Source organism: Desulfonatronum zhilinae, assembly GCF_900182865.1.
GTDB classification, from domain to species: domain Bacteria; phylum Desulfobacterota; class Desulfovibrionia; order Desulfovibrionales; family Desulfonatronaceae; genus Desulfonatronum; species Desulfonatronum lacustre.
This window is the reverse complement of sequence record NZ_FXUJ01000011.1, coordinates 57672-113046: the sequence shown is the minus strand read 5'-3', so window position 1 is coordinate 113046 and position 55375 is coordinate 57672. Positions and strand designations below refer to the sequence as shown.

Genomic DNA, 55375 nt, shown 5'->3' with positions numbered 1-55375 from the left:
GGTCAGGCGATACCAGCACATCCGCAACGAATCAGCCACGTTGATCTGCATGACGATCACCGCGGAGAGCACGCCCCAGAAGCCGTATTCCAAACGGAAAGCATGGACCACGGCATACGCTAAAACCGCCGCCAAGCCGGTTTTCAGTCCGTGACGCAGATGTTCGGGGGAATAGTCCAGGCGGTTGAACGGGTGAAACAACAGCGAAGTCCTCCATGGGGGGCAGTTGCCGTGGTTGTGCGCCGTCGGGCCGGAAAAGGCAAGTTCAAGGCCGGGTAAATCAATCCAGATGGTCAAAAATCAGCAGAGAGTTATACAATTTTTAAAAAAATATGCGAAGCCGCGAAGTATTCGGTTTGGGGTTGACGGAAACATGGCCATCCGGCATAGCGTTCCGTAAGATTTTGGTGTGGTTACCCGGAGGTTACCCGTGGGCCGTTGAAATACTCGGAGCCCGGGAATTTGTTCAACCCTTTCACCTTATTGGAGAAGGTATGCCTGATACCCTCCTGTTTATCCTGGTAGTGGTCCCATTCATTGCCGCTCTGGGGCTCTACGCGCTGCGGAACGATTCCCTGCGCATGGTTATGGTTTTGGCTGCCGCGGTTCTCTTGACGGGTTCCTCGTTGGCCTTGTTTTCCCATGAAACCGTCGCCTTTTCGACGACGCTGCTGGGCCTCAACCCGCAGCCGTTGATCGTGCTTCTGGATTTCGTGGTGCTGTTCATCATCTTAGCGGTAGGTCTCAGCGCGAAACATCGGCTGATCATCTACCTTGCCGGAGCACAGATCGTGCTTCTGGCCGTCTTCAAACTGGTTTCCCCGGCCGAGGCCACCGGACAAGCCATGTTCCTCGTCGATCCCCTGGCCAAGCTGATGGTTTTCGTGGTCAGCGTCGTTGGTTCGGTCATCGTCATTCACGCTCTGCCCTACATGAAGAATCATGAGGAACACCTGCACCTGACCACTTCACGTCAGCCGCAGTTTTTCGCCGTCATGGTTCTGTTTCTCGGGGCGATGAACGGATTGGTTCTGACCAACGATCTTGGAAATTTCTACTTTTTCTTCGAGGTCACGACGCTTTGCTCGTTCCTGCTGATTCGGCACGACCTCACCGATGAAGCCAAGGCCAACTCCCTCCGGGCGTTGTGGATCAACAGCCTTGGCGGTTTGGCGCTGCTGATCGGCCTGCTCTGGATCTCCCTGGATCTGGGTACGGTCAACATTCAGCAGATCCTGGCCATGACCCCCGAAGCCGCTTTCCTGCTGCTGCCCATCGGTCTGCTGTGCTTCGCCGGATTGACCAAGGCCGCCCAGCTTCCGTTCCAGAGCTGGCTGCTCGGCGCCATGGTCGCTCCCACCCCGACTTCGGCCTTGTTGCACTCCGCGACCATGGTCAAGGCCGGCGTGTACCTGTTCCTGCGCTTTTCACCGGCCTATTCTGGGACGTTCTTTTCCACCACCGTGGCTCTGGTTGGCGCCTTCACCTTCCTGGCTGCCGCGGCCTTGGCCATCAGCCAGTCCAACGGCAAGAAAATCCTGGCCTACTCAACAGTGAGCAACCTGGGATTGATCATCGCCTGCGCTGGCGTGGGCACCCCGGCGGCCATCGCCGCGGGGATGTTCCTGATCATGTTTCACGCCGTGACCAAGGCCTTGCTCTTTCTGTGCGTGGGGACCATCGAACAGCGCATCGCCAGTCGCGATATCGAGGACATGCGCGGGCTGTACGCCGTCATGCCGGTGACCGCGCTCATCGCAGTGCTGGGCGCGCTGACCATGATCCTGCCGCCCTTCGGCATGCTCCTGGGCAAGTGGATGGCCATCGAGGCCTCGGCCCACAACATCGTTTTGGTGATCATCCTGGCCCTGGGCAGCGCCGTGACCGTGCTCTACTGGGCGCGCTGGGCCGGTCTGTTCATGACCTATCCCTTCAAGGGACGGATCTACGCAGAGTCGCAGCCCGCGATGACGCGGCTGCCGCTGTTCGGACTCATCCTCGGCGCGTTGCTGCTTTCCTTCTACGCCCCGGCAATCTACAACTCCCTGATCTATCCGGCTATTTCCATCCTTCCGCTGGCCATGCCGGAAGCGGTACCCGGGACCTCCTGGGGCATTCTGGTCATGGAACGCGGCTCCTTCCCGGTCATTCCGTTGTTTTTTGTCGCGGCCCTGGGATTGTTCGCGGCCATCTACTTTTACAAGGTCGCCGGCAAGGTCAAGCCCACCGGTCCGTATCTGTCCGGCGCCCAATCCCCGGATAACGAGAACGAGTATATCGGTCCCTTGCGCCAATCCATCTTACCGTCAACATCCAACTACTACCTGGAGAAGATTTTCGGCGAAAGCACCATCAACCGCTGGGTGAACACCGCGGCCTTGGTGCTGATTCTCCTGATGCTCGGAGGGGGTCTCTAACATGACAAGCGCTCAAGTTTTTCTGGCATTGATCGCGGGACTTTTCCTGGCGCCCCTGGCCGTCGGCGTGCTTACCGGCGTGGACAGAAGGGTCACGGCTCGGTTGCAGTCTCGAATTGGACCTCCCATTTTGCAGCCCTTTTACGACATCGCGAAACTGCTGGGCAAGGAGCCCATGCTCGCCAACCATTGGCTGGCCTTCTGCTCCCTGCTGTATCTGGCCGGAGCCGTGACGTCCGTGATTTTGTTCTTCCTGCAGGCGGACTTGTTGCTGATCTTCTTCGTCCAGGCCGTGGGGTCGGTCTTTCTGGTGATCGGCGCGATGACCGTTCCATCGCCGTACAGCCAGATCGGCGCACACCGGGAATTGCTCCAGATCATCGCGTATGAGCCGTTGTTGATCCTGGTCATCGTCGGCATTTTCCTGACCACCGGCAGTTTCAAGATCGAGGCCGTGTACGCCATGGAGCAGCCGTTGCTGTTCAAATTGCCCCTGCTGTTCCTCGTGCTGGGCATCGCGTTGACCATTAAACTGCGTAAATCCCCCTTCGACATTTCCGCGTCGCACCATGCGCACCAGGAAATCGTCCGAGGCGTGTACACCGAATATTCAGGTCCGTATCTGGCCATCGTGGAGATCGCCCACTGGTTCGAGATCGTCCTGATCCTCGGCCTGCTTTCCCTGTTTTGGTCCACCAGCGTCGTCGGCTTGGTGCTGCTCCTGGGTATCACCTATTTCGTGGAAATCCTGGTCGACAATACCACTTCCCGGATGACATGGCGTTGGATGCTCGGGACCGCCTGGATAACAGGCATTATGTTTTCCCTGATTAACCTGCTTTGGCTGTATTACGGGTAGATACTATGAACTTCATATCCAATTTTATCCAATCATCTCGGATCAAGTCCCCCTGGGTCATGCACTTCGACTGCGGAAGCTGCAACGGGTGCGACATTGAGACGCTGGCTGTGCTCACTCCCGTCTATGACGTGGAGCGTTTCGGAATCATCAATATCGGCAACCCCAAGCACGCGGACGTGTTGCTGGTTACCGGCACGGTGAATCACCGCAACAAGAAGGTGCTCAAGAACCTCTACGATCAAATGCCGAAACCCCGGGCCGTCATCGCCATTGGGGCCTGCGGTCTGACCGGCGGGGTGATGCGTGAAGCGCCGAACGTCGTCGGCGGCGTGGATAAGGTCATTCCGGTGGATGTCTATGTCCCAGGCTGTCCGGCCAAACCTGAAGCGATCATTGACGGCGTGGTCAAGGCGCTGGAATTGTTCGCCGCCAAGTCGTAAGGAGTTGGAATATGGCTGAAACTCAAACCAAAGACAAAGAAAAAATCGTCGCCGTCCTCCCGGCAACCGATATTGCCGGCGACGCCCTCAAAGCCGAGGTGCTCAAGCTGAAGGCTGACGGATATCGTTTCGTGACCATGACCTGCGTCGACCTGGATGCGGATAATGTCGACCTGATCTACGCTTTTGACCGCGACCTGGAGATGGTGCACTATCGTCTCAAACAGCCCAAGGCTCAGCCCGCGCTGTCCATTTCCGATATTCTGTTCGCGGCCTTTCTCGTGGAAAACGAAATCCAGGACCAGTTCGGCATCTGCTTTGAAGGACTGGTGCTGAATTTTGAAAACTATCTGTACCTGGAGAAAGAAGTCGCTCGAACCCCCTTCTGCAAATACAGCGTGATTCGTAAAGAATCGGAAGCCCAGTAATCATCCTTATCGCTGGTAATTACCTTAGGAGACTTTATGGCCAAGACCATTATCCCTTTTGGTCCGCAACACCCCGTCCTCCCGGAACCCATCCATCTGTCCCTGACAGTGGAGGACGAGATCGTGACCCAGGCCGTGCCGGCCTTGGGCTACGTACATCGCGGGCTGGAAAAGCTTTGTGATATCCGGGACTACCACCACATGATCCAGGTCGTGGAGCGTGTGTGTGGAATTTGCTCGAAAATTCATGCCATGTGCTACTGCCAGTGCCTGGAAGAGATGATGAAGATCGAGGTTCCACCCAGAGCCAAGTATCTGCGCGTGATCTGGTCGGAACTGCACCGTGTTCACTCTCATCTGTTGTGGCTGGGTCTTTTCGCGGACGCCTTCGGCTTCGAGGCGCTGTTCTATCAGCTCTGGAAGATCCGCGAGCGGGTCATGGACATCAACGAGGCCACCACCGGCAACCGGGTCATCGTGGCTGTGAACGTGATGGGTGGGGTCAGGAACGATCTTTCCCCGGAACAGATTCGCTGGATTCTTTCCGAGCTGGAACTCGTGGAAAGCGAACTCAAGGCCTTGGAATCCACGATTCTCGACGACTATACGGTCAAAGCCAGAACCGTGGGCATAGGGGTCCTGACCAAGGAACAGGCCTACGAATTGGGCGCCGCCGGACCGACTCTGCGCGGCAGCGGCGTTGCCCAGGATATGCGACAGTTGAAGTTCGCGGCGTTCGGCGACCTGGAATTCGAGCCCATTGTCGAGTACGAGGGCGACAGCTATGCCCGTGGCAAGGTTCGCTATCGGGAAACTCATCAGTCCATCGACCTCGTCCGACAGGCTTTGCACAAGCTCCCCGAGGGCCCCATCAACGTCAAGGTCAAAGGCAATCCTGAAGGCGAAGGCACGGCACGGGTCGAACAGCCGCGGGGCGAGCTGTACTACTACATCAAGGCCAATGGAACGAAATACCTGGAACGTCTGCGTATCCGCACCCCCACATTCGCCAATATTCCGCCCCTGGCCGCCATGTTGCCGGGGATCGAACTGGCGGACGTGCCGGTCGTCGTTCTCTCCATTGACCCCTGCATCAGTTGCACGGAACGCTAGGAGACGAGTCATGTTCAAAGTCACACCAATGACAGGCAATGTCCTGAAAAACCTGTTCACCAAGAAATCCACCCGGCCTTACCCTTTTGAGGTCCGGGAGCCCTTTGAAAATAACCGGGGCGAGTTGTACATCGATATCGACAACTGCATATTTTGCTCCACATGCGCCAGGAAGTGCCCTTCCCAGTGCATCACCGTGGACAAGGAAAAAGGAATCTGGCGCTGCGATGCCTTCGCCTGCGTCTATTGCGGCACTTGCGTGGACAATTGTCCCACCAAATGTCTGCACCACAAACGTACGTGGCGTCCCGTCTCCACGACCAAAGTGATCATCGAAGAGCAAGGCACCCCGCCCAAGCCGAAGAAGAAGGCTGCCAAGAAGGAAGAAGCGGCGGAATAAACATCAACTTGAATGGTTCGAGGCGTTCTTGCGGGAACATCTCGACAACTGAAAAAATGGAAGGGCATGGTCGATTCGGCCATGCCCTTCCATTTTTTTGCGCTCTTTACTGCTTTTTCACAAGAGCGCTTTCTTTACGAATCCGCTGGAAATGCATAGAGTATTTTTTTACCCACCTCTCTTTCCGGGATGAAGGGCAATCTCATGGATACGGCACAATATTTGTTGGCCGCCAACGCGGCGGTCTGGATCGGCCTGGGGGGCTACATTTTTTTTCTAGCCCGTCGCCAGGCCATGATGGAGCAACGATTACAACATTTGGAGGCTCTGGATAATGAGCAGCACGACACTCGGTCCGCATGATCAGGGACGCCGTCTGGTCGTGGCGGTCATCGCCCTTGGTCTGGTTTTGATTTTTGTCGGATCGATCATCTACCGCCTGCAGAATCCGGGTTTGACCATGCAGGCCAGGCCATCGGAAACGTCCATGGCCATGAACGAGATATCCGAACTAATGGCCCGGCTGGACAGTGAGCCGAATCATCTGCCCACGTTGATGGCCCTTGGCGACCAATTCATGCGCATGGGATCCTGGGAACGGGCGGCGGTTTTCTGGAAGCGCTCCATCGCCCTGGATCCGTCCTTGGACAGAGCCTTGAACGGTTTGGGCGTGGCCCACTACAATATGGAGCAGTACGTCGAATCCGCGGAGCAGTTCGAACGGATCGTGGAAATCAAGCCCGATAATCATCGGGCGCACTTCAATCTGGGTATGCTTTACAAGCATTATCTGGAAGAACCGGAGCTGGCCCGGGTACATTTTGAGCGGGTCCTGGAACTGGAACCGGATGATGTCGAGCTGATGGAGCGCATCCGGGACGAGTTGGCGAACATGACTCCCGGTGTTCCTGAGAGCGAGTAGCCGGGCTGAATTTCCGGAACGCGCTCACATCCGCGATCATAAGAAAGCGCCGGCTCTCATGTCATCATGAGAGCCGGCGCTTTTTTTCCTATCGCTCTTGACGGCTGGTCTTCACACGGACCTTGTCTCCTCGTCTCCACCTTGGAGGACGTAAATTTCCAACTCCTCGTCCATCCCCGGTAACGGCCGCGTCCCGACCGAAGTCAGTCCATGGCCTTTGTCATGGTTGAGCGTGAAGTCAGCGCTCGCGGCGATCCGGACGTCCAGGGGCCTGGTCAGACGCTCGATCCTGCTGGCCACGTTCACGGCATGGCCCATGACCGTGTATTCCATGCGCTCCGGGCTGCCGATGTTCCCGGCCAGAACCGGGCCGGAATGCAGGCCGATGGAGTTTCGCAGGCGCAGTTCCGGACCCAGCCGCAATTGCTCGTTCAACTCGTCGCACCGGGCGACCATGGCTTTGGCCGCGCTCAGGGCCACGCGCTGTTCCTGTTCCAGAGGAACGGGATGTCCGAAAACCGCCAGGACCATGTCCCCGACGAACTTGTCCACAATGCCGCCGTGACGCTGAATCACCTCGACCATGGCCGTGAGGTAGTCGTTGAGAAGACCCACCAGCAATTTGGGAGGCAGTTTCTGACACAGCCGGGAAAAACCGCGCAGGTCGCATACCAACAGCGTGGCGTTGTGCATTTCGCCGCCCAGTTCAAGGCGGTTTTTCAGCAGGTGATCCATCGCCTCGGTTCCGAGAATTTTACCCAGGCTGTTTTTCATCAGAGCCTTTTCGCGCAATTCCGTGACCATGGCGTTGTAGCTCCGCGCTGAAGCGACGATTTCTCTCGGCCCCGACTCCTCCAGGCGTTGGGAATAGTCACCTTCGCCGACTTTGCCCAAGGCCTGTTGCAGCTTGCCCAACGGACGAAAAATGCTGCGACTGAAGTACCAACTCATGCCCATGGCCACAACCAAAGCGATGAAGAGTGAAATCAAACCGGCTTGGCGGATGGCCGCCAATTTTCCTTCCACGGTTGCCACGGTCATGTCGATGCCGATCAGGGCCACGGGCCGTCCGGCGGAGTCGTGAATCGGGGCGTAACCGGACATGGACGCGCCCCATTGATCGTAATGCGGACGTTCATCGCTGGAAGGCCGTACAAATCCCTGCAATAACTCCATCGGCGGATCGGGATACAAGGTCCCGATGGGTTCCGGAAGTTCATCCTCGCTGATGATTCCGTCACCGTCGTCGTCATGGGCCGGTGAATCCACGATGAATCGCACCTGACCGTTCTCCAGGCGCATGGTGTAGGCGAAAAGGTATTCCTGGCTGGTCTGGGCAATGATGCCCATTAGTTCCTGGATTTCCAGGTACTCCGGCGAGGTCGTCTGGTCCGGTTCGGTCAGCTCCCGCAAAATGTCGCCATCCACGAGCATGGCGGAAATTTTGGCCGTGGCCTTGAGTTGGTCGCGGATGGAATCCAGCATGGCGGCCCTGGCCTGGTAGTAGAAGTAGGAGCCCGTGGCGCCGGAAGCCATGACGGCGATGAACAGGATGCCGAGGAAGAGTTTGACGCTCAGTCGCATGAGGTGGAAGTCTCCCGTGACGTGAAGGTGCGTGACGTGGCGAAACGGATACCCGCTGAATTGATCATGGCGGATTTGCCGCCCGGGAATTGGAGGGTTGCTTCTTTTCGGCGATTTTTCCAGGCTTGGTCCAGGCGCAAAAGGGAGTCGTGCAGGGCTTGGCCTGGCCCGAGGTCGTCGATAACGGCTTTGTAGAGGCGCAGTCGCAGTCCTGGATGCAGGGTGTGCAAAAGAGTGGATTCCAGGAAGTGTCCGGATTTCTCAACCTGTTGGACCAGAGGCGTGATCAGCGACGCAAAGAGGTCGTTGTCCAGCTCACCTTGCCGGTGCAGGCGGATAATGCCGGCCAGAAATCGAGGGTTCTCCCGGATCAGCAGGGGCATTACATCCTTACGAACGCGGTTGCGGGCGTGGTTTGGATCCGCGTTGCTGGCGTCTTCGGACCAAGACACTTCGATATCGCTCAAAAAATTCCGGAGATCCTGCTTGGGGGTGTGAAGCAGGGGGCGCAAGAGCAGGCGTGTCGGGTCCCAGCACGGCATTCCGGCCAGTCCCGGCCATCCCGTTCCGCGGATCAAGCGCATCAGCACGTCCTCGGCCAGGTCGTCGGCATGGTGGGCGGTGAGCAGCATGTCAGCGTTGAGTTGCCGCCGTACCCCGAAGAGAAAGCGATAGCGCAGGGTGCGTCCGGCTTCCTCCAGGCCGGTTCCGCTCATCCGGGCGTACCGGGCAACATTGCTGTGCCCTACCGTGGCCTGGACCCCGAGACGTCGGCAGAGCTCCGCGACATGGCTCGCCTCCTGGACGGATTCCTGGCGCAGCCCATGGTCCAGGTGGGCGACGCTGATCGTGATTCCCAGGCGAGGGGCCAGGCAATGCAGGATCAACAGCAGGGCCGTTGAGTCGCTCCCGGCGGAGCAGGCCAGCAACAAGCGGCGTTGGCGGAAGGGAAGGCCGAGGTCGTGGAGGAGAAATCGCTCGATGCCCAGACAGAACCGCGCCCAGATGGGAGGCAGGTCCTGGATGGTGGTGGGCGGAGCGGAAGAGGGCATGCTGTATCTGAAGAAATCGTACGGTTGCGCTTTTTGAAAGCCCCTAAACCGGAATGTCCAGTTCGGTCAGCATGGCGTCGATTTGGTCCAGGATCCAATCCCGTTGTTCCCGGCCCGCGTAGGCGATACAGGAGCAGCGCAGCTTGCCCCGGCCTCGGGTCAGCAGTTCCACTTTCAGCCAATTCGGGCCGGTTTCCAGGGAGCAGACGAACGGACCGCACTGGGCCGCGTGTTCGCGCTGTTCCGTGGAAAGCAGGTTTTTCGGGATTTCCAGCCAGTACATATCCTCCAGCGAAGCCTTCACAGTTTTGGTCTCAAGGCAAGACAAAAGACGCTGCATGTCCGTGGAGTTGAGTTCGTCTATCAGGTAGGCGCGCAATGGTATTCTCCGTGGGGTGCTTTCAGCGAGGCTCGCCGATTCAGTCCTCGCTTGGTTTGGGTTTGCGTCGATCCGGATGGGCGTCCGGCGTGGGAAGTTCGTTGTCCAGGTTGAACATCCGGCGGGTGACGTCGATGTAACGGGTTCCGGCGTCCTCTTCCTGGGCGCGGCGTTTTAGGAAGTCCAACGGCTGGTGATACAGCTTGTGGGCCAGGGAGAGCACCAGGGTCTCCAGGGCCTGGCTCACGTCCGGGTCGTCGGCTTTCGGTCCCAGGCGGCGCAGGGTTTTTTTGAGTTCCTTGCGGGCGATCCGCTCGCCGCCGGCCAGCAGGTCCAGAATGGTCGGCTTCAGGTCCAGGGAGCGCAGCCAGCAGGCGAACTTTTCCGTCTCCTCCTGGACGATGACCATGGCCTTGGCCGCTTCGGTTTTGCGCTGGCTGAGGTTCTCCTCCACCACTTCCTTCAGGTCGTCGATGTCGTAGAGGTAGATGTTGTCCAGGTTGTTCACGTCCGGGTCGATGTCCCGGGGCACCGCGATATCGATGAAGAACATCGGCCGGTTGCGGCGGCGTTTCATGATGGATTGGACGTCGCGGCGCTGGATGACCGTCTGGGTCGCGCCGGTGGAGCTGATGACGATGTCCGCCTCGGCCATGCGCTCGAACAGCTCGGCGAAGAGCACGGCCTCCCCCTGGATGCGGGAGGCCAACTCACAGCCCCGGGCGTGGGTGCGGTTGGCAATGAGCATCCGTTTGACCCCGGCGGAGAGCAGGTGGGTGGCGGCCAGTTCGGCCATCTCTCCGGCCCCCACGAGCATGGCGGTCTGGTTGGCGAGGTCGCCGAAGATGCGTTTGGCCAGTTCCACGGCGGCGAAACTGATGGACACGGCGTTGGAGGCGACTTTCGTCTCCGTGCGCACCCGTTTGGCCACGGAAAAGGATTTGTGCAGGAGTCGGTTCAGGACCACTCCGGAGGCTCCCTGTTTGACGCTGTTCCGGTAGGCCTGTTTGAGTTGACCGAGAATTTGGGGTTCGCCCAAGACCATGGAATCCAGGCTGGAGGCCACGGAAAACAGGTGGGTCACCGCGTCCAGATTGCGGTGGGTGTAGGTGTGGTCCTGCAATTCATGGACGTCGCCCCCGCAACAGTTGGCCCAAAAGCGCAGGATCTCCCGTACCGTGTCCTTGTCCTCACGGCCGACGGTCACGAGTTCCACCCGATTACAGGTGGAAAGGATCATGGCCTCTTTCACGCCGGACTCGACGGAGATCAGCCCCTGGTCCTTCGGGTCGACGTTAGGCAGGGCATAGCGTTCCCGGACCTCGACCGGTGCGGTGCGGTGGTTGAGTCCGAGCAGACAGATGGATTGGTTCATGACTTAGGGTTGAAAGCTGTGGTGGGTCTCGAGGAAAAAGTTGATTCCCAGCATGGAGATCAGGGACAGGGCAAAGATCCAGATGGCCAGCTTGGCCGGTTTGCGTCCGCGCCAGCCGTTGACCAGGCGCTGGTGAAAGAGAAAGGCGAAGAGCAGCCAGACGATAATGGCCGCGACCTCCTTGGGATCCCAGGAGAAGAAGCGCTCCCAGGTGAAGTGCGCCCAGAGGAACCCGGAAAGCAGGCCCACGGTGAACAACGGAAACCCGAGATTCACGGCCCAGGCATTGACCTGATCGAACAGGGACAGGGAGGGCAGGTCTTTGCTCAGGCCGGTGATTTTGGTCTTGCCCTTGATCTTGTTTTCCAGGAACAGATAGACCGCTCCGGCGCTGGCGGCCATGGCCAGCAGGCAGATGCTCAGGAACAGGGTGCCGATATGCAGCCCGAACCACAGCCCCATGAAGCTTTCCGGTAGGATGACCTCCATGCTGGGCAGGGTCGTGGCGAAGGAGTAGACGATCAGGGCCAGGGGCAGGGAGGTCAGGGCCAGAAAGTGCATGCGCAGCCGCCAGTTTAGGACCAGGGAGACGATGATCAGGGTCCAGGCCATCAGGCTGAAGTAAAACGGACCGTGACCCAGGGCCTCCGAACCGTAACGGGCCATATACAGCCCGACATCCACGGTGTGCAGGCCGAAGCCGAGCAGGGTCGCGATTTGTCCGCCGGAACGGAGAAGGGGACCGCGGATCAGCACCGCGAGAATATGCAGTACGGCCCCGAGAAAATAGAGCGCCAGAACGGCGAGTTCCAGGGTTTCAGTCAGGTTCACCGATCACGTCCTCCAAGCGGGGATGCAGGCTTTCCGGGAGATGACGCCGTAGTTCCTCCAGGATTCGGGCGTCGTCTCCCGACTGCACGGCTTCCAGCAGTCTGGATTGGGTCAAGGCCCGGAACAGGGCGGTATTGTCCGACGTGGGCAGGTTCAGTTCCAGGACCAGCGGGCGCAGGCGGCGCATTATCGCCAGGAACCGGGCGTACTCCGGGCCGAAGCAGGCGCCGAGGTCCTGGCGGATTTTCTTGGCCAGGGCCGGGCTGGAGCCGGACGTGGACACGGCGATGGTCAGGTCGCCCTGGGAGTGCATGGCTGGAAGAATAAAGCTGCATTTCTCGGGCTGGTCCACGATGTTGCAAAGGATTCCCCGCTCGGCGCACATCCTGCTGATTTGCCAGTTCAATGTCTCGTCGCTGGTGCTGGCGATGACCAGGAAGCAGCCATCCAGGTCCTCGGGAAGAAACGTGCGGACATGGTACTCCACCAAGCCCTGCTCGATGAGTTCCTGCCAGCAGGGCTCCGGTTCGCGGGTATCCACGATCCGCAGTCGCCCCGGAGCACAGGACAGGAGCGTGCGGACCTTGCGGGTCCCCACCTGGCCTACGCCGACCACCAGGCAGTACTTGTCGTGCAGATCGAGAAGAATGGGATAGTAGCGCATGGGTGTTTTACATTCAAATTTGGTATCTACTCAGCACGCTGTGTGTCCGCTCTTGCCCCGGCAATCGGGGTCGGTATCGATATCGGAATCGGAACATGAAAAATTTTGAATGTATCCCAGCATTTTCGATCCCGATCCCGATCCCGATTCCGATTTCGACTCCGACCCTGAAAAAAATCAATCCATCTTTGCGGTGCTGATGGTTACTGACGGACGATGGCGTAAAAGCTGATGGTCACCCACTGCCCCTTGGAATAGTTGAAACCGCGAATAATGGCCAGTCGTTCCACGTCCAGTCCGAGATTTCCCACGGCTTCGTGAAAGCGCTGCTCCTGGCGGGATTCGACCAGCGCCAGGCCGTCGGGATGCTCCAGGAGATGGTTGGCGGCTTCCAGGTGGTTGACCAGCCGGGTTGGGGTGCCCAGGAGAAAGGCCATGCTGGGTTCCTGAAAGCCCGTCGAGGCGATGAGGCCGCTCAGGTCCGGATGCTCCTGGCGCAGGGAGTCCACGGTTTGCAGCACGGCCCGGCTGACCCAGAATCCACGCAGCTCGGGCAGGCCCTTGCCCAGAATGACCGGAAACACCAGGACCGCGCCCAGCAGGAGAATCCCGCAAACCCGGACCATGTGTCCCTCGCGATAGGTGCGCCAGGCCAGGGCGGTCATGGCCAGCACGATCAGGGCCGCGAGAACGCCCCACCAGGAGAAGGCCTTGTCCAGGTAAATCGGGGCCACGATCAAGCCGATGCCCAGCACGACCCCGATGGCCAGCCACAGCCCGGCCCCGATCTTGGGAATCCAGGGCGCGAATCGGCTCGGAGAGCCTGCCGTCGTGGATGAGACGCCGGGATGGGCCACCCGGTGAGAAAGCGTGGCCAGCCAGACGCCGATGAGCAGGGCGATGGCCGGGTACATGGGCAGGACGTAATGGGGCAGTTTGGTGGGCACCAGCTCAAAAACGATCCAGGACGGGACGATCCAGGCCCAGAGAAAACGGACCAGACGGTCCGTTTTCCGCAAGGACCAGGTCTGGACCAGGGCCGGCCAGGCCAGCAGCGATCCCGGCCAGAAGGTCAGGGTGAACAAAAGCAGGTACATCCCCGGAGGAGCGCCGTGGGATTCGTGGCCGGAGATCAGTTTGGGCAGCAGATCGCCGGTGACCGCGTCGGAGACGAAGGAGCCGTCCGTGGCCAGACTGACGGCGATGAGCCAGGGCAGAACCATGACCGTGGTCAGGAGCAGGCCGGCCTTGGGCCGCAGCCCGCGCAGCCAGGCAAAGCGCCCGTGATTGAGGGTTTCCGGGGCGCGGCGGTCGGCGATGAACAGAGTGAGCAAGGTCAGCCCGGAGATCATCGGTCCCACCGGCCCCTTGAGCAGGATGGACCCGCCCATGCCGCCCCAGAACAACAGCCAGAGCCATGGCTCCGGCTGCCGGTCCGCCGGGCGGATGTAGCAGCGGGCCAGGGCCGCCTGCATGGCCGTGATGGAGGCCAGGAGCATGGCGTCGGTCTTGGCCAGATGGGCCTCGGTGACCAGCAGGAGGGTGCAGGCCAGCAGAGCCGCGGCGGCCAGAGCGAAGCGGACGTCCATTGCTCGTCTGGCCAGGGAAAAGGTCAGCAGCACGGCCAGCACGGCCCCCAGCACGGACGGCAGGCGGTAGGGCCAGAGAGCCTCGGGATTGGTCAGCCGGGCAGAGGCGGCCTGGAGCCAGTAGATGCCCACGGGTTTTTTGTGGCGATCCTGGTCCTGGAACTTGATCCGGATGTAGTCCCCATCTTCCAACATCTGCCGGGAAGCCTGGGCAAAACGAGCCTCGTCCCGGTCAAAGGGGGGAAGGGTGGTCATGCCCGGAAGAAACAGCACCAGGCAGAAGCAGATCAGGATCAGGTATCCGAACGTGGCGGCAAAGGGGCCGTCGAGATATTTTGTCATATGGATGGTGGGTTACGGGGTCAGTGACGGGTTGGCGTGCATTTTTCGGCGATAGGCGTCGATGCCGAACCAGATGATCACAAAGGCGATCACCGCGGCGACGATGAAGGCAATGCTGGTCTGGAGGGTCTCCTGGGTGGCCCCGGCCCCGATCAGGGTCGCCGGAATGGCCTGGGGAAAGGTGCCCAGAAACGTGCCCAGCAAAAAGTGACCATGTCCAAGGGGCAACATGCCCATCATGATCGTGGAGTAGAAGCCGGATAGCGGCATCATCCGCATCCCGAACACCGACATCACCCCGCCCTTGCCGATGCGTTTTTGAACGGCGTTCAGGTTGGGCCGGTGGCGGAGAAAGGAAAAGCTCCATCCCGCGTGGCGGACCAGATTGAAGACGGCGTAAAAGCCCAGCACCGTCCCGACCTGGGTCAACACCAAGCCTTGCCAAAAACCGAAGGCCATGCCGCCGATGGAGCAGAGCAGCAGTCGGGGAACGCCAAGGCAAACCAGGAGGGTCACTCCGGCAATGTACAGTCCCATTCCGAAAAAGCCGCGCTGCAGGAACCAAGCCCCGAGGAGTTCGGTCCTGTCCAACAGGGAGCGCAGCGGCGTGACGTTCATCAGGACCAGCCCCAGCAGGACGATGCCGATCAGGACAAGGCCCACCAGGCGAGGACGGGTCCAGAATCCGTGTCCCGTTTCCGTGTCGGCTCCTGAGTGGGAAGGCTCGGGAGATCCCGAGGGGTCAGGGGAGCAGGTCTGGTTCGTGAGGGTCGTGGGGGCGGCTGCGGTGCGGTGATGAGTCATTGAGTCATTCATGGGGCGGGCGCCGCAAGGCTAGGTTGGGAACGTGCTCCCAGCGCCGTGCCGGGATGGCCCGTCGAGCGTACCAGCGCACGGCGACGCAGTCCAGCAGCCCGCGCCAAAGGCGGTTGCCGATCCCGTACTTGGAAACGCCGCTGATCCGGGGACGGTGGTTGATGGGCAGCTCGATCACGGTCAGCCCCCGGCAGCGCAGCAGGGTGGGCAGAAAGCGGTGCATGCCGTTGAACACCAGAAGTTCCGGCAGGGCAGTCCGGCGCAGGGCGCGGAAAGTGCAACCGGCGTCCGCGATCCGGTCTCCGGAGACCATGTCCCGGAATCGGTTGGCCAGCCGTGAGGAGACGCGCTTGATCCAATTGTCCCGACGGTTGGCCCGGATGCCGCAAACCATGTCCGTTTCCGGGGTCAGGGCGCGCAACAGGCGGGGAATGTCCGCCGGGTCGTGCTGCATGTCCGCGTCCATGGTGACCAGAATCCGGCCCCGGGCGACCTGGAATCCGGTGGCAAAGGCCGCGCTTTGGCCCAGGTTGCGGGTATGCCGGACGAGTCGAAGCCGGTCGTGGTCGGCGTGCAGTCTCGTCAGCAGGTCCAGGCTGCCGTCCCGGCTGTAATCGTCCACGCAGATGATCTCAGAGGGCCGTCCCAGTTCGTTCAGCACCGACGTCAACTCGTCGAGAAGCGGACGCAGACATCCCTCTTCATTGTAGACCGGCAGAATGCAGGAAACGGCCGGCGGCCCAAGGTCGGATGGCGTGGAGGGTGTGGAGGGCATGGGGCGAAAGCGCGGCAACGGGTTCAGTTCACAAGGGCCTTGGCGAAGTCCTCGCCGCTGAACGGTCGGAGGTCTTCCATCTTCTCGCCCAGGCCAACGAAACTGATGGGCATGCCGAACTCCAGGGCGATGGCCACCACGATGCCGCCTTTGGACGTGCCGTCCAGCTTGGTCAGGATGATTTCGTCCACGCTGACCGCCTCGTGGAACAACTTGGTCTGGGAAAGGGCGTTCTGTCCGGTGGTGGCGTCCACCACCAGCAGGCTGCGATGAGGTGCGCCGGGAAGCTTCTTGGCCAGGACGCGCTTGATCTTGCGCAGTTCGTCCATCAGGTCGACCTTGGTGTGCAGCCGGCCCGCGGTGTCCAGAAAGACTACGTCGTGGCCGCCTTGCAGGGCCGCGTCCACGGCTTCGTAGGCCACGGCGGCCGGGTCCGCGCCTTCACCCTTGCTGAAGAAGTCCGCGCCGGTGCGCTTGGCCCAGATGGCGAGCTGCTCCATGGCCGCGGCCCGGAAGGTGTCCCCGGCGGCCACGAGCACCTTGCGGCCCTGCATCTGGGCGCGGTGGGCCAGCTTGGCGATGGTCGTGGTCTTGCCCACGCCGTTTACGCCCACCACCAGCACGACCTCCGGACCCTGGGGCAGATCGACGACCTTGGGTTGGGGGAAGATGGCGGCCAGTTCCTGACGCAGCATTTCCCGGAACGCCTCGGGCTCGCTGATGTCTTCCTTGCGCACTCGGGCCTTGAGCCGGTCCAGGAGCATGACCGCGGAGCGGTGCCCCACGTCGGCCATGATCAGCACTTCCTCCAGCTCTTCCCAGAACGGATCGTCGAACTTGCGATGGGCCGAGAGCAGGGCGTCGATGCGCTTGGTGAGCTGCTCCCGTGTCTTATTCAGGCCTTCGGAGAGCTTCAGAAAGAGGCGGTCCCGCTCGTCCTCCTCGTCTTCCAGTTCCAGGGCCAGGGCCAGTCGGTACTGCAACTCGGACCGAAATTCGGCTACCTGCTCGTAGCCCATGTCCTCCAGCCAGTCCCGGAATTTGGTGATGAACAGTTCGGCCTCGTCCTCCGGGGCCTCCAGGGCCCGGAACAGGAAGCGCAGCCGTTCCCACAACTCGTCGCCCATGGTCTCCACCCCGGAAAGGGTGTGCTCCAACCAGACGCTGAGCTTCGGCTCGGCCCCGCGCAGGGCCTGCATGACCTGGGTTTGCCACTCAGGGGCTTTGGCTGTCGCTTCGGTTGCCCGTCCGGGCTCGGAAGGTTTGGCTGGGGCGGTCTCGACGAGTTGTTCCGGTTTCGAGGTCGGCTCCGGTTCCGGAGACGGCGTCGGCTTGGCGGGCTGACGGGAAAAGAGGCGGGAAAGCAGGCCCGGGCGGGCCTTGGAAGCGGGTTGCTCCTGGCTTTCAAAGGCTGGTTCCGGAGAAGGTTCGGAAACGGATTCGGGAACAGGCCCAGAAGTCGCTTCGGGAGCAGCTCCAGAAGCAGGTTCGGCAACAGGTTCAGGTCCGGTCTTCAGGCGAGGCTCGGGGTGAGAATCCGGAACAACCTGCGTGGCGGTTTCCAGGGGAGGCTGAATGCTCTCCGGACCCGTCGGTCGTTTCGCTTCCTCTTCCGACCTTGATTCCAGTTCGGAAGCGTCTTCGGGGGTGTGTTCCGCGACAGGTTCCGGGGAAGGCTCGACCGGCTCCGGTTCCGGCGCGGGCGTTGTTGGCTCCTGGTCCGCCGGTACGGCTTGATCGACTATCTCCGCTGAATCCGATGCCTCCGATGATTCCTGGGAAGACTTCGGTTCCGGCTGTTCGATCGATTCTTCAGTTTTGGTCGCTTCTTCGGTGGACCACCATTTTTTTACCTTGGAGAAAAAACCCATATGTTCTGTTCCTGGCTGGTTTGAGATCGTAAAAAAGAAGATTCGGCCCGTCATTCACGGCCAAGGGGTTTCTTATCCAGGCTTGGCGGTCAAGGCAATGCCCTGGGGAATCGGGTGCTTCATTTTGACGCATTGTCTCCTCAGCAAAAGACCTGGCCCAGGCGAGAAAACGTGAGGATGTTGTCCATTTTTGACCTCGCCTGGATGATTCCGTATGCTTCATGGTAGTTTTGCCACTTTGATTCATGGTGCTCGCCGCTTTTCGGCCCGTTTCCAGCGGAGATCGGAAGCCGGCTCCCGGCAACAGCCACGCCTGGGACGCATTTTGGGGGAGGGGCGAGCGTGAAGCATTCTGAAGGAGAGTTGATTCGATATGTGCGGTATTTGCGGAGAATTGCGGTTTGATGGAAGCCAGGCCACGGCGGTGAACGTTCAGGCCATGGCCGACGTGATGTCCGGTCGCGGTCCGGACGGGTGCGGCATATTCGTGCAGAAAGGGGTGTCCCTGGGGCACCGGCGACTGAAGATCATTGATCTGAGCGACGCATCCCATCAGCCCATGATCGACCCGGAACTGGGGTTGGCCTGCGTGTTCAACGGGATCATCTACAACTACAAGGAACTCCGCCGAGAGCTGGAAGGCAAGGGCTACCGCTTTTTTTCCTCCGGAGACACGGAGGTGTTGCTCAAGGCCTACCATGCCTGGGGCGATGAGTGCGTCCAACGGTTCATGGGCATGTTCGCCTTCGCGGTCTGGGAGCGGAATTTCGGAACGGTTCTGCTGGGCCGGGACCGACTGGGGATCAAGCCGTTGTATCTGGCCGAGGTTCCGGGTGGGCTGTTGTTCGCTTCCAGCCTGCCCGCGCTGCTGGCCACGGGCAGGATCGACAAGGAACTGGATCCCGTAGCCCTGAATCACTATTTCTCTTTTCATGCCGTGGTCCCGGCCCCGCACACTCTGTTGCAAGGCGTGCGCAAACTGCCTCCGGCCACGCTGCTGCGGCTGGAAACAGACGGGACGCGCCGGCAATGGGAGTACTGGAATCCGGATTTCAATTGCCTGGAGCCGGACAAGAGCGAAGGCGAGTGGCGGGATGAGGTTTTGGCCGCGCTGCGTACCGCGGTGGATCGGCGGATGGTGGCGGACGTGCCCGTGGGCGTGTTGCTCTCCGGCGGCCTGGATTCCAGCCTGGTGGTGGGGCTGCTGGCCGAGGCCGGTGCGCGGGATTTGAATACCTTTTCCATCGGCTTTGAAGCCGTGGGCGACGAAGCCGGAGATGAATTCCGGTATTCGGACATCGTGGCCAAACGCTTCGGCACCGTGCATCACAAGATTTCCATCTCCTCGGCCGAGGCCCTGGGCAATCTGCGGGACTGCGCGCGGGCCATGTCCGAGCCCATGGTCAGCCACGACAACATCGGCTTCTACCTGTTGTCCCGGGAGGTGGCCAAGCATGTCACCGTGGTCCAGAGCGGCCAGGGTGCGGACGAGGTCTTTGCCGGGTATCACTGGTATCCGCCGATGATGGACAGCCGCGACGCGGTGGCCGACTACGCCCGCTTGTTTCGCGATCGGGATCATGCGGACTATGCCCGGCTGGTGGAGGCGCGCTGGGGCGGTGAGGACCATAGCCTGAACTTCATTCGCGCCGGGTTCGCCGCGCCGGGGGCGAACAGGGCCATTGACAAGGCCCTGCGCATGGACGCCCTGACCATGCTCGTGGACGACCCGGTGAAGCGGGTGGACAATATGACCATGGCCTGGGGCCTGGAAGCCCGTGTGCCGTTTCTGGACCATGAGCTGGTGGAGCTGGCCGCCCGGATTCCCGCGGAACTGAAGGTCCGCGACGGCGGCAAGTACATCCTCAAGGAGGCTGCCCGGTCCGTAATCCCGCATGAGGTGATCGACCGGCCCAAGGGCTACTTTCCGGTCCCGGCGTTGAAGTATCTGCGCGGTCCGTTTTTGGACTTCGTAACCGAGGTGCTGGACCAGCCCGCGGCTCGCCAGCGGGGGCTCATCCGCCGGGATTATCTGGACGAGTTGCTGCGCGCTCCGGAAGAACACATCACGCCGTTGGGCGGCTCCAAGCTCTGGCAGGTGGCCGTGCTGGAATTGTGGATGCAGGAACATGGGCTTTAAGTTGATTTCTGTAAGATACTTATTTTGCTGTTCGTTCAAAAACCTCAAGTGCAAGGAGCAAAGAAAGCTCAAACTCGAAGCGTATTTGTTCATACGTGAGAGTTTGAGCTTTCTGTCGCGACGCTGCAATTGGGGATTTTTCAACGAACAGCGAGGAGGGGCGTGACATGGGTCAGACGAAACACCGCGGCGAGCATCGCTTCGACCGCGACAATCTGCCGTCGCTGCGCTACTGGAAACGGGCGGACATGCTGCCCAACCTCAAACTGCCCGCGGACGTGATCCTGGAGTGCGGATGGGGCCGGTTGATCTTTGCCCATACGTTCTCGGACCAGCGCAAGCTGGTTCGCACCATTTGCGACGAATCTCCGGGGCGGCGGGACATCGCCATTTATCTGCGCGATCCGCACGTCGTGCTGGCCATGGCGCCCCAGGAACTGTTCATGGACCCGTCCCATACCTTCAGGCTCTGGCTGGACCGCTATCAGCCGGACCCGGTCATGAACAAGCGGATCGTGATTCGTCGGGTGCAGACCAGGGAAGACTGTCGCCGGATCAACACTATTTACGCCGGCAGGGGCATGGTGGTTTCCAGGGAGGACTTTCTTTGGAACCACCGTCATTCCCGGTCCATGGTCCCGCTGGTGGCCGAGGATATGGCCACCCAGCAGATTGTGGGCACGGTCACGGCCATCGACCATAAACGGGCCTTCAATGACCCGGAAAACGGGACCAGCTTGTGGTGCCTTGCCGTGGAGCCGCAATGTCGGCTGCCCGGGGTGGGCGAGGCCCTGGTGCGCTATGTGGTGGAGTATTTCCAGGCTCGGGGGCGGTCCTACCTGGACCTGTCCGTGATGCACGACAATACCCAGGCCATCGCCTTGTATGAAAAGCTGGGCTTCTCCCGGGTCCCGGTCTTCAGCGTCAAGCACAAGAACGCCATCAACGAGCCGCTCTTCGTGGGCGAGGAACCGCAGACCAGGCTGAATCCATACGCCATGATCATCATCAAGGAGGCCCGGCGGCGGGGGATCGCCGTGGAGGTCCTGGACGAGACCAGCGGGCACTTTCAGCTTTCCTTCGGCGGGCGGAGCATTGCCTGCTGGGAGTCCCTGAGCGAGTTGACCAGCGCCATGGCGTTTTGCCGCTGCGACGACAAAAGCCTGACTTTGCGTCTGCTGCATCGGGCCGGGCTGCGGACGCCGGAACAGGTGGCGGCAGGGGAAGAGGCCGAGAATCTGGCGTTTTTGGAACGCCACCAGCGCCTGGTGGTCAAGCCGACCCGGGGCGAACAGGGCCGGGGAATCAGCGTGGACGTCCGCGACGACGAAGAACTGATCACGGCTGTTCGAAAGGCGCGTGCGGTCAACGACCGGGTCGTGCTGGAGTCCTTTGTTGAAGGGCAGGATTTACGGATGATCGTTATTGACTTCGCCTTCGTGGCCGCTGCGGTGCGGCGGCCGGCCCAGGTGGTGGGCACGGGGGAGCACACGGTGCGGGAACTGATCGAAAAGCAAAGCCGCCGTCGGGCCGCGGCCACGGGCGGGGAGAGCCGAATTCCCCTGGACCAGGAAACCGAACGCTGCATGGCCCAAAGCGGCTGGAAGATGAGCGACGTCCCGCCTGCCGGTGAAACGCTGGTGGTACGCAAGACCGCCAACCTGCACACCGGGGGGACGATTCACGACGTCACGGACCAGGTCCATCCCGAGTTGGTCCGGGCCGCGGAACAGGCCGCCCGGGTGCTGAACATTCCGGTGGTCGGGTTCGATTTTCTCGTCCCGGACGTGGGCGGGTCGGAGTACGTGATCATCGAGGCCAACGAGCGTCCGGGCCTGGCCAACCACGAACCGCAACCCACGGCGGAGCGGTTCGTGGACCTGCTCTTTCCCCAGACCGCGATTCGAGGCTGATCCATTCCGATTGGGTCGAAAAAAACTGTACAAATACGGAGAACTGAATGACCAACGTGGCCATCGACATGGCATATCTGAAACGAATGCTTCTGGAACTTTTGGAAATCCCCAGCCCCACCGGATACACGGACCGGATCGTTCATTTTGCCGGTGAGGAACTGACCAGGCTGGGCATTCCCTTTGAGTTGACCCGACGCGGGGCCATCCGGGCGGACCTCAAAGGCCGGGCCAGCAATCCGGACAGGGCCCTGGTGGCCCACCTGGACACCATCGGGGCCATGGTCCGGGAACTCAAGCCCAATGGCCGGCTCGGCGTCGCGCCCATCGGGACGTGGTCCAGCCGGTTCGCCGAGGGGGCGCGGGTGACCATTTTCACGGACGCCGGTTCCCTGCGGGGAACCATCCTGCCGTTGAAGGCGTCCGGTCATGTCTACGGGAACGAGATCGACACCCAGCCCGTGAACTGGGACAACGTGGAAGTGCGCGTGGACGAGCCGTCGCTCAGCGTGGACGAATTGGTCGGGCTGGGCATCCATATCGGCGACTGGGTGGCCGTGGACCCGCTCTGCGAGGTGCGTCCCAGCGGATACGTGAATTCCCGGCACCTGGACAACAAGGCCGGAGTGGCGATTCTGTTCGCCGTGGCCAAGGCCTTGTTGGAGAACGACATTCAGCCGCCCCTTGACTGTCACCTGTTGTTCACCATTGCCGAGGAGGTGGGGACCGGAGCTTCCGTGGCCCTGCACGGCGACGTGGCCGAGATGGTCAGCATCGACACGGCCCCGCTGCACGGTGGGCACAATCTCTGCGAACGCGGGGTCAGCGTGGCCCTGATGGATTCCAGCGGGCCCTTCGACTACCACTTGACCCATCGCCTTTTGGAATTGTGTCGCAAGCACCAGATTCTCCACCGCCGGGACGTGTTTCGCTACTACCGCAGCGATTCGGCCTCGGCCGTGGAAGCGGGCAACGACCTGCGCACGGCCCTGGTCTGCTTCGGCGTGGACGGCACCCACGGCTACGAACGGACCCACTTCGACTCCCTTCAGGCCACCGCCGAACTGATCGCCGCCTACATGCTCTCCGAACCGGTGGTCCCTCGGGACCGCTTCAGCCTGGGACCGCTGAACGGGTTTCCGGTGCAGCCGGAGTAGTCAGGCGTGAGAGAAATGGGGTGAATCCGTTGAATTTAGTACGTCAACAATCCGGCTTCTGTCCGGCAAGGCGTGTGCCGCGACTGGCCAGCCTGGTCGATTTGATGGGATACTTCAATATAATGCTCGACGGCCTCATGAAATGACGTCTCAAGCTCTTGGATGTTCTCCCCATGAAAGCCAACAATATCTTGAATGTCGGTGAGATGGCCGACGTAGATGTTATCCAGTGGATCATATTCGACTGTCGCCGAAAAGTTTTTATAACGCATCATTTTCATGGGAAGACTCCGGCTCTCTTTAAAAATTCGCGGACGTCCTTCACCGCTGTAGCGGAGGGCTTCTTTTCCAGGATGGGGGCGATGGATGTCAACCCGCTGGCCGTTCAATATGAAGGTGGCTCGTGACCCGCTCCCCTCTATCACCTTGGAGTTCAGGGCTATCAGAAAGGCCTCGATTTCCTTCCAAGCCATATTTCCTTTGACGGGGTCGGTGAAAATTGCGGCAAGTGTTTTGTTTTGCCTTGAATTCATAGTTTAAATTTGAAATGTTGTCTTTACCTCTTGAAAACATGCTCCTCTCCCGGAAACGTCCCGGCCTTGACCTCTTGAACGTACTCTCGCACCGCGTCGCGCATCAGGGTGCCGACTTGAGCGTATTTCTTCACGAATTTCGGGGTGAAGCGGTCGTAGAGGCCGACTACGTCGTGGAAGACCAGGACCTGGCCGTCGCAGTCCGGTCCGGCGCCGATGCCGATGGTCGGGATGGTCATTTGGTCGGAGATGGTCCGGGCCAGGGGGGCTGGGACGCATTCCAGGACCAGGCCGAAGGCCCCGGCTTCCTCCAGGGCAACGGCGTCTTCCTGGATGCGCTGGGCCGCGGCGTCGGTCCGGCCCTGGACCTTGAATCCGCCGAGTTGGTGAACGTGTTGGGGCGTCAGGCCGACGTGGCCCAGGACGGGGATGCCGTTCTGGGTCATCTTGCGCACGGCGGGCAGGATTTCCCGTCCACCCTCTACCTTGACCGCATGCATCCCGGCTTCTTGTAAAAAACGTCCGGCGTTGACCAGGGCCTGCTCCGGCGAAACCTGGTAGCTCATGAAGGGCATGTCGCCCACCAACATGGCCCGTTGCGCCCCCCGAGCCACGGCCCGGCAGTGGTGGAGCATGTCCTCCATGGTCACGGACAGGGTGTTCTCAAGGCCGAGCATGACCATGCCCAGGGAGTCGCCCACCAATAGGACGTCCACCCCGGCTTCGTCCAACAGCTTGGCCGTGGCCCAGTCATAGGCCGTCAAGACGGTAATCTTTTCGCCCTGGCGCTTCATCTCCAGGAGCGTGGCCGTGGTCGTTTTACCCACTTCATGCCTCCATCTTGTCCAGGGCATCCATCAGGCTGATGGTCAGCTTAAGAAAGTCCGCTTCCGTCAAGATGCCCACGAGCTTTTCTTTATCCACCACCGGCAGGCAGCCGTACTTGTGCTGGAGCAGGAGTTCCGCGGCTTCGCGCAGGTCCACGCCAGGGGAAATGGTGGTCACGTCCCGGCGCATGATTTCATGGATGGGAATGGAGGCGTCGATTTCGTTCTGGACCTCGTCCTCGATGTCGGCCAGCTTGGAAATGGTCACGGCCAGCAGGTCCCGGTGGGTCAGCAGACCGACGAAGCGTTCCTCCCTGTCCACGATGGGGATGTGTCGGATACGGCCCAGGTTCATGATCGAGCGGGCGGTCTGCACGTTGTCGTGCTCCTGAAGGGAAAAGACCTTTTTGGTCATCAGATCGTTGACTTTGAGCATGATGGTTCTCCTTGTTGATCAGAATACACGTATTCTTTCACTGTTCATGACCGGTCTGTCAAGGATGACCGGACCGGCGGCGATTTGGAGAATATGAAAGGATTATGGCATGACAAGTATTTCTTGTCCTTTGCCGGGATATCGGATACCCATCAATGTTTTTCGATCACTTTTCCTTTTTACTTGACGCTCATGCGAGGAGAGGTCTTATGATGAACCGTTTCGTCTTGTCGGCATGTCTTGTTTTGTTGTTCGGAGTGTCCGTTTCGGCCGGCGCGGAGCAGGCGAAAGTCGTCTCCGTCAACCAGTTCGTGGAGCATCCGGCTCTGGATTCCGTGCTGCGCGGTTTTCAGGACCAACTGCGTGAGGAAGGGTTTCAGGTCGACTACCGGGTGCACAACGCCCAGGCCAACATGGCCACGGCCAATCTGATCGCCCAGCAGATCGTGGGCGAGCGTCCGGACCTGGTGCTGGCCATTGCCACGCCTTCGGCCCAGGCCATGGCTCAGACCGTGAAAAAGAACCCCTCGATGCAGAAGACTCCCATCCTGTTCAGCGCGGTGACCGATCCGCTGGGCGCCGGGCTGGTCAAGGATCTGCAAAATCCCGGCGAGAACATCACCGGCACCTCGGACCTGACCCCCATGGACCAGCACCTGGCCCTGATCCGGGAGTTCCATCCGGAAATGACCTCCCTGGGCGTGATCTACAACTCAGGTGAAGCCAATTCCCGCGCCCTGGTGGATTTGCTCAAGGTCGAGACGAACAGGGCCGGGATCAAGCTGGAAGAGGCCACAGTGGCCCGGTCCAGCGACGTGTTCCAGGCCGCCCGCAGCCTGGTGGGCCGGGCTCAGGCCGTGTACGTGCCCACGGACAACACGGTGGTTTCGGCCTTCGAGGCCCTGGCCAAGGTCTGCCAAGACAACAAGCTGCCCCTGTACGCCGCGGACGTGGACTCCGTGCCTCGGGGCGCCGTGGCCGCGTTGGGCTTTGACTATTACGAGCACGGCCGCCAAGCTGGAGCCATGGCCGCGCGCATCTTTCGCGGAGCCGATCCGGCGAGCACCCCGGTGGAAACCCAGCAGGAACTCGAACTGCACATCAATCTCCCCGCGGCCCAGGCCATGGGCGTGACCATTCCCCAGGCTCTCCTGGACCGGGCCGGGAAGATTCTCGAATAAGCAATAATCCTCTTGTCTGCTCGTGCTCAGTCGTCTTGCTGAGCACGAGTGCGATTACCAGGTTTTAACCTTTCTTCATGACGTTTTCTTCTCCATGAACATATCCAAGCTGATCGTCGTTTACGGGATCAATGAGTCCGGAGTCCTTCCGTGACCTGGTACGCGCTGTTGGGCGCGGTGGAGCAGGGGCTGGTCTACGGGATCATGGTCCTGGGCGTGTACCTGACTTTTCGGGTGCTCAACTTCCCGGATCTGACCGTGGACGGGAGTCTGCCCCTGGGTGCCGCGGTCTGCGCCGTGGCCATCACCTCGGGGATCGACCCGTTCCTCTCTCTGTTTCTTGCTATGTTCGCTGGGTTCCTGGCCGGGATGGTCACCGGGTTTCTGAATACCAAGCTGGGTATTCTGCATCTCTTGGCTTCCATTTTGACCATGATCGCCCTGTATTCCATAAATATTCGGGTGATGAGCGGCCCCAACGTCTCCCTGCTGGGCCGGGATACGATCCTCGATCCGCTGATGGGCTTGGGCTTGCCCGGGTATTTGTCCTCCATCGTCCTGTTCTCGTTCATCGGGGCGGCCATCGTGATCTTCCTGATCTGGTTTCTGCACACGGAATTTGGACAGACCATGCTGGCCACGGGCGACAATCCCCGGATGATCACCAGCCAGGGCGTGAATACGCATAGCGTGATCATCATCGGCGTGGGGCTGTCCAACGCCATGGTGGCCTTCAGCGGGGCGCTGATCGCCCAGAATCAGGGCGCGGCGGACGTGAACATGGGCGTGGGAACCATCGTGGCCGGGCTGGCCTCGGTGATCGTGGGCGAGACGGTCTTCGGCCGGGGCGGGATCATGCGCGCCGTGATCGCGGCCCTGCTCGGCTCGATTCTCTATCGGCTGGCCATCGCCATGGCCCTGAGCATGAAGCTGGGGGCCTTCTCCTTCACTCCCAGCGATCTGAACCTGATCACCGCGCTGCTGGTGGTCCTGGCGCTCACCGCGCCGAAAATCAAGGCGCGGTTCTTCTCATGATGCTGTCTCTGAAAAATGTCATCAAGTATTTTCACCGGGGCAGCGTGAACGAGGTCCTGGCTTTGCAAAATGTCTCCCTGGACGTTCGTCGCGGGGACTTCATCTGCATCATCGGTTCCAACGGGGCCGGCAAATCCACCTTGTTGAACTGTCTGGCCGGATGCTTTTTCCCGGATCAGGGCAGTATCCTCCTGGATGATCGGGACATCACCGGCTGGCCGGAGTACAAGCGGGCCAAGTTCATCGGCCGGGTCTTCCAGGACCCGCTGCTGGGCACCTGCGCTTCCATGAGCATCGAACAGAACCTGGCCCTGGCCCTGCGCCGGGGACGCTTCCGGGGACTGTCCGCCGGGGTGCGCCGCCTGGACCGGGATCTCTTCCGGGAAAAACTGCGCATGCTGGACCTGGGATTGGAGGACCGGTTCCAGGACGCCGTGGGCCTCCTTTCCGGCGGACAACGCCAAGCCCTGACCATGGTCATGGCCACCCTGGTCCGCCCGGACATCCTGTTGCTGGACGAGCACACCGCGGCCCTGGATCCCAAGACCGGCCAACAGATTCTGGAACTGACCGATCGACTGGTGGAAAGCATGGAGCTGACCACCCTGATGGTCACCCACAACATGCACCAGGCCCTGCGCATGGGCAACCGGCTGATCATGATGCACCGGGGCGAGATCATCCTGGACATCACCGGCGAGGAAAAGAAGCGTCTGAAAGTGGACGACCTGCTGGCCCGATTCTACAGCCTGAAGCAGGAGGCCTTTGCTTCGGACAAGATGCTGTTGGTGTGAGAGGGGAGGGTATTCAGGAGTCAGAATTCAGAATTCAGAATTCAGAAGTCGGAAGTCAGAGGTCGGAAGTCTGGAGTCAGGAGTTAGGAGGCGGGGTGTTGGTGTGCAGAAGAGGTTTAACCACTGAACCGTGAACCCCTGAACCCTGAACCGTGAACCGTGAACCGTGAACCATTAAAAAAAACGGAGTTTTTCCCATGTCTGAACGTACCCTTTGCATGATCAAGCCGGACGGCGTGGAGCGGAATTTGATTGGAAATGTGTTGACCCGGATCGAGACCGCGGGGCTGCGGGTCGTGGCTTTGCGCAAGCTGCGGCTGACCACGGCCCAGGCCGAGGGCTTCTATGCCGTGCACAAGGAGCGTCCGTTTTTTCAGAGCCTGGTGAGTTACATGACCTCCGGGCCCATCGTGGCCGCGGTCTTGGAAGGCGACAACGCCATTGCCCGCTGGCGGGACCTGATGGGCGCAACCAATCCGGCCAATGCCGCCGATGGCACCATTCGGAAGGATTTGGCCCTGGACGTGGAGCGGAACACGGTGCACGGCTCCGACGCCCCGGAAACAGCGGCTCAGGAAATCCCGTATTTCTTCAACACCATGGAGCAGCAGGGATGAGTGCCTTGCGCATCGGATGCATCGGGCTCGGGAACATGGGGGCGGCCTTGATCAAGGCTTTCTCCACTCGCCCGGATACGTCCATTCTTGGGTTTGATCCTGATAAAAGCAAGGCGCAGGACCTGGCCGGGGTGCCCGGCTTCGTCGCGGCGCAGAGCATTGAAGATGTGCTTCGCGACGCGGACTTTGTATTTCTGGCGGTCAAGCCGCAAATCATGTCCAAGGTCCTGGCCGAGGCCCTTCCGGCCCTGCGACCGGAGATATGTCTGATATCCATAGCCGCCGGCATCGGGATGGAGCAGCTGCGAGCCTGGTCGGAAGAGCGTTGCGCCGTGGTCCGGGTCATGCCCAACACTCCGGCCATGGTCCGTTCCGGGGTCAGCGCGGTTTGCTTCGAAGACCCGAAGCTGACCGAAGCCGGGCAAGCAACGATCATGGAACTCCTGGGCCTGCTGGGTCAGGTCCACGTTCTGCCGGAACGGTATTTCCACGCCTTCACCGCTCTGGTGGGCTCGGGCCCGGCCTACGTGTTTCACTTCATGGACGCCCTGGTCCAGGCCGGGGTCTCCGCCGGCCTGGGGCGGCCCCAGGCCGAGGAGATGGTCGCCGGGCTGTTGGAAGGCTCGGTCAAGCTGGCCCAGGAAACCGGCTTCAGTCTGAGCACCCTGCAGCACATGGTCACCTCCCCCGCGGGAACGACCATCGCCGCGTTAAACCACCTGGACAGAACAGCGGTCCGCGGCTCGATCATCGACGCGGTGCACGAGGCGGAGCAGCGGAGTCGGGAGCTGGGGGAGGGGTAGGTCGAGCTTTGAGAGCTTACAGCAAAGGGGGCCCGATGGTCCCCTTTTTTTGTAACTACTCAGCACCGAGTAGTGCCGTTGCCGGTGTCGGTATCGGAATCGGAATCGGGATCGAAAACGCTGGGAAGCGTTCAAAATTTTTCCTGTTCCGATTCCGATTCCGATAGCGACACCGACTCCGATTGCCGGAGAAAGGGCGGATACAAAATGTGCTGAGTAGATACCTTTTTTTATCCTTTCCCACATTCGCTTGCGGTTCTGACCACGCAGATCGTTGACAAAGAGAGCCGATTTTGTATAGCAGATTTGTATACAAAGGAGGGGGTATGGCTCAACTTGAAACGCGAAGTTCTCCCATCAACATCAGAGCGTTGCCGACACAAAGGGTTTTGATCGATAAAGCTGCGGATATTTTGAGAAAAAGTCGATCGGAGTTTATGCTTGAGGCGGCATGTCGGGAAGCCGAGAATGTCCTTTTGGATCGACGTCTTTTTTTTCTGGATGACGCGGAGTATCGGAAATTTGAAGAGTTGATGAGGGCTCCCGTTTCCGATTCCGTTGAAGCACTCCTTGCAACAAAAGCACCGTGGGAATGACCCAGCTTTCTCCTCCCGCCCCAGTCTCCCCACTTTATAGCCTGGAAGATTTTGATTGTGGAGTGGCTGTACTCAATTCGTGGCTGATCAAGCAGGCTTTGCGAAATGAGGCATCCGGCGCTTCCCGGACATTCATTGTCGGAAAGGAGAAAAAAATTGCTGGTTATTATGCTTTAGCCGTCGGGAGCGTTGAACGAGTGAGGGCATCCGCAAAAATACGCCGGAATATGCCTGAGCCGGTGCCTGTCATGGTGCTGGGGAGATTAGCGGTTGACCTTCAGTGGCAGGGGCTGGGGGTTGGCCAGGGACTTCTCAAAGATGCTTTGCTACGTACCGTGGCCGTCTCAAGACAGGCAGGAATACGGGCGCTTGTGGTGCATGCCATTTCCCAAGAGGCCCGATTGTTTTACATCCGTCACGGCTTTCTGGAATCGCCCTTGGATGAGATGACGCTCATGCTGGGCCTGGAAAAACTCCTGACTTGATCAAAGAATCTTAGCATCCATCAACGAATCTGGAAAAAACACTGGACATATTTTTGTGAGCAAAATATAGTCTACCCCAAAGTGTCTGACAAGGGCAAAGCACGCCGAAAGGGTGTGACGCAAAGCCACCGGCCTACATTTCGTTTTGTGCGAAACAGGGTAGCGGGGCCGCCGGACCGAAGAGGGGTTTTTCCTCCTGCTTTTTCCCTGCTCTCGCTCCCTTCCGCCGGACCGGCAATGTTCTTCCGTTTCCACTTCTCCGCTTGTTTTGATGTTTCTGTCCACCGGGCAACCCTTCTCCAGCATTTTATCTCTTTGAACCGGCTGTGCCCATTCGCTCTTCGCCTCGAACTTTCTTCGGCCTGGAGTGTACCACCCAGGGAGGTTGGGAGCAGGGATGGATTGTGTTCGTGGATGCCGGGAATCTGGCTCAAGTTGATGATTCCAACGATATCCTCAAGGGTTCGCGGGGCGAGACGACCTTGACCGGGAACATGCCCGTACGCAACTATGTGTCATACGTCGCCAACGGTTCGACGCAGTATGTCAGCGGCGCGTTCCAGCCCGGCACCCTGATTCTCTGCCGCCAGGACCGTGGCGTAAAGTTCATCCTGGCCCGGGCCGGGAGGGTCAGGACCGAGAAGACCACCTGTCAGTGACGATACGGCTCGACAATGCCTTGCCCAAGTATTCGGAGGCCCCAGTGTCCGGGAACAGTCCCGTGTAATGGAAATTTCCGAAATGCTCGAGAATACCCAAAGAGCAGCCTTGCACTGGATCTCAATTCACGACGCTGGAGCGTGGGAACGATCGGAACAAGTCCGTCGATGGTCCGCCCACTCTCCACGTTGGCTTCGGGCTGGGATGGGCGAAAGATTTTTCGCCCCTACGGCCGGTCGCACGTCCGATGAAATCACCGCATGGGGCTTGGCCGCAAACAAAATGTCAAACTGTTGTAAATCATCCCGAAATACCATGTACAAAACGACAACCATAGACCCTGCAACCATGCGGCATTACCGGGAAACCGCGAAGCGGCGATGCGATGCCCTGGCACGTCAACGCGATGTCCGGAGAACGCGGGCCTGGGAAGTTGCCCGTGCGGCGGGCGATTTTCTTCGAAAGCGTTTTCATGCCCAAAAGATTTGGGTGTTTGGGTCCCTTCTTCAGGATGACCTTTTTCACGATCATTCGGACGTGGACCTGGCCGCCTGGGGGGTGCGCCAGGAGGATATCCTCAAGGCGGTTGCCGAAGTTACCAGCCTGGATTCTGACATCTCCGTGGATCTTGTGGTTTTCGAGGATGCATCGGACAGTCTCCGCCGAACCATCCAGGCCGAAGGGAGGCCGTTATGATGCGCTCTGCTGAAGTCTACTCCGCATTGGCCGGTCGGCTTGAGCAGGTTCTTCTGGATGCGCGACGGGTTGCTGAACGAGCTGGAATGTTGCTGGGCAAGGCCCGCCAATCCGGGGACCAGTGTTATCTGGACGGCGTGGCTCTGAATCTGCATGGGTTTTATGCCGCTGTAGAGTCCTGTTTCGAAGACATTGCCCGCACCGTGGACGGAGCGCTGCCTTCGGGAAATAATTGGCACCAAGAGTTGCTGCGTCAGATGGGTGCCGAGTTGAAGGGCGTCAGGCCGGCGGTGATTACGCGGCCAACGCGGGATTGCCTGGACGAATATCACGCCTTCCGCCACCTTGTCCTTACTGTTTACACATTCAACCTTCGGCCCGAGCGGGTTGCCGCCTTGGCCGAGGATGTGTTGCCCTGTCATGGCCAGGTTCAAGAGGATATTGAGCGATTCACGGGATTTCTTCTTGCTCTGGTCGAGAAAGCAGACTGATGGACGCAAGGCCAAAGCCAAGGAAAGTTATGCAAATCTCTTCTCTCCACCTTGGGTATCGGTACCGGGAATGCGAGGGATTGATTCAGGAGGTTTTGGCATGAGGGTCGATCGCGTTCGCATCAAGGGGTTCCTGATGGTAATGTCTCAAAGAGAAATCCTGATGAGGCCGAGCTAATGCAACGTATCCACGCCCTGATCCAAGAGGGCGAGTCCCAAACCTTGGAGTTCAAGCTTTCCTTTGGTCGCGAGGCCATGGAGACCTTGTGCGCGTTCGCCAACGCCAAGGGAGGCTCGGTTTTGATCGGCGTGGACAATCGGGGGCGGATCAAAGGGCTGGAGGCCTCTTGGGAAAGCGTTCAGCAGTGGATCAACCAATTGAAGGGCTCGACTTCGCCTTCCATCGTCGCCGACGCGGATTTGTACGACATGGAGGGAAAGACCATTGTCGAGCTTTCCATTTTCAGCCACCCCATCAAGCCGATCAGTTTCAAGGGGAAATACTTCACGCGAAAGCACAATTCCAACCATCTCATGACCTTGAGCGAGATTTCCAACGAGCACCTGAAGACGCTGAATTTGAGTTGGGATTTTGCCATCGACCCGCGACACGATTTGGAAGACCTCTCTCTGGACAAGGTCAATGCCTTCATTGAGATGGTCAACGGATTGCGTGACCATCCTATCACTGACGATCCGTTGACCGTTCTTCGAAAATTCGAGCTGCTCAGAGAAGGCCGCGTAACATTTGGATGTTTCCTGCTGTTTTGCCGAGAGGCGAGCTTGATCAGCACCATTGACGTCGGGAGATTCGATTCGGAAACCATTATCCGGGACGGCCTGACCATCCGGGATGATCTCTTTTCCGAGGTCGAGGCCTGCATGGGGTTTGTCCGGAAGCACATCAGCAAGCGTTACCTGATCACCGACAAGGCTCAGCGCACCGAGGTTTGGGAATACCCTCTGGAAGCGGTTCGAGAGGTTGTGATCAACATGATCGTGCATCGCGACTACAGGGCAAGCGCTGATTCCACGTTGAAAATTTTCAACGACAGGATGGAGCTGTTCAACCCGGGAACTTTGCCCGAAGGCCTTCTTCTCGAAGACATTCTTGTCGGCCGGGCTGCTTCCAATCCCAGGAACAAGCAGATAGCCGGAATATTCAAAGAAGCCGGACTGATCGAGAAATACGGCTCCGGAATTGTCCGCGTCCTCCAGTCCATGCTCCAGGCCGACGCACCAGCACCTCTCTTCGAGCCAATGGCGCACAGTTTCAAGGTTACGCTGTTTCCCGTTGGCAATGGCGGAGTAAATGGCGGAGTAAATGGCGGAGTAAATGGCGGAGTAAATGGCCTCCTCTCCCATGTACAGAGCTTTCCGGGTCAAAACACCGGAGAGATCAGTCAGGCCCTGGGCTTGCCGAGGAGGACCGTTGAGCGTCGGATCAAGGAACTGAAAAGCGAAGGGCTGATAGAGTTTCGGGGTGCTCCGAGGACGGGTGGGTATTATGCGTGTTTCAGCTGATCAAATGCGGAACAATTATGCGACTGAATAGAGAGCAAGTACAAGCCATCAATCAAATTGTGCATCGAAAAGCCGGCGAAACGGCCAAGGTGTATCTGTTTGGATCACGGTTGGATGACGCAGCCAGGGGTGGGGATGTGGATTTGTTGGTGGAAACGGACGCAAGGATTCCTCGATTGAAGCATGCCAGGATGAAGATGGAGCTTGAACAACTGCTTGGCCTGCCAGTGGATGTGCTTGTTCATGCCCGGGACACGGAGGCCTCGCCGTTTGTTGAGTTGGTGCGGTTGAAGGGGGTGGCGCTTGGAGGTTGGCCATGGGCGGATATCACGGCTGGCAGAGATGAGTTCGTGCCGTGTGAGGAAGTGAAGCGATTTGGTTCTTCGAGAGAAAGTAAAGGGGAGGTTTTTTCTCCTGCCTTCCGTCGTCCGAGATCTGATGCAAAGCCGCAAGTTTAAAAAAATGAGGTGGTTTAAATGCAAGCGCAAGTTTACTCATGTGAGCATACGATAAAAGAAAATGGTGCATTAACTATAAATAATTTACCGTTCAATTCTGGTGAAACAATTAAAGTTATTTTAATTCCCCGATCAAAATATAAAACTGAAAAAAAACGCTATCCCTTTTGGGGAAAGCCGATAACATACCTCAACCCGACTGAACCTGTTGCGGTAGATGATTGGGAAGTATACAAATGATTTTAATGGACACCCATTAGTGACTGTTGACGATAAAATTCTCAACTATCCACATGTCATATTATTGAGATGACAGATTGCGCCTTGAAAAGAGCACCTCGTCAGGCTGTTGGAAGCAGTCCAGCGGTAAGTGCTTTTTTAACAGATAAGCTTGAAACTAGGCTTGACGAGATGGTTTGTCGAAAGACGGATTGCATTATGTGTCTTTGTGAAAAATCGACCTGTCGTCCTGAGATGTCGCAATGAAATCGAAATCATCGGAAATGGATTGTCGAATGTCGAACAAGGATGCAATAACACAGAATACACGCGCAGGAAGGGTGGTCAGGCGGAATGCTGTCGGGCTGACCATTATTGAGGTGCTGGTGGTCGTGGCGATTATTTCGATCATGGCCATCGTGGGGCTTCCCAGCTTGCAGGACTTCATTCGGCGCGCCCGTATTTCCTCCCAGGCCCATGAATTTGTCGGAACCCTGAACTATGCGCGGAGCGAGGCCATCAAGAGAGGGCAAAGGGTCACGGTGTGCAAAAGCGCTGACGGTGAACTGTGCGCCACGACCGGAAATTGGGACCAGGGATGGATTGTTTTCGTGGATGCCAACAATGACAATATTAGGCAGACAGGCGAGGAATTGCTCCGTGTACGCAGCCCTCTTGATGAAGGAATATCTTTAGCAGGGAATACAAACGTCGCGACATACGTATCCTTCCTGAATAATGGAGGGGCAACGCAAATTGGGACAATCACACTGTGTGTCCATGGGAGAGGAATAGACTTTTTGTTGATTCGATCAGGGCGTGTCAGGACTGAGGCAATTACATGTTCTTGAAACTAAAAGTTGAAATGCAGGGGCATAAGAAACAAAAACCCATAATGGGTTTCTCGCTAGTTGAGGTTCTGGTTGGCCTTATTATTTTGGCTATTGGGCTGCTTGGGCTGGCAGGTCTTCAAATGCAAGGGCTTCGCAATAATAACAGTTCCTATCTTCGCTCCCAGGCGACTATCCTTGCGTATGACATCGTGGACCGGATGCGGGCCAACAGGAGCCATGCCAGGAATGGATTCTACGTGATCGACATTGGTGAGGACCCGGCGGACATCAGTCCTGCTCTGCCAACCATAGTGCTTAATGATCTTACCGACTGGAAAAATGCCATTACCGGCACATTGCCTGGCCCGGGGGACGGTTCCGTGTCCATAGATGGGACCATAATCACGATTATTGTGCAATGGGATGACATCAGGGAAGGGACAGTCCAGTTTCAGACTCAGTCTGAATTGTAAATGGCTTGGAGAAAACGATGTATCACTTCGAAAAGCGAAGTCACGGCTTGACCCTCGTGGAACTTCTGGTCGCCATGGTGATCGGCCTAGTGGTGTTAGGCGGTGTGTATCAAATATTTCGAGAAAGCACGGCTACATATCGGATGCAAGAAGGTCTTTCGAGGCTTCAAGAAAATGGGCGCTTCGCATTGGATTTTTTAGTATATGACGTACGGCAGGCAGGGTATCGCGGTTGCATCACTCATGGCCCCATGACAAACACACTGAACAACGCAGATTCATGGACGTATAATTTTAATGTTGGCATTCAAGGGTATGATAATGTTGGGACATCCGTTTCTGAGTTAGGCAACCTTTCAACTCTTTCCGGGTCTGATGTCATTGTCATTCGCACACTACTGGGAGATCCAGTGCGGATCGTCAAGAACAACAATTCCGCGCAACTTTTCGTTGAAGTCACAAGCAACGAACCAGACGCGTGTCCGGGAAACAAACCACAGGTCAGCGGACTGTGTGAGGGAGATATCTTGATGGTTTCCGATTGCGTAAAATCACGCGTTTTCCAAGCCGGTAACATTCAAGTCGCCTCCGGAGAACTCAACGTCACCCACCCCGCCAGCGGCACCCCTGGAAACGCGATTTCTTCCTGGGGCGGAGCAAATGCGCCGGCAGAAGAACGATTCGGGCCAGATGCTGAGATAGTCAAAATATCGACAATCGTTTACCATGTGCGGGATAATTTTTCACTTTACAGAAAGGTTGGTGCTGCGGCAGCTGAGCCTCTTGTCGATGGAGTGCAGACCATGCAGGTCTTGTACGGCATTGATACGGACGGCGATCGTAACATTAACCAATACGTCACTGCAGACAGTGTTGGTGACTGGGAAAGTGTTCGCAGCGTTCAAATCGGCCTGCTGATGCGGACAACGGATGAGATTCGGGACATGGAAGCGGATGATGCTGTGTATAATGTCCTTGGTACAGATTTCGGACCTTACAATGACCGTCATTTGCGACGTGTGTTCACCGCGACAGTGGGGCTAAGGAATCGGTTGCGTTGATGTCAGGCGTGGGGACGAAAATGAAAATATATTCTAAACAACCCTCTAGTGTACGCAATAATACTAGGTCAAATGAATCAGGATCGGCTCTGGTTGTAGGTTTAGTCATCCTGCTGGTGCTGACCATTTTGGGCGTTATTGCCATGCAGACCACAGCATTAGAAGAAAGAATGGCTGGGAACTTACGGGACCGAGATCTCGCTTTCCAGGCGACCGAGGCCGCATTGCGGGAAGGTGAGGCGTTCCTTCAGGCCGCGACTTTACCGCCCTTTGACGGCACGAACGGACTTTACCAGCCCGATCCAACGCTCTGGAAGGATACTGATGTTTGGTCTTCAAGCATTTTGTCTTGGGAATATGGAGGCGAGATTGAGGGCGTCTCAGACCAACCTCGTTACATCATCGAGGAGTTGCCGCCCATGCCGGAACCCGCGGGAAGCCTTGCTGCTGACGAACCCATTCCAGACGCCGGCCTTTATCGCCTCACGGCCCGAGGTGTGGGCGGAACGGATACGGCGGTTGTTATCTTGCAGACCACGTTCAAGCGTTGATTGACTTGGAAATCCTGCTAACCAGTGCCCGGTTTTCTGTTTCGTTCACACAGGGTTGCGCAGTAATAAGGAGAAAGAATATGTTCGCCAAGCCTCCTGTTCTGATGGTTGCAGCCGCTTTTCGTTTTATTGCGGCATGCCTGATTCTCCTGGCATGTTCGGCAACTCCGGCTCAGTCCACGAATATTTCGCAGGTGCCGCTTTTCGTGACGCAAGCCGTCACTCCCCAGGTGATGCTGACCATGTCCAACGATCACCAGCTCTATTTCGAGGCCTACCCTGACTACGCGGACCTGACCGGGGATGGAGCCGCAGAGAGAACGTATAACCACACCATTGTTTACTACGGATATTTTGATTCTTACAAATGCTATGACTATGATACGAGTGATGAGTTGTTTGTGCCTGAGTCGATTACTGAGGACAAATATTGCTCCGGCAACTGGAGTGGCAACTTCCTGAACTACATCTCCATGGCCCGGATCGACGTCATCCGCAAGATACTTTATGGTGGATACCGCTCTGAAGATACGAATAATTTAACAGTACTCGAACGCACCTACCTTCCCAATGACGCTCACAGTTGGGTCCGCTACTATGACGGCAATGACATCGATAAATTGACTCCATTTTCACTCCCATCAGCAACAACTGCAACAAGTTCGACATCGAACTCCGTCCCCGCAGGGTCTCGTAATGAAAGTGCGCATCGCAAGACTTTCACCACTGGCTGGAATTCAACATCACAAGCTCAAATCGGCGATCAAGTGGTTATTCGCGATCAAGCATCTCCGAATACGATTTGGATGATGGGCGTTATAAGGACGTTCAACGCCAGCAACGGAGAGGTTAATATCCAAGTAACAAGTAGTAGCGGAGCGGATGCTACTCTCCGGAATAACTGGTCGATTGCTAATAACTCAAGGCAAGGCATAAGCTTTTGCAATACCACTTTCGCTTCAAACGGCACATTTTCTCAGAATGTCACCACGCCTCCGTTAATCCGCATCGCAAGCGGCAATTATTCGTTATGGACTGCCAATGAACGGCATCAGTGCCGTTGGTACGAAGAGTTGAACAGAATGACAGGTCATGACCAGATGAGAATTGGCGAATTGAATTTCAGCAATGGCAACGATTTCAGCGCAACCGGAATTCCCGCCAACTCGGACAATCCGGTTCGGCTCCAAGTGGGGCTTGGTCAACACAATTACAACGTCCGTGTCCAGGCATGCGTTGCCGGTCTCGTAGGTACGGAACGCTGCAAGGAGTATCCCGACGGAAACTTGAAGCCCATCGGATTACTACAGCACCATGGGGACAATGAAACCCTGCATTTTGGACTCTTGACCGGCAGTTACATGAAAAACAAGTCCGGCGGCGTGTTGCGCAAGAACATCGGGAGCATTGCAGATGAAATCAACATAAGCACAGATGGAACCTTCAAGACTATTCCGGCCGACGGTGGAATCATCGGCACTCTCGACCGATTTCGTATTTATGGTTATCGCCACCATACCGGCACTGGAAATACTGATGCAACATACAATTCAAGTGCTGCAGAAGGCGACAACTGCCCCTGGGGGCTGAGTAGTTTTAATGACGGACGATGCACCAACTGGGGCAATCCTCAGTCCGAGATGTTTATTGAAAGTCTGCGATATTTTGCCGGGAAATCACCTGCCACTGATTTTGTCGTGTCAGGCACGGACAGAATTACCGGATTGCCCGCCCTGACTTCCTGGCAGGATCCGTTGAGCAATGATAACTGGTGCGCCCCGCTAAGCATCATCAACTTCAACAGTTCCGTGTCTTCCTATGATGCGGATCAGCTTGGTGGCGTGACTGACATCGGCGGTTCCTCGGCCTCAGCATTGACCTCCATTGTCGGCGAGGGCGAGGGGATTCACGGTCAGTCCTGGTTCGTAGGTGAGTCTGGAGCCTTGATCAATCAACTTTGCACGTCCAAGACGGTAAATTCATTGGGAGAAGTCCTGGGCATTTGCCCTGATGCTCCGCGCTTGCAAGGTTCATATCACATTGCGGGGCTGGCTCACTATGCCTATACAGAAAGCCTTCGCAACGACCTCAAGGATTCCCAAAACAATACTGTCGATATCCAGGCGAAAACCTACGGCGTCTCTTTAGCACCAGCGGTACCTCGAATCGAAATACCCAAGCCTGGAGAAAAAACTCCAGCAGTGACAATTTTACCTGCATGCCGGAATACTTCAGTAGGTGGGAACTGTGCCATTGTTGATTTCAAGGTAATAGACCAGAACATTGATGCCGGTACAGGCGCTTTTCTCGTTCAGTGGGAGGACAGCGAACAAGGTGGCGATTATGACATGGATCTGAACGGCGTAATCAACTATGTGATTAGTGATTCTACAATCACTGTGACAACTAATGTTTTCAGTCAATCTTCTCCAAATGATCTAATTGGTTTTGGATACGTCATTAGTGGAACGACACAAGACGGTTTTCATGTTCATTCCGGTATTAATGGCTTTAATCATACATCCGGAACCAGTGTTCCTGGATGTTCAAATTGCAGATACGACAACGCACCTACATCCCACACCTTTACCCTTGGTGGTTCGTCGGCGGATTCCTTGCGAGAACCCTTGTATTATGCCGCAAAATGGGGCGGATTCGACAAAGAAATGGACTTCCCTTCTGATCCCAAATCCTGGGATTCAAGTGGCGACGGCATGCCGGACAATTACTACTATGCCATTAATCCTGCCAAACTTGCCGCAGATCTTGAGAAAGTATTCAAGGACGTGGTGGAGACTACCGGCTCTGCCGCTTCGGTCGTGGCCAACTCTGTCCGATTGGACACGGGAACCTATATTTATCAGGCTCGGTTTCGAACCAACGACTGGTCCGGCGAACTCATCGCCTACCCGGTGCTCATGGACGGAAGCCTTGGTGAAATGGATTGGGAGGCAGGAACAAAGCTGCCAACCCATTCAGATAGGAATATCTTCACCTACAACCCGGAAGCCACGCCCAAAGGGGTTGTCTTTACATGGGACAATCTGAATGCGGATCAGAAGACCGCCCTTGGTGACAATGAAGCCGAAGGACAAGCTGTTCTCAGCTATATTCGAGGAAACCAGGACAACGAATTGCAGAAAGGGGGGTCTTTCCGGAACAGGGAGCGGCTGCTGGGAGACATCATCAACTCGGACCCGGTTTTTGTCAGTGCAGCCAACTACGGCTACAATGTTTCCAGCATCCCAGAGGGTTTTACCGTCAGCGAAGAGGTTGAAGGCGCCTACAATCAATTTTTGGCAGCCAACGCTAGCCGCGAGAAGATGATTTACCTCGGAGCCAACGACGGCATGTTGCATGGCTTTCGCGCTGATGACGGAGTGGAGCTGTTCGCCTTCATCCCCAACGCCGTTATCCCAAATCTAAAGGAATTGACCAATCCGGGCTATAGTCACAGGTATTACGTGGACGGCCCCCCACGAGTCGGCGATGCCTATATCAACGGGCAATGGCGTACAATCCTGGTGGGCAGCACGGGTGCAGGAGGACGGTCCGTATTTGCCCTGGACATAACTGACCCGGACAACTTCTCTGCTGCAAACGTGCTGTGGGAATTCACACACCCTGACCTTGGCTACTCCATCGGTCAACCGACCATTGCTCGGCTGGACACTGGAGATTGGGTGGCAATTTTTGGCAATGGGTATGGAAGTAGCAACCACAGGGCAAAGCTATTCATTCTCAATCTGGCTACAGGTGGCAAACCTGGAAGCATTATAGATCAAAATCCAATAATTTTAGACACAAAAGTGGGAGCGGAAGGTTCTCAAAATGGGCTGTCAACACCAATTCCGGTGGATATCAACAATGATCGCATAACAGATTTTGTTTATGCAGGCGATCTACACGGCAATCTTTGGAAAATTGATTTACGAGACAAGCTAATTGCCAAATGGGATTTCGCATTTATTGAAAAAATTTCGGGTGTTGATTATCCACGGCCACTCTTCACGGCACGTGACAAGGGCAACAATGTCCAACCCATCACTGCCCGGCCTGTCGTCGGTTCACATCCTGACGGCGGCTATATGGTTTACTTCGGTACCGGCAAATTTTTTGAGGTTGGGGACAACAATGTCGATAATATTAGTGAGCATCAGACGTTCTATGGCATACGCGATACAGGAACAAGGATAACCGTAACCGACCGGAGCGTGCTCAAGGAACAGGAAATCCTTTATGAAGGCGTTCAATTTGATGTTCCTGTGCGGGTGACGTCAAAATATCAACTCAATTATACTGATACTTCGGATCCTGTGAACAATCCCGTCAAACGAGGTTGGTTTCTGGATTTGATCAAGCCGGACGGGCAGGACGGAGTTTTGCAGGGTGAGCGTGTCATCAGTACGGCACTGCTTCGTAGTGGGAAGATCATCTTCAGCACCTTGATTCCTTCCGATCATCTCTGCGATTTCGGCGGTTCAAGCTGGCTCATGGAACTGGACGCCATCAGCGGTGGTCGCCTGGACTACTCGCCGTTTGATTTTAATGGGGATCTGCTGTTTAACGTGGAAGATTTTGTCACGGTTACGATAGTCAATGAGGACGGTGAGGAAGAGACGGTTACCGTGCCTGTCAGCGGCTTGAAGTTGGATGTGGGCATCGCCAAGACACCGGCGGTCATTTCTGCAGGAGAGGTTGAGTACAAATTTTTCAGCGGATCCAGCGGGGATATTCAAGTTATCTCTGAGAATCCGGGTGATGCCGCGGCAACCGGCCGTCAATCGTGGAGGCAACTGCAATAGACGAGTCTTATTTGATTGCGGAAGAGTCACAGGAGGCAGTATAATTATATGCAGAACAAAAGCTTGCATGGATTTACCATCATTGAATTGCTTGTCGTTGTCGCTATTCTCGCCATCCTGGCGGCCATTGCCATTCCGCAATACACGAAATACGTCACCAACGCCCGCCGGGCCGATGGCAAAACCGCATTGGTCGAGGCAGCGCAAAGGATGGAGAGGCATTTTACGAATAATCACACCTTCGGGGTGATCGACAGTGGCAATTACACGGGCGCAACCATCCCCGCGGAGTCGGAAAGTGGGTATTACGCACTGGAAGTCACAGTCGCCAATGCGACCGCCTTCACCATCCAGGCCACTGCCCAGGGCAAACAGGCTGGCGACACGCTTTGCGCCAACATGACCATTAATCATCTGGGCCAGAGAGGAGCAAAGAACGACCAGAACTCAGACACAACCGGCGATTGTTGGTAGTTGATTTGGTATGCCCAGATTCATAACGTATGGGGGCACGCGTGGTGTTTTTTTTGGGGGGGGGAGTGCAGGGAGGAAGAGGGGGGCAACGCACTTCTGTCACGATTAGAGTGGATTATCTTCATAACCCTGATACATCCGGAAACTTTATATGAGCTGTACGTATCGATCAGATAGGTCATTCAATAAAGATGCAATAATGCAGTTTCATTTCAGTCTTGTATGAGGATTACCCCGCATGCCCCAAGTATTCACCGGAAAAGTCGCCATTCCAGGAGACAAAATCCAGGATTATCTGAAAATGTTGGAGGAGGCTGAGAAGCAGCGTGAGCCGTTTCGCAATGCCTTGCTTGGATTGAATGATGAATTCCATGAACATCTGCTGAAGAAGTTCAAGCCGGTTACGGTCCGAAGGCATACGATGATCGTTGAGTTGTTCATCGAGTTCCTTTGCCGACATACCGACGTGATGCAGATTGAGGACATTACCAGGGGCATGGTCAATACGCATTTCAAGAAGTGGTGGAAGAAGAAGGTCTGGGACTCCACGACGCCGGAGCAGATCACCGCGGCCATGAAGAAATTTTTACCTTCCTGGCCAGTGAGAAGGGCATTGTGAATGAGAAGGTGTTGCAATCGTTCAAGTGATTTATGATCGAAGTGGCCTTGGCCTTGTGCTCATCAACGTCACGATCTTGCAGGGAGTTTTTTTATCATGCCACGAATTGCGTACTTCTTTGGAATATCGATTTATATCACTACAGCGACACTTTATAACGCCCGGATATTTTTTAGCAAGGCCCTGTTTTCTATCTGTAATCACGGAAATAGCCCTTATTCGTTTTTTTTTTTGCATGATTATCCGTAATCCCGAAGGGATTTAATCGTATAGCCGGTGGTTTCAACCACCGGTAAGCTGGATTTCAAGGGAGTGAGTCCTGAAGGGACGACATGAGCTTTCAATCAGTAAAGGAATGCCGTCCTTTCAGGACTCGAGATTGTTGTGTGGTGCACTCTCCGGTGGTTAAAACCACCGGCTTTACGATCTCTCCCTTTCAGGGAGATTGGATAGACCTCCAATATGCATTTCATCCTAAATCAAACTTCGACTGCTCCTAAAAAATGTCGCTGTAGTGATATGTACATAGATGATCATGGTGTGCCTCATTGTCATGCAGTCTATGGTGATTATGCAGGAGCTTTCAGTATTGAAAATGGTGATTTATTGGCTGGCCAGATGCCTCCCGCACAGTCGCAGAAGATAAAGCAATTTATTCTCGGAAATACAGATACTTTGATGGAGAAGTGGAATGAACTCAGCACTTGAAACGCCCTGGCCGCGGGCTATTGAAGTTACCCCTCTCGCGGATTTTCAGCTTCGGGTTCTCATGCATGACGGGCGGACGCTGGTTCTTGACTTGGCTGACCTGATTTCGAGACGCGACGCATATTGGAGGCTGCGTCAGTACCGGTATTTTCGGCAGGCAGATGTTGACGAACTGGGGGGCATCTGCTGGCCGGAAGGAGAGGATCTTTGTCCGGATGGGTTGGAGCGGTATAAACGCTGACTTTGTTTTCTTCTTGAACAAGCATGGCTCATGTCTTCCTCTGACAGTAAAAAATGTGATTTTGAAATTTGTGCATCGTGTGAGCATTTTATGTGTGATGGAGTATTATTATGAGAAACGTAAAGTATGTTGTCTATCAAGAAGGAAAGTATTTTGTTTCACAGTGTTTAAATGTGGATGTTTCCAGTTTTGGAGAGTCAATTGATGAGGCTGTCTTTAATTTGAAGGACGCTCTTGCCCTTTATTTGAAGGAAGAGACGTATATTCATGATTATATTGATTTTGGTGATGAATTTGCTGCAAGCTGAATAATGTAGGCATAGTTATTTTCATTTTATTTTTAAATTTATTAATTAATCTAAATATATTGTAAACATTATGAATCACTATAATAAAGTAGAATACTGGATAAATATTTCTGAATATGACCTTCAAACAGCACGCGCAATGCTTGATTCAGGAAGATATCTTTATGTTGGTTTCATGTGTCACCAAGCCATTGAAAAAATTTTGAAAGCACACTATCAATTGATTCACTGTGAAATGCCACCGCGTACACACAATCTTTCATATTTAGCTAGCAAAACAGGCCTGTTGCAGCAAATGCATGAAATACATACTGATTTTCTTGACGAGTTAGAGCCGCTGAATGTTCAGGCACGTTATCCGGAATATAAAGATTTTATTCAAAAGAAAATTGATGTAAACTATGCGAGAACAATAATTGAAAAAACAGAGAGGTTGTTTGAATGGATAAAGAACAGGCTGTCGCATTGGCAAAAGAGTACTTGAAATTGGTCAGGCCATACTTAAAATTTGATAATGCCTACCTTTTCGGGTCTTATGCTGAAGGACGTCAACATGAGCATAGTGATTTGGATATCGGAATCATCGTGCATCATATTGACGACGATTATTTGGAGACCATGAAAATACTTTATCGTATCCGAAGGCTTTTGGATGTTCGGATTGAACCCCATCTTTTTGTAACGAGTAACGATCCAACAGGGTTTGTCGATACTGTCGCAGCAACAGGCTTGCGGCTTTAGTTGTTTTCCACGCCCAGAGAGGAACCATATGACCGCCAATCCCGCGCAGTATATCGAACGTTACAATGCCTCCGACCATCGCCAGTGGCAGGGCGACTGGGAGCTGATCCACGGTTCGCCGTATGCCATGACGCCTTCGCCCACGTTCACCCATCAACGGACAACCGGAAACATCTATCGCCAGCTTGCCGAAGCCCTGGATGAATGCCCGGGCTGTCATGCCGTTTTCGAGACGGATGTGGAGTTTTCCGAGGACACCGTGGTCCGGCCGGACTGCATGGTGATCTGCTATGAGCCGGAAGGGGAGCGGGTGACCAGGGCGCCGGAGCTGGTTTTCGAAGTAGTTTCCACATCCAGCGCCCGACGGGACGAGCTGCTCAAGCATGAGCTGTATCAGCGCGAGGGGGTGACCCATTACGTGCTGGTCTATCCGGACAGGCGCAAGGCCAAGGTGTTCAGATTGGTGGACGGGGGGTATCGCAAGGTTGGGGATTTTTCGAAGGAGACGCTGCTGTTCGAGCTGAGCAAGTGCGCCATTGACTTTGATTTCGGGTTTATCTGGCGGTAGTGTGGAAGTGGCATACTCCGCATGCGAGCAAGCATACCTCTTGCTCCCACGCTCTGTGTGGGAGCATTCCGGCGGCCGCTCCAGCGGCCTCAGTGGACGCGGAGCGTCCGGAAGTGCGTTCCCACGCGGAGCGTGGGAACGATTTGAAGCTCAGCTGCCCGAAGTTTTTGAGCAGTTACAGGAAGAGTTGAGAACGCATCCCAGCGTTTTCGATCCCGATCCCGATTCCGACCCCGGCAACAGAATTCCTCTGTGCTGAGTAGTTACGAAATTGCTTGGGGAAGGGGAGTGAGCGACGAAGACGTGGGGGCTCGGAGGTTGTATCAAACGAGCGGCGTCGGCATTGCCTTTCGGACCTGATCCGGGTACGAGGGGCCGTCAGGCTGGTGGCGGGCTTTTGAGTGGTGCGGCGGCCAGGCGGGAGTTTTCGGAGCTTGCGCGGCATCCCTGGTTTTACCCTCGTTCAGTGGCTATTTCTTGGATTTCCAGACAATTACAAGCCGGATAGCCAGGCTATGGACGATGAACAACGCAATGCGCCCCGGGTTGACGTAGAGCCGGATTTCAGCGTTCTGCGCATGACCGATGGGCGACGGTTCATGGCCATTGTTTACGATATCAGCCGGGTCGGTGTACTGGTGGATCTTTCCCAGAATGAAGGGCGACATGATTGGGCAGCCGTTGGCGAACGGGTCGAATTTCTGGCCGTTCCGGAGTGCTTGCGGTTTGCGCTTCAAGGCGTCGTTGGGCGGATCGTTCGCCGGGAAGGTTCGTGTTGGGGCGTCGAATTCACTGAACCCCTGGTACTGGAGCAGCCGGAAATCGACCGCTTGCAAGAGCATCTTGAAGTCCCAGTCGGTCCCGAGTGGAGCAAGTTTTAGCAGTCCGTTGAAAAACTTTCAATTTCTGCGTCGCCCCAAAACGTTCAAACTCTCACGTATCAAATCCTCCCCCACCCATGCATCATCGCCGCATTGTCTTTCTGTCGCCCCGTTTTCCCTGGTGGGGCTGGATACTGTTGCTCCCCTTGGCCGTGCTGGGCGTGTTTCTCGGCGCGGTTTTTTTCCTGGTGTTCATCGCCTTCGTGATCACCGCCGGTCTGGTCATGTGGATTCGGTGGAAATGGATGCGCTATAAAATGGGCGCGGGAAAAGGCGGTCCCGGCGTACACCGGGAATTCCAGGCTCGACGGGAATATGATTGCGAAATCAGACGGCTGGATAATCCGAAGGACGGGCCGAAGGGATGATCCCCGGCGTATTTTTTGTAACTACTCAACACAGCGTAATGTCGCTGCCGGGGTCGGGGTCGGGGTCGGTATCGGGATCGAAAACGAAGGGATGCGTTCTCAACTCTTCCTGTTTCGATTCCGATGCCGATACCGACCCCGATAGCCGGAGCAAAAGCGGACTCAAAATGTGCTGAGTAGATACCGGAATCCTTCCATTTGGACACCGAAAACCTTCAACCCCCTTCATCATGAAAGACCGATACAACAAACTCCATCCCATTTCCTGGGACCAATTGCATCGAGATTCCAAACTCCTGGCCTGGCGACTGCTGGACCTGGGTCCGTGGCAGGGCATCGTGGCCATCACCCGGGGTGGACTGGTGCCCGCGGCGGTCATTGCCAGGGAACTGGAGATCCGGGTCATCGATACGGTCTGCGTGTCCAGCTACGCATGGCAGGACCAGGGCCAGTGCTCCGTGCTGAAGCGCTTCCAGCCGCTGGCTCCGGACGTTGCGGCCAAGACCCTGATCATCGACGATCTGGTGGACACCGGGCGCACGGCCAAGATCGTTCGGGAGATGCTGCCCGAGGCCCATTTCGCCACGGTCTACGCCAAGCCGGCCGGGCGGCCCATGGTGGACACCTTCATCACCGAGGTCAGCCAGGATACCTGGATTCTTTTTCCCTGGGACTCCGAAGCCCGGTTCGTGGAGCCATTGGCGGATCAGCGGGGGAAATGATCCAAAATGTCGCGGGCACTTTGGCGGCAATGAAAAATCGCGACAACCCTCATAAAACCTTAACCGAAAGTCTGGAGGATGCGAGTATGAAGCGAGGCGTGTTTGGGATGGTGACGGCGGCTTTGGTGGTCCTGGCCCTGCTGGTGGGGCCTGGTGCCGTGGCGGCCAAGGAGATCAAGGCCGGGTTCATCTATGTTTCGCCGGTGGGTGACGCGGGCTGGTCCAAGGCTCATGACGACGGTCGGATGGCCATTGAGGCCCTGGACGGGGTGGAGACCACCTTTGTGGAGTCCGTGTCCGAAGGTCCGGATTCCGAGCGGGTGCTGACGCAAATGGCCCGACGGGGGCATAACCTGATCTTCGCCACCAGCTTCGGGTTCATGGATTCCGTGCTCAAGGTCGCGGCCCAGCATCCGGACGTGGTGTTCATGCACTGTTCCGGATACAAGCAGGCCGAGAACGTGGGCACCTACTTCGGGCGGATGTATCAGCCGCGCTATCTCGCCGGCATGGTGGCCGGGTCCATGACCAAGTCCAACATTCTGGGATACGTTGCCGCGTTCCCCATTCCCGAGGTCATCCGCGGGATCAACGCCTTCACCCTGGGCGCCCAGGCCGTGAATCCGGACGTCCAGGTTCGCGTGGTCTGGAGTTCCACCTGGTATGATCCGGCTCTGGAGAAGGAAGCGGCCAACAGCCTGCTGGACGTGGGCGCGGACGTGATCGCCATGCACCAGGATTCTCCCGGTCCTCAGGTTGCGGCAGAAGAACGGGGTGTTTACTCCGTGGGCTATAACACGGATATGAGCGTCTTCGCGCCCAAGGCCCATCTGACCGCCCCGATCTGGAACTGGGCCGAGGTCTACAAGCACGTGGTCCAGCAGGTCCAGGACGGAACCTGGACCAGCGAGTCCGTCTGGTGGGGGCTGGATCGCGGCCTGGTGGGCTTGGCTCCCTTCGGTCCCATGGTACCCCAGGACGTTCAGGACAAGGTCCTGGCCAAGAAGGAAGAAATCCGCTCCGGCGCCACGGACGTCTTTGTCGGTCCGGTACTGGATCAGCAGGGCGAGATCCGGATCGCCGAAGGCGTTCAGGCCACGGACGAGGAAATGCTGTCCATGGATTGGTTCGTGCGCGGAGTCGTGGGTTCCACCCAGTAACAGTCCGTTGAAAAACTCCCAATTGCCGCGTCGCCGCAAAAAGTTCAAACTCTCACGTATGAAGAAATACGCTTCGACCTTGAACTTTTTTTGCTCCTTGCACTTGGGGTTTTTGAACGGACTGTTTGGAGAAGGTTTTTTTCACTCCTGATAAAGCGACAAGGCTGACTCTCATGTATCGCCACACGCACTGGTTGCCGGCATGCGTCTGATTCGCGTCGTTAAAAGGACCGAACCCCTGGGATGGGGTTCGGTCCTTGTTTTTTGCGCGGCCCTGGCGTTGTCCCTGGCCCTGGCCTGCGCGGCCCTGGCCGTCCAGGGCGTGGCTCCCCTGCGTGCCCTGGCCCTGCTCTGGGAGGGCGGTTTCGGCAGCGTCTGGTCCCTGGAAGACTCCCTGCGCAAGGCCATTCCCATCTACCTGTGCGCGCTGGGGGTTTCTTTCACCTTCCGGATGCAGATATGGAACATCGGGGCCGAGGGCCAGTTCGCCCTGGGGGCCATCGGGGCGGCCTGGGCCGTGCTGACCTTTCCCCATCTGCCCGCCCCGGTGCTGCTGCCGTTGATGATGCTTTGCGCCGGAACGGCCGGAGCCTTGTGGGCCCTGATTCCGGCCCTGACCAAGGTCCGGCTGGGGGTCAACGAGATCATCTCCACCCTGATGCTCAACTACATCGGGATTCTTTTTCTGAACTACCTGGTCTACGGGCCCTGGAAAGATCCGGCGGGCCGAAACTTTCCCATGACCATGGAATACCCGGCCGCGGCCCAGCTCGGGATGCTCGGCGGGACACGGCTGCACTGGGGCCTGGTGCTCTGCGTGGTGCTCAGCGGTCTGGCTTGGCTGTTCCTGAACAAGACCCGGCTGGGCTATGAGATCCGGGCCAGCGGCGAGAGCCTGGCCGCGGCCCGCTACGCCTTCATGCCGTACGGGTTTCTTGTCTTCCTGGTCATGGGCATCTGCGGGATGATGGCCGGCTGGGCCGGGTTCGTGGAGACCTCGGCCGTGGCCCACCGCCTTCAGCCCAGCATCCTGGTGGGATATGGGTACACGGCCATCGTGGTGGCCTGGGTGGCCCGTCTGAAGATCTGGCCCATGGCCCTGGCCGCGTTCCTGCTGGCCGGGCTGCGGGTGGGCGTGGAAGTCTTGCAGTTGGAGCTGAGGGTTCCGGCGGCCTTTGGTCACATTCTGGAAGGCTTGGTGCTGCTTACCGTGCTGGCCGGGCAGTTTTTTCACCACTACCGGTTGCGGCTGAACCTGCCCGGCGAGGCCGTCGGCAAGGGAGGGAGGAGTCATGCCCATTGAACTGCTCATTCCGCTGCTGGCCGCTGCCGTGCAGTCCGGGACCCCGATTCTTTACGCCACCCTGGGCGAGATGATCACGGAGAGGTCCGGGGTGCTCAATCTGGGCGTGGAAGGGATGATGATGGTCGGGGCGTTGTCCGCGTTCTGGATCAGCCTGACCACGGGCAGCCCGTGGCTGGGATTCCTGATGGGCGGACTCTGCGCCTCGATGCTGGCCGCGGTGCATGCCCTGGTCTGCCTGGGCTTTCAGGGCAACCAGGTGGTTTCCGGGCTGGCTCTGACCATTTTCGGCGTCGGTCTGGCCAACTACCTGGGCACGCCGCTGGTGGGAACCCAGGGAATCGGCTTTTCCAAGGTTTCCCTGCCCGTGCTGGCGGACATTCCGGTGCTGGGGCCGATCCTGTTTTCCCATGACGTGCTGGTTTACCTGTCCTTCGGCCTGCCGGTGCTGATCTGGGCCTTTTTCCGGCATACCCGGCTGGGCCTGCACCTGCGTTCCGTGGGGGAGAACCCCGTGGCCGCGGCCACGGCCGGGCTGAACGTGGTCGGCCTGCGCTGGCTGGGGGTGACCCTGGGCGGCTTTCTGGTGGGCCTTGGCGGAGCGTACCTCTCCCTGGCCTATATCCATCTCTGGACCAACGGGCTGACCGCGGGCCGGGGCTGGATCGCCGTGGCCCTGGTCATCTTTTCCTTCTGGCGCCCGGGCCGGGCCGTGTTCGGGGCCTATCTCTTCGGCGGGGTGATGGCCTTTCAGCTCCGCTTGCAGGCCATGGGCACGGACATCCCCTCCTCGATTCTGATGATGCTCCCCTACGCCCTGACCATCCTGGTGCTCATCGCCTCGACCATGACCGGTCGCGGCGGCGAGGCGCCCGCGGCCTTGGGCGTGAACATGGAACCCGAAGAGTAGCAGTCCGTTGAAAAACTCCCAATAGGAATCGGAATCGGGATCGGGATCGAAAACGCTGGGATGCGTTCTCAACTCTTCCTGTTTCGATACCGTAACGATACCGACCCCCGATTGCCGGAACAAGAGCGGTCGCAAAACGTGCTGAGCAAATACGATTTTTTTTTTGCTCCTTGCACTTGGGGTTTTTGAACGAACTGCAGGATAAGGACTTCTTCATCCCAGGATTAGCGCATGAACCAGGTTGACTCATCTCTTGGCGCACTGTCCGACGTGGCGCTCGATCCGCCTTCCGATTCGGCGGCTGGTCCTTTATCCGACGTCCCCTTGATCCGCCTGGAAGGGCTTTCCAAGTCCTTCGGCCCGGTGCGGGCCAATCACGACATCAGCTTCGAGATCCGGCCCGGTCGGATTCTGGCCCTGCTGGGCGAAAACGGGGCCGGGAAGAGCACTTTGATGAGCATGCTGGCCGGACGGCTCAAGCCGGACGCCGGCCGGATATTTCTGCGCGGCGAAGAGATGCGCTTTGATTCGTCCAAGGATTCCATCGCAGCGGGGATCGGCATGGTCTATCAGAACTTCATGCTGGTGAACCGGATGACCGTGGCCGAGAACGTGCTCCTGGGCCAGGAGAGGCGGTTCTGGATCTCTCCCAAGGCCATGGAGCGCGAAGTGGGCGAGCTGACCCGGCGTTTCAACCTGCCCATTGATCCGGGGGCCGGGATCTGGGAACTGTCCATGGGCGAGCGGCAGCTGGTGGAGATTCTCAAGCTGCTCTACCGGCAAAGCCAGGTCCTGATCTTCGACGAACCCACCGCGGTGTTGACCCCGGTGGAAATCGCCCACTTGTTCGAAGCCCTGGGGAACATGGCCAAGCAGGGCAAGTCGATCATCTTCATCAGCCACAAGCTGGAGGAGGTCATCGCCGTGGCCGACGAGGTGGCCGTGCTGCGCCGCGGCGAACTGATGGGGCACTGGGACGCGAAGGAAATCCAGTCCAAGGAAGAGTTGGCCAATCGGATGATCGGGCGCACGGTGTCCCTGGACATCGACAAAGTATGCTGCACGCCCGGAGAACCCGTTCTGCGGGTCGAACATCTCACCGGCCCGCGCCTGGACGACGTCAGCCTGGTGGTCCGCCAAGGCGAGATCATGGCCCTGGTGGGGGTGGCCGGCAACGGCCAGAAGGAACTGGTGGAAACCGTGGCCGGACTGCGGCCGCCGGGAGCCGGGCGGGTGGAGATTCTGGGCGCGGACTGGAAGTCCTTTTTCGCCAATCCTTCGTGGAAGGAGTCCTTGAGCTACATTCCCGAGGATCGTCTGGGAGTGGCCGTGTGCCGGGAAATGACCATCACGGACAACTTTTTGCTGACCACCCGCCAGGGCTTTTGCCGGGGCCCCTGGCTGCGCCGCAAGTTGGCCCGGGAAACCGTGGCCGAAAAGGTCGCGGAATTCAACGTCCAACCGGGACGTCCGGACATGCTCGCCGGCCGGCTGTCCGGCGGCAACCTTCAAAAGTTGGTCTTGGCCCGGGAATTTTTCCGCGCTTCCCGGCTGATCGTGGCCGAACAGCCCACCCAGGGCCTGGACATCTCCTCCACCGAAGAGGTCTGGCAACAACTGCTCCAGGCCCGCGAACACGCCGGAATCCTCCTGGTCACCGGAGACCTGCGCGAAGCCGTAACCCTGGCCGACCGGATCGCCGTGATCTTCAGGGGCAAAATCATGGACGACTTCCCGGTGGACGACCAGGAACGGATGAAGCGCATCGGCTTGTTGATGGCCGGTTCGACGTAGTTTGCGTGTTGATGCGGATCGTGCGCGGACGAAGAGAGGCATAGCAGTCCGTTGAAAAACTCCCAATTGCAGCAACGCAGCCAGCGGGGATTTTCAACAACCTGTTCGGGTCTTGCTGGAGTCGTGGGTTGTTTCGCGCATCGAGGCTTCGATCTCAAGAAGACGCTTTGCCAGCATCACGGCCTCTTCCTTGGTCGTGAACTCTCCCGCGTCCTGGGCTTCTTGCAGCTGCTTGAGGGTTCGGCCCAGGGCCGGGCCGGGCGGCAGGCCCAGGGCCTGGAGGTCGTGGCCGTTGATCAGGGGGGGGGCGCTGAAGGTGGTCCTGGTCTGCTCCAAGTATTCTCGGATCAGGGCGACGCCTCGGGTTTCCTGGGTTTGATGGTCCGAGAGGGAACTGGCGGGGCCGAGGGTGGCGCGGATGTCGGCGAGGCAGAGCAGGACAGCGGGGATCATATCCGGTCCGAGGCGGCGCATCCAGCGCAGCCGGGCCTTGAGCTTGGCTTCCGGGCGCAGCAGCACGCCTACGTGCAGGTGGTTGTGGATCAAGCCGACGACATATTTGCTCTCCGCGGATGACAGCCGCAGCCGGGCGGCAATGGATTCGGCCATGGCCGCGCCCAAGGCGTCATGGCCGTAAAAGGTAATCCGCTCCGTGTTCTCTTTCGTGGTCCGGCGGCCTTTGGTTCCGGGCTTACCGATGTCGTGCAGCAAGACGGCCAGTTTCAGCCAGGGCAGCCGCCAGCCCTTCAACGCGGTGAGGATCGGCTCCTCAAGCTCGCCGAATACGGCGTTGAGTTCCGCGATCAGGACTTCACATTGATCCACAGCAGCCAGGGAGTGCTCGAACACGTCCAGATGGTGGAAATGGTTCTGGCCGCAGCCGCGCATCTCCCTCAGTTCCGGGAACAGAACGTCCAACACTGCGGCCCGGTCCATTTCCGCTAACAGCCGACCGCCTTCCGGACATTCCAGAATCAGCCGCAGTTCGGATCGAATCCGTTCCCAGGAAATTTTGGTTAGGCCGTGGGCGTGTCGCGCCATGTCGTCCAGGGTGGCCGGTTCGATGATCCAGCCCCGTTGCGCGCGCAGCCGGAATCCGCGCAGGATGCGCAGCGGATCTTCGACCAGGCTGCGCGGCCCCGTGCGGCGGATCAGGCCTTGGAGAGCATCCAGACGGCCCGAGTGCGGATCAAGCAGTTGCCGTTGCCAGGCAGGACTTTCGAGGGGGATTCCGTGGTTGCTTTTGAGGGCGTCGCCTATCGGGGAAGCCAGGGCATCCGGAAGCAGGCCGAGAGGCAGAGCCATGGCGTTGACTGTAAAGTCCCGACGAGCCAAGTCTTCAAGGATGTCCCGACCGTGAATTTCCGTGACATCCAGAAAGACCGAGCCGGACTCGGTTCCGTGCTGGTCGGCATCGCGCGGAACCACTCGAAAACTCGGAGGATAGTGGCCCCGACCCAGAGGAACAAAGCTGGCCTCCAGAGACCTTGCCAGCCCGAGAGCGACGTTTTCAGCGTCGCGGCAGGCCAGGTCCATGTCCTTCAGGGGGCGGCCCAGGAGCAGGTCGCGAACTCCGCCGCCCACGAGAAATACTCCGTCCAAGGGCAGCGAGGCGTGTTGCAGGCCGCTCAGGAGGCGGTGGAGCGACGGGTGGGGAGCGGGGGAGAAAGCTGTGTGGGACATGGCCGCGTTACCGCTACCACGTCCCGGAATGGGCGGTAAAGCTGAAACTCGACTTTCCGCTGTTTAGAGCTTCTGACAACTGTGTTTGATGTTCTCGCCCTTATCGATGAAAATGGCGTTCTCCGAGATGTTCACGGCCAGATCGGCCACGCGTTCGAAGCAGTGGGAGGCCAGCATGGCGTGCACTGAGCTTTCCGCGGAAGGGGTGTCGCTGATCATGTGGTCGATGAGTTTACGCAGGATCAGCACGTCCAGTTCGTCCACTTCTTCATCCGAAACGCAGACATAGCGGGCCATTTTTTCATCATGGCCGTGAAAGGCCTTGATGGCGTTCTTGTACATGTCCAGACTGACCTCGGCGATGCGCCCCAGCATATCCGCGCTGGGCAGGGGCGGCCGGTTGGTCAGGAGAATGGCTCGTTCCGCGATGTTCACGGCCTCATCCCCAACCCGTTCGATGTTCCTGGCGATCCAGTTGCCGCCGATGATGAAGCGCAGGTCCCTGGCCACGGGCTGGGAAAGAGCGAGCATTTGGAGCGCCATCTCGTTGATCTGGCACTCCAGTTGATTGATTATCTTGTCCTCGTCGATCACTTCCTCGGCAATAACAATGTCACGATCGGTGAGCGCCCGGATGGCCTTTTCCAGGCTTTCCTGGGTCGCGGCGGCCATGACCAGAATGTGATCATGCATTCGTTGCAGTTCTTGATGGAAAGGGAGTCGGGTTTGCATAACTGTGGTCTCCGG

At 57.6% G+C, this 55375-nt stretch carries 60 protein-coding genes and 1 riboswitch (1 of these 61 running past the window's edge); of the genes, 44 read left to right on the top strand and 16 right to left on the bottom strand.

The window, feature by feature from the left end:
• Positions 1–201 carry the 5' end (the start) of an FUSC family protein gene (locus AC559A_RS10560; protein ID WP_498817891.1) on the bottom strand. 843 nt of this gene lie to the left of the window's left edge, so only the first 201 of its 1044 coding nucleotides appear in the window; the start codon lies at positions 199–201; the stop codon falls past the left edge of the window.
• A 293-nt stretch (positions 202–494) separates the two neighbouring features.
• Between AC559A_RS10560 and AC559A_RS10555 the strand changes: the two genes are divergently transcribed.
• From AC559A_RS10555 to AC559A_RS10520, 8 genes are all read left to right on the top strand, one after another.
• Complete coding sequence (locus AC559A_RS10555; RefSeq protein WP_498817890.1) at positions 495–2417, top strand: NADH-quinone oxidoreductase subunit 5 family protein; 1923 nt, start codon at positions 495–497, stop codon at positions 2415–2417.
• Position 2418: 1 nt separating this feature from the next.
• Positions 2419–3276, top strand: coding sequence for a respiratory chain complex I subunit 1 family protein (locus AC559A_RS10550; RefSeq protein ID WP_028572007.1), 858 nt, complete (start codon positions 2419–2421; stop codon positions 3274–3276).
• 5 nt (positions 3277–3281) lie between these two features.
• Positions 3282–3719, top strand: coding sequence for an NADH-quinone oxidoreductase subunit B family protein (locus AC559A_RS10545; RefSeq protein WP_028572006.1), 438 nt, complete (start codon positions 3282–3284; stop codon positions 3717–3719).
• 11 nt (positions 3720–3730) lie between these two features.
• Positions 3731–4147: an NADH-quinone oxidoreductase subunit C gene (locus AC559A_RS10540; RefSeq protein WP_498817889.1), complete on the top strand. Its 417-nt coding sequence runs from the start codon at positions 3731–3733 to the stop codon at positions 4145–4147.
• 36 nt (positions 4148–4183) lie between these two features.
• Positions 4184–5260 (top strand): hydrogenase large subunit, encoded by a 1077-nt coding sequence (locus tag AC559A_RS10535; protein WP_028572004.1) that lies wholly within the window; start codon positions 4184–4186, stop codon positions 5258–5260.
• 10 nt (positions 5261–5270) lie between these two features.
• On the top strand, positions 5271–5660 hold the full coding sequence (locus AC559A_RS10530) for a 4Fe-4S dicluster domain-containing protein (RefSeq protein WP_028572003.1): 390 nt from the start codon (positions 5271–5273) through the stop codon (positions 5658–5660).
• A gap of 204 nt (positions 5661–5864) precedes the next feature.
• A complete protein-coding gene (locus AC559A_RS10525; RefSeq protein WP_084032199.1) occupies positions 5865–6023 on the top strand; it encodes a CcmD family protein in 159 nt (52 codons plus the stop codon).
• Positions 5995–6582, top strand: coding sequence for a tetratricopeptide repeat protein (locus AC559A_RS10520; protein ID WP_498817888.1), 588 nt, complete (start codon positions 5995–5997; stop codon positions 6580–6582). Before AC559A_RS10525 ends, AC559A_RS10520 begins: the two co-directional genes overlap by 29 nt.
• 111 nt (positions 6583–6693) lie before the next feature.
• Here AC559A_RS10520 and AC559A_RS10515 read toward each other — a convergent pair whose 3' ends face one another.
• The 10 genes from AC559A_RS10515 to ftsY form a co-directional block, all read right to left on the bottom strand.
• Positions 6694–8166 (bottom strand): adenylate/guanylate cyclase domain-containing protein, encoded by a 1473-nt coding sequence (locus AC559A_RS10515; RefSeq protein ID WP_028572001.1) that lies wholly within the window; start codon positions 8164–8166, stop codon positions 6694–6696.
• Positions 8157–9218: a tRNA lysidine(34) synthetase TilS gene (gene tilS / locus AC559A_RS10510; RefSeq protein WP_498817887.1), complete on the bottom strand. Its 1062-nt coding sequence runs from the start codon at positions 9216–9218 to the stop codon at positions 8157–8159. The genes AC559A_RS10515 and tilS overlap by 10 nt, the downstream gene beginning before the upstream one ends.
• 43 nt (positions 9219–9261) lie before the next feature.
• Entirely contained in the window at positions 9262–9597 is a 336-nt protein-coding gene (locus AC559A_RS10505; RefSeq protein WP_028572000.1) for a hypothetical protein, read from the bottom strand.
• Between the two features lie 40 nt (positions 9598–9637).
• Entirely contained in the window at positions 9638–10972 is a 1335-nt protein-coding gene (gene hemA, locus AC559A_RS10500) for a glutamyl-tRNA reductase (protein ID WP_498817886.1), read from the bottom strand.
• 3 nt (positions 10973–10975) lie between these two features.
• Positions 10976–11803: a cytochrome C assembly family protein gene (locus AC559A_RS10495; protein ID WP_498817885.1), complete on the bottom strand. Its 828-nt coding sequence runs from the start codon at positions 11801–11803 to the stop codon at positions 10976–10978.
• A complete protein-coding gene (locus AC559A_RS10490; RefSeq protein WP_498817884.1) occupies positions 11790–12467 on the bottom strand; it encodes a precorrin-2 dehydrogenase/sirohydrochlorin ferrochelatase family protein in 678 nt (225 codons plus the stop codon). The genes AC559A_RS10495 and AC559A_RS10490 overlap by 14 nt, the downstream gene beginning before the upstream one ends.
• Before the next feature lie 203 nt (positions 12468–12670).
• Positions 12671–14398, bottom strand: a complete 1728-nt coding sequence (locus AC559A_RS10485) for an ArnT family glycosyltransferase (protein WP_498817883.1) — start codon at positions 14396–14398, stop codon at positions 12671–12673.
• A gap of 12 nt (positions 14399–14410) precedes the next feature.
• A complete protein-coding gene (locus AC559A_RS10480) occupies positions 14411–15214 on the bottom strand; it encodes a TVP38/TMEM64 family protein (protein ID WP_498817882.1) in 804 nt (267 codons plus the stop codon).
• A complete protein-coding gene (locus tag AC559A_RS10475; protein WP_498817881.1) occupies positions 15207–15989 on the bottom strand; it encodes a glycosyltransferase family 2 protein in 783 nt (260 codons plus the stop codon). The genes AC559A_RS10480 and AC559A_RS10475 overlap by 8 nt, the downstream gene beginning before the upstream one ends.
• Positions 15990–16012: 23 nt before the next feature.
• The gene (gene ftsY / locus AC559A_RS10470; protein ID WP_498817880.1) at positions 16013–17860 is read right to left on the bottom strand and encodes a signal recognition particle-docking protein FtsY; all 1848 of its coding nucleotides are present in this window, start codon (positions 17858–17860) and stop codon (positions 16013–16015) included.
• Positions 17861–18233: 373 nt separating this feature from the next.
• Between ftsY and AC559A_RS10465 the strand changes: the two genes are divergently transcribed.
• From AC559A_RS10465 to AC559A_RS10455, 3 genes are all read left to right on the top strand, one after another.
• Positions 18234–20000, top strand: a complete 1767-nt coding sequence (locus AC559A_RS10465) for an N-acetylglutaminylglutamine amidotransferase (protein ID WP_498817879.1) — start codon at positions 18234–18236, stop codon at positions 19998–20000.
• 167 nt (positions 20001–20167) lie between these two features.
• Positions 20168–21913 (top strand): N-acetylglutaminylglutamine synthetase, encoded by a 1746-nt coding sequence (gene ngg, locus AC559A_RS10460; protein WP_498817878.1) that lies wholly within the window; start codon positions 20168–20170, stop codon positions 21911–21913.
• Positions 21914–21960: 47 nt separating this feature from the next.
• Positions 21961–23070 carry an osmoprotectant NAGGN system M42 family peptidase gene (locus AC559A_RS10455; protein WP_028571992.1) on the top strand — a complete coding sequence of 370 codons (1110 nt, stop codon included), beginning with the start codon at positions 21961–21963 and terminating at the stop codon, positions 23068–23070.
• Between the two features lie 35 nt (positions 23071–23105).
• On the opposite strand, the gene AC559A_RS10450 is transcribed toward AC559A_RS10455, so the two are convergent.
• From AC559A_RS10450 to AC559A_RS10440, 3 genes are all read right to left on the bottom strand, one after another.
• Positions 23106–23543, bottom strand: coding sequence for a hypothetical protein (locus tag AC559A_RS10450; RefSeq protein WP_498817877.1), 438 nt, complete (start codon positions 23541–23543; stop codon positions 23106–23108).
• An 83-nt stretch (positions 23544–23626) separates the two neighbouring features.
• Positions 23627–24430, bottom strand: a complete 804-nt coding sequence (panB, locus tag AC559A_RS10445; RefSeq protein ID WP_498817876.1) for a 3-methyl-2-oxobutanoate hydroxymethyltransferase — start codon at positions 24428–24430, stop codon at positions 23627–23629.
• Between the two features lies 1 nt (position 24431).
• Positions 24432–24866, bottom strand: coding sequence for a CBS domain-containing protein (locus tag AC559A_RS10440; RefSeq protein WP_028571990.1), 435 nt, complete (start codon positions 24864–24866; stop codon positions 24432–24434).
• 209 nt (positions 24867–25075) lie between these two features.
• Between AC559A_RS10440 and AC559A_RS10435 the strand changes: the two genes are divergently transcribed.
• From AC559A_RS10435 to AC559A_RS10275, 33 genes are all read left to right on the top strand, one after another.
• Entirely contained in the window at positions 25076–26047 is a 972-nt protein-coding gene (locus AC559A_RS10435; protein WP_498817875.1) for an ABC transporter substrate-binding protein, read from the top strand.
• Positions 26048–26197: 150 nt separating this feature from the next.
• The gene (locus AC559A_RS10430) at positions 26198–27082 is read left to right on the top strand and encodes an ABC transporter permease (protein WP_028571987.1); all 885 of its coding nucleotides are present in this window, start codon (positions 26198–26200) and stop codon (positions 27080–27082) included.
• Positions 27082–27876, top strand: coding sequence for an ABC transporter ATP-binding protein (locus AC559A_RS10425; RefSeq protein WP_498817909.1), 795 nt, complete (start codon positions 27082–27084; stop codon positions 27874–27876). The genes AC559A_RS10430 and AC559A_RS10425 overlap by 1 nt, the downstream gene beginning before the upstream one ends.
• A 197-nt stretch (positions 27877–28073) precedes the next feature.
• Positions 28074–28493 (top strand): nucleoside-diphosphate kinase, encoded by a 420-nt coding sequence (gene ndk / locus AC559A_RS10420; RefSeq protein WP_028571985.1) that lies wholly within the window; start codon positions 28074–28076, stop codon positions 28491–28493.
• Complete coding sequence (proC, locus tag AC559A_RS10415) at positions 28490–29296, top strand: pyrroline-5-carboxylate reductase (RefSeq protein WP_498817874.1); 807 nt, start codon at positions 28490–28492, stop codon at positions 29294–29296. Before ndk ends, proC begins: the two co-directional genes overlap by 4 nt.
• Positions 29297–29622: 326 nt before the next feature.
• Positions 29623–29892 (top strand): type II toxin-antitoxin system TacA family antitoxin, encoded by a 270-nt coding sequence (locus tag AC559A_RS10410; protein WP_028571983.1) that lies wholly within the window; start codon positions 29623–29625, stop codon positions 29890–29892.
• Positions 29889–30377: a GNAT family N-acetyltransferase gene (locus AC559A_RS10405; protein WP_498817873.1), complete on the top strand. Its 489-nt coding sequence runs from the start codon at positions 29889–29891 to the stop codon at positions 30375–30377. The genes AC559A_RS10410 and AC559A_RS10405 overlap by 4 nt, the downstream gene beginning before the upstream one ends.
• Before the next feature lie 83 nt (positions 30378–30460).
• Positions 30461–30553: riboswitch (cyclic di-GMP riboswitch) on the top strand.
• A gap of 150 nt (positions 30554–30703) precedes the next feature.
• A complete protein-coding gene (locus tag AC559A_RS10400) occupies positions 30704–31036 on the top strand; it encodes a GspH/FimT family protein (protein ID WP_498817872.1) in 333 nt (110 codons plus the stop codon).
• A 316-nt stretch (positions 31037–31352) separates the two neighbouring features.
• Positions 31353–31733 carry a nucleotidyltransferase family protein gene (locus AC559A_RS10395; protein ID WP_498817871.1) on the top strand — a complete coding sequence of 127 codons (381 nt, stop codon included), beginning with the start codon at positions 31353–31355 and terminating at the stop codon, positions 31731–31733.
• Positions 31730–32224, top strand: coding sequence for a ribonuclease toxin HepT-like protein (locus tag AC559A_RS10390; protein ID WP_498817870.1), 495 nt, complete (start codon positions 31730–31732; stop codon positions 32222–32224). Before AC559A_RS10395 ends, AC559A_RS10390 begins: the two co-directional genes overlap by 4 nt.
• A gap of 177 nt (positions 32225–32401) precedes the next feature.
• Entirely contained in the window at positions 32402–33748 is a 1347-nt protein-coding gene (locus tag AC559A_RS10385; protein ID WP_498817869.1) for an ATP-binding protein, read from the top strand.
• 17 nt (positions 33749–33765) lie between these two features.
• A complete protein-coding gene (locus tag AC559A_RS10380; protein ID WP_498817868.1) occupies positions 33766–34206 on the top strand; it encodes a nucleotidyltransferase domain-containing protein in 441 nt (146 codons plus the stop codon).
• Between the two features lie 18 nt (positions 34207–34224).
• The gene (locus AC559A_RS10375; RefSeq protein WP_498817867.1) at positions 34225–34446 is read left to right on the top strand and encodes a hypothetical protein; all 222 of its coding nucleotides are present in this window, start codon (positions 34225–34227) and stop codon (positions 34444–34446) included.
• A 242-nt stretch (positions 34447–34688) separates the two neighbouring features.
• Positions 34689–35276 carry a GspH/FimT family pseudopilin gene (locus AC559A_RS10370; RefSeq protein ID WP_498817866.1) on the top strand — a complete coding sequence of 196 codons (588 nt, stop codon included), beginning with the start codon at positions 34689–34691 and terminating at the stop codon, positions 35274–35276.
• Positions 35267–35731, top strand: coding sequence for a type IV pilus modification protein PilV (gene pilV / locus AC559A_RS10365; RefSeq protein ID WP_498817865.1), 465 nt, complete (start codon positions 35267–35269; stop codon positions 35729–35731). The genes AC559A_RS10370 and pilV overlap by 10 nt, the downstream gene beginning before the upstream one ends.
• 17 nt (positions 35732–35748) lie before the next feature.
• The gene (locus AC559A_RS10360; protein ID WP_498817864.1) at positions 35749–36792 is read left to right on the top strand and encodes a PilW family protein; all 1044 of its coding nucleotides are present in this window, start codon (positions 35749–35751) and stop codon (positions 36790–36792) included.
• A 20-nt stretch (positions 36793–36812) separates the two neighbouring features.
• A complete protein-coding gene (locus AC559A_RS10355) occupies positions 36813–37343 on the top strand; it encodes a pilus assembly PilX family protein (protein WP_498817863.1) in 531 nt (176 codons plus the stop codon).
• Between the two features lie 80 nt (positions 37344–37423).
• Positions 37424–42148 (top strand): pilus assembly protein, encoded by a 4725-nt coding sequence (locus tag AC559A_RS10350; RefSeq protein WP_498817862.1) that lies wholly within the window; start codon positions 37424–37426, stop codon positions 42146–42148.
• Between the two features lie 48 nt (positions 42149–42196).
• Complete coding sequence (locus AC559A_RS10345) at positions 42197–42622, top strand: type IV pilin protein (RefSeq protein WP_498817861.1); 426 nt, start codon at positions 42197–42199, stop codon at positions 42620–42622.
• A gap of 238 nt (positions 42623–42860) precedes the next feature.
• Positions 42861–43241 carry a hypothetical protein gene (locus AC559A_RS10340; RefSeq protein WP_498817860.1) on the top strand — a complete coding sequence of 127 codons (381 nt, stop codon included), beginning with the start codon at positions 42861–42863 and terminating at the stop codon, positions 43239–43241.
• A 462-nt stretch (positions 43242–43703) separates the two neighbouring features.
• On the top strand, positions 43704–43949 hold the full coding sequence (locus AC559A_RS10335) for a DUF4160 domain-containing protein (RefSeq protein WP_498817859.1): 246 nt from the start codon (positions 43704–43706) through the stop codon (positions 43947–43949).
• Entirely contained in the window at positions 43933–44190 is a 258-nt protein-coding gene (locus tag AC559A_RS10330; RefSeq protein WP_498817858.1) for a DUF2442 domain-containing protein, read from the top strand. Before AC559A_RS10335 ends, AC559A_RS10330 begins: the two co-directional genes overlap by 17 nt.
• 110 nt (positions 44191–44300) lie before the next feature.
• On the top strand, positions 44301–44498 hold the full coding sequence (locus AC559A_RS10325) for a type II toxin-antitoxin system HicB family antitoxin (RefSeq protein WP_498817857.1): 198 nt from the start codon (positions 44301–44303) through the stop codon (positions 44496–44498).
• A 70-nt stretch (positions 44499–44568) separates the two neighbouring features.
• Positions 44569–44982, top strand: coding sequence for a HEPN domain-containing protein (locus AC559A_RS10320; RefSeq protein ID WP_498817856.1), 414 nt, complete (start codon positions 44569–44571; stop codon positions 44980–44982).
• Positions 44940–45239, top strand: coding sequence for a nucleotidyltransferase domain-containing protein (locus AC559A_RS10315; RefSeq protein ID WP_498817855.1), 300 nt, complete (start codon positions 44940–44942; stop codon positions 45237–45239). Before AC559A_RS10320 ends, AC559A_RS10315 begins: the two co-directional genes overlap by 43 nt.
• A gap of 28 nt (positions 45240–45267) precedes the next feature.
• Complete coding sequence (locus AC559A_RS10310) at positions 45268–45807, top strand: Uma2 family endonuclease (protein WP_498817854.1); 540 nt, start codon at positions 45268–45270, stop codon at positions 45805–45807.
• A 434-nt stretch (positions 45808–46241) separates the two neighbouring features.
• Positions 46242–46688, top strand: coding sequence for a PilZ domain-containing protein (locus AC559A_RS10305; protein WP_498817853.1), 447 nt, complete (start codon positions 46242–46244; stop codon positions 46686–46688).
• Positions 46689–46765: 77 nt separating this feature from the next.
• Positions 46766–47056, top strand: coding sequence for a hypothetical protein (locus AC559A_RS10300; protein WP_498817852.1), 291 nt, complete (start codon positions 46766–46768; stop codon positions 47054–47056).
• A gap of 230 nt (positions 47057–47286) precedes the next feature.
• A complete protein-coding gene (gpt, locus tag AC559A_RS10295) occupies positions 47287–47778 on the top strand; it encodes a xanthine phosphoribosyltransferase (protein ID WP_028571973.1) in 492 nt (163 codons plus the stop codon).
• Between the two features lie 107 nt (positions 47779–47885).
• On the top strand, positions 47886–48938 hold the full coding sequence (locus tag AC559A_RS10290; protein WP_498817908.1) for a BMP family ABC transporter substrate-binding protein: 1053 nt from the start codon (positions 47886–47888) through the stop codon (positions 48936–48938).
• Between the two features lie 202 nt (positions 48939–49140).
• Positions 49141–50241, top strand: coding sequence for an ABC transporter permease (locus tag AC559A_RS10285; RefSeq protein WP_028571971.1), 1101 nt, complete (start codon positions 49141–49143; stop codon positions 50239–50241).
• Positions 50231–51151, top strand: coding sequence for an ABC transporter permease (locus AC559A_RS10280; protein WP_028571970.1), 921 nt, complete (start codon positions 50231–50233; stop codon positions 51149–51151). The genes AC559A_RS10285 and AC559A_RS10280 overlap by 11 nt, the downstream gene beginning before the upstream one ends.
• Positions 51152–51382: 231 nt before the next feature.
• Positions 51383–52945: an ABC transporter ATP-binding protein gene (locus tag AC559A_RS10275; protein WP_498817851.1), complete on the top strand. Its 1563-nt coding sequence runs from the start codon at positions 51383–51385 to the stop codon at positions 52943–52945.
• A gap of 93 nt (positions 52946–53038) precedes the next feature.
• Here AC559A_RS10275 and AC559A_RS10270 read toward each other — a convergent pair whose 3' ends face one another.
• Both AC559A_RS10270 and phoU read right to left on the bottom strand, forming a co-directional pair.
• Entirely contained in the window at positions 53039–54628 is a 1590-nt protein-coding gene (locus AC559A_RS10270) for a CCA tRNA nucleotidyltransferase (protein WP_498817850.1), read from the bottom strand.
• A 63-nt stretch (positions 54629–54691) separates the two neighbouring features.
• Positions 54692–55360 (bottom strand): phosphate signaling complex protein PhoU, encoded by a 669-nt coding sequence (gene phoU / locus AC559A_RS10265; protein ID WP_028571967.1) that lies wholly within the window; start codon positions 55358–55360, stop codon positions 54692–54694.
• Positions 55361–55375 lie beyond the last annotated feature (15 nt).

What these genes read in the sequence shown, in the direction of transcription:
- AC559A_RS10555 (WP_498817890.1), top strand. Translation starts at nt 495, where the DNA reads ATGCCTGATACCCTCCTGTTTATCCTGGTAGTGGTCCCATTCATTGCC.
- AC559A_RS10550 (WP_028572007.1), top strand. Translation starts at nt 2,419, where the DNA reads ATGACAAGCGCTCAAGTTTTTCTGGCATTGATCGCGGGACTTTTCCTG.
- AC559A_RS10545 (WP_028572006.1), top strand. Translation starts at nt 3,282, where the DNA reads ATGAACTTCATATCCAATTTTATCCAATCATCTCGGATCAAGTCCCCC.
- AC559A_RS10540 (WP_498817889.1), top strand. Translation starts at nt 3,731, where the DNA reads ATGGCTGAAACTCAAACCAAAGACAAAGAAAAAATCGTCGCCGTCCTC.
- AC559A_RS10535 (WP_028572004.1), top strand. Translation starts at nt 4,184, where the DNA reads ATGGCCAAGACCATTATCCCTTTTGGTCCGCAACACCCCGTCCTCCCG.
- AC559A_RS10530 (WP_028572003.1), top strand. Translation starts at nt 5,271, where the DNA reads ATGTTCAAAGTCACACCAATGACAGGCAATGTCCTGAAAAACCTGTTC.
- AC559A_RS10525 (WP_084032199.1), top strand. Translation starts at nt 5,865, where the DNA reads ATGGATACGGCACAATATTTGTTGGCCGCCAACGCGGCGGTCTGGATC.
- AC559A_RS10520 (WP_498817888.1), top strand. Translation starts at nt 5,995, where the DNA reads ATGAGCAGCACGACACTCGGTCCGCATGATCAGGGACGCCGTCTGGTC.
- AC559A_RS10515 (WP_028572001.1), bottom strand. Translation starts at nt 8,166, where the DNA reads ATGCGACTGAGCGTCAAACTCTTCCTCGGCATCCTGTTCATCGCCGTC.
- tilS (WP_498817887.1), bottom strand. Translation starts at nt 9,218, where the DNA reads ATGCCCTCTTCCGCTCCGCCCACCACCATCCAGGACCTGCCTCCCATC.
- hemA (WP_498817886.1), bottom strand. Translation starts at nt 10,972, where the DNA reads ATGAACCAATCCATCTGTCTGCTCGGACTCAACCACCGCACCGCACCG.
- AC559A_RS10490 (WP_498817884.1), bottom strand. Translation starts at nt 12,467, where the DNA reads ATGCGCTACTATCCCATTCTTCTCGATCTGCACGACAAGTACTGCCTG.
- AC559A_RS10485 (WP_498817883.1), bottom strand. Translation starts at nt 14,398, where the DNA reads ATGACAAAATATCTCGACGGCCCCTTTGCCGCCACGTTCGGATACCTG.
- AC559A_RS10480 (WP_498817882.1), bottom strand. Translation starts at nt 15,214, where the DNA reads ATGAATGACTCAATGACTCATCACCGCACCGCAGCCGCCCCCACGACC.
- AC559A_RS10475 (WP_498817881.1), bottom strand. Translation starts at nt 15,989, where the DNA reads ATGCCCTCCACACCCTCCACGCCATCCGACCTTGGGCCGCCGGCCGTT.
- ftsY (WP_498817880.1), bottom strand. Translation starts at nt 17,860, where the DNA reads ATGGGTTTTTTCTCCAAGGTAAAAAAATGGTGGTCCACCGAAGAAGCG.
- AC559A_RS10465 (WP_498817879.1), top strand. Translation starts at nt 18,234, where the DNA reads ATGTGCGGTATTTGCGGAGAATTGCGGTTTGATGGAAGCCAGGCCACG.
- ngg (WP_498817878.1), top strand. Translation starts at nt 20,168, where the DNA reads ATGGGTCAGACGAAACACCGCGGCGAGCATCGCTTCGACCGCGACAAT.
- AC559A_RS10455 (WP_028571992.1), top strand. Translation starts at nt 21,961, where the DNA reads ATGACCAACGTGGCCATCGACATGGCATATCTGAAACGAATGCTTCTG.
- AC559A_RS10450 (WP_498817877.1), bottom strand. Translation starts at nt 23,543, where the DNA reads ATGGCTTGGAAGGAAATCGAGGCCTTTCTGATAGCCCTGAACTCCAAG.
- AC559A_RS10440 (WP_028571990.1), bottom strand. Translation starts at nt 24,866, where the DNA reads ATGCTCAAAGTCAACGATCTGATGACCAAAAAGGTCTTTTCCCTTCAG.
- AC559A_RS10435 (WP_498817875.1), top strand. Translation starts at nt 25,076, where the DNA reads ATGATGAACCGTTTCGTCTTGTCGGCATGTCTTGTTTTGTTGTTCGGA.
- AC559A_RS10425 (WP_498817909.1), top strand. Translation starts at nt 27,082, where the DNA reads ATGCTGTCTCTGAAAAATGTCATCAAGTATTTTCACCGGGGCAGCGTG.
- ndk (WP_028571985.1), top strand. Translation starts at nt 28,074, where the DNA reads ATGTCTGAACGTACCCTTTGCATGATCAAGCCGGACGGCGTGGAGCGG.
- proC (WP_498817874.1), top strand. Translation starts at nt 28,490, where the DNA reads ATGAGTGCCTTGCGCATCGGATGCATCGGGCTCGGGAACATGGGGGCG.
- AC559A_RS10410 (WP_028571983.1), top strand. Translation starts at nt 29,623, where the DNA reads ATGGCTCAACTTGAAACGCGAAGTTCTCCCATCAACATCAGAGCGTTG.
- AC559A_RS10405 (WP_498817873.1), top strand. Translation starts at nt 29,889, where the DNA reads ATGACCCAGCTTTCTCCTCCCGCCCCAGTCTCCCCACTTTATAGCCTG.
- AC559A_RS10395 (WP_498817871.1), top strand. Translation starts at nt 31,353, where the DNA reads ATGTACAAAACGACAACCATAGACCCTGCAACCATGCGGCATTACCGG.
- AC559A_RS10390 (WP_498817870.1), top strand. Translation starts at nt 31,730, where the DNA reads ATGATGCGCTCTGCTGAAGTCTACTCCGCATTGGCCGGTCGGCTTGAG.
- AC559A_RS10385 (WP_498817869.1), top strand. Translation starts at nt 32,402, where the DNA reads ATGCAACGTATCCACGCCCTGATCCAAGAGGGCGAGTCCCAAACCTTG.
- AC559A_RS10380 (WP_498817868.1), top strand. Translation starts at nt 33,766, where the DNA reads ATGCGACTGAATAGAGAGCAAGTACAAGCCATCAATCAAATTGTGCAT.
- AC559A_RS10375 (WP_498817867.1), top strand. Translation starts at nt 34,225, where the DNA reads ATGCAAGCGCAAGTTTACTCATGTGAGCATACGATAAAAGAAAATGGT.
- AC559A_RS10370 (WP_498817866.1), top strand. Translation starts at nt 34,689, where the DNA reads ATGAAATCGAAATCATCGGAAATGGATTGTCGAATGTCGAACAAGGAT.
- pilV (WP_498817865.1), top strand. Translation starts at nt 35,267, where the DNA reads ATGTTCTTGAAACTAAAAGTTGAAATGCAGGGGCATAAGAAACAAAAA.
- AC559A_RS10360 (WP_498817864.1), top strand. Translation starts at nt 35,749, where the DNA reads ATGTATCACTTCGAAAAGCGAAGTCACGGCTTGACCCTCGTGGAACTT.
- AC559A_RS10355 (WP_498817863.1), top strand. Translation starts at nt 36,813, where the DNA reads ATGAAAATATATTCTAAACAACCCTCTAGTGTACGCAATAATACTAGG.
- AC559A_RS10350 (WP_498817862.1), top strand. Translation starts at nt 37,424, where the DNA reads ATGTTCGCCAAGCCTCCTGTTCTGATGGTTGCAGCCGCTTTTCGTTTT.
- AC559A_RS10345 (WP_498817861.1), top strand. Translation starts at nt 42,197, where the DNA reads ATGCAGAACAAAAGCTTGCATGGATTTACCATCATTGAATTGCTTGTC.
- AC559A_RS10340 (WP_498817860.1), top strand. Translation starts at nt 42,861, where the DNA reads ATGCCCCAAGTATTCACCGGAAAAGTCGCCATTCCAGGAGACAAAATC.
- AC559A_RS10335 (WP_498817859.1), top strand. Translation starts at nt 43,704, where the DNA reads ATGCATTTCATCCTAAATCAAACTTCGACTGCTCCTAAAAAATGTCGC.
- AC559A_RS10330 (WP_498817858.1), top strand. Translation starts at nt 43,933, where the DNA reads ATGAACTCAGCACTTGAAACGCCCTGGCCGCGGGCTATTGAAGTTACC.
- AC559A_RS10325 (WP_498817857.1), top strand. Translation starts at nt 44,301, where the DNA reads ATGAGAAACGTAAAGTATGTTGTCTATCAAGAAGGAAAGTATTTTGTT.
- AC559A_RS10320 (WP_498817856.1), top strand. Translation starts at nt 44,569, where the DNA reads ATGAATCACTATAATAAAGTAGAATACTGGATAAATATTTCTGAATAT.
- AC559A_RS10315 (WP_498817855.1), top strand. Translation starts at nt 44,940, where the DNA reads ATGGATAAAGAACAGGCTGTCGCATTGGCAAAAGAGTACTTGAAATTG.
- AC559A_RS10310 (WP_498817854.1), top strand. Translation starts at nt 45,268, where the DNA reads ATGACCGCCAATCCCGCGCAGTATATCGAACGTTACAATGCCTCCGAC.
- AC559A_RS10300 (WP_498817852.1), top strand. Translation starts at nt 46,766, where the DNA reads ATGCATCATCGCCGCATTGTCTTTCTGTCGCCCCGTTTTCCCTGGTGG.
- gpt (WP_028571973.1), top strand. Translation starts at nt 47,287, where the DNA reads ATGAAAGACCGATACAACAAACTCCATCCCATTTCCTGGGACCAATTG.
- AC559A_RS10290 (WP_498817908.1), top strand. Translation starts at nt 47,886, where the DNA reads ATGGTGACGGCGGCTTTGGTGGTCCTGGCCCTGCTGGTGGGGCCTGGT.
- AC559A_RS10285 (WP_028571971.1), top strand. Translation starts at nt 49,141, where the DNA reads ATGCGTCTGATTCGCGTCGTTAAAAGGACCGAACCCCTGGGATGGGGT.
- AC559A_RS10280 (WP_028571970.1), top strand. Translation starts at nt 50,231, where the DNA reads ATGCCCATTGAACTGCTCATTCCGCTGCTGGCCGCTGCCGTGCAGTCC.
- AC559A_RS10275 (WP_498817851.1), top strand. Translation starts at nt 51,383, where the DNA reads ATGAACCAGGTTGACTCATCTCTTGGCGCACTGTCCGACGTGGCGCTC.
- AC559A_RS10270 (WP_498817850.1), bottom strand. Translation starts at nt 54,628, where the DNA reads ATGTCCCACACAGCTTTCTCCCCCGCTCCCCACCCGTCGCTCCACCGC.
- phoU (WP_028571967.1), bottom strand. Translation starts at nt 55,360, where the DNA reads ATGCAAACCCGACTCCCTTTCCATCAAGAACTGCAACGAATGCATGAT.